The sequence below is a fragment of the Caballeronia sp. A2-2 genome (genome assembly GCF_057612605.2).
In genome coordinates this window covers 230,350-288,020 of record NZ_CM173618.1, presented here as the reverse complement: position 1 = coordinate 288,020, position 57,671 = coordinate 230,350, and the positions used below count along the sequence as shown (strand labels likewise).

At 57.5% G+C, this 57,671-nt stretch carries 51 protein-coding genes and 4 pseudogenes (2 of these 55 only partly in view); 28 read left to right on the top strand and 27 right to left on the bottom strand.

From position 1 onward, the window contains the following. Positions 1-120 carry the final stretch of a porin gene (locus ACZCWR_RS24920; RefSeq protein WP_487305712.1) on the top strand. Its footprint begins 1,029 nt before the window's first position, so only the last 120 of its 1,149 coding nucleotides appear in the window; its start codon lies beyond the left edge, outside the window; the stop codon is at positions 118-120. Between the two features lie 666 nt (positions 121-786). Here the strand turns inward: ACZCWR_RS24920 and ACZCWR_RS24915 are convergent. Both ACZCWR_RS24915 and ACZCWR_RS24910 read right to left on the bottom strand, forming a co-directional pair. After that, entirely contained in the window at positions 787-966 is a 180-nt protein-coding gene (locus ACZCWR_RS24915) for a hypothetical protein (RefSeq protein ID WP_487305711.1), read from the bottom strand. Between the two features lie 126 nt (positions 967-1,092). Further along, positions 1,093-2,244: a TDT family transporter gene (locus ACZCWR_RS24910; RefSeq protein ID WP_487305710.1), complete on the bottom strand. Its 1,152-nt coding sequence runs from the start codon at positions 2,242-2,244 to the stop codon at positions 1,093-1,095. 99 nt (positions 2,245-2,343) lie between these two features. Here ACZCWR_RS24910 and ACZCWR_RS24905 point away from each other — a divergent pair, with 99 nt between their 5' ends. Beyond that, positions 2,344-3,228 carry a LysR family transcriptional regulator gene (locus ACZCWR_RS24905; protein WP_487305709.1) on the top strand — a complete coding sequence of 295 codons (885 nt, stop codon included), beginning with the start codon at positions 2,344-2,346 and terminating at the stop codon, positions 3,226-3,228. A gap of 134 nt (positions 3,229-3,362) precedes the next feature. Continuing rightward, the gene (locus ACZCWR_RS24900) at positions 3,363-4,253 is read left to right on the top strand and encodes a hypothetical protein (RefSeq protein WP_487305708.1); all 891 of its coding nucleotides are present in this window, start codon (positions 3,363-3,365) and stop codon (positions 4,251-4,253) included. 125 nt (positions 4,254-4,378) lie between these two features. Here ACZCWR_RS24900 and ACZCWR_RS24895 read toward each other — a convergent pair whose 3' ends face one another. Continuing rightward, a complete protein-coding gene (locus tag ACZCWR_RS24895; RefSeq protein WP_487305707.1) occupies positions 4,379-5,272 on the bottom strand; it encodes an AraC family transcriptional regulator in 894 nt (297 codons plus the stop codon). Positions 5,273-5,551: 279 nt separating this feature from the next. On the opposite strand from ACZCWR_RS24895, the gene ACZCWR_RS24890 reads away from it, so the two are divergent. The 5 genes and pseudogenes from ACZCWR_RS24890 (at position 5,552) to ACZCWR_RS24870 (ending at position 10,388) form a co-directional block, all read left to right on the top strand. Then, positions 5,552-6,613: an aldo/keto reductase gene (locus tag ACZCWR_RS24890; RefSeq protein ID WP_487305706.1), complete on the top strand. Its 1,062-nt coding sequence runs from the start codon at positions 5,552-5,554 to the stop codon at positions 6,611-6,613. Between the two features lie 103 nt (positions 6,614-6,716). Beyond that, positions 6,717-7,556, top strand: coding sequence for an alpha/beta fold hydrolase (locus ACZCWR_RS24885; protein ID WP_487305705.1), 840 nt, complete (start codon positions 6,717-6,719; stop codon positions 7,554-7,556). A gap of 51 nt (positions 7,557-7,607) precedes the next feature. Then, positions 7,608-8,612: an SDR family NAD(P)-dependent oxidoreductase gene (locus tag ACZCWR_RS24880; protein ID WP_487305704.1), complete on the top strand. Its 1,005-nt coding sequence runs from the start codon at positions 7,608-7,610 to the stop codon at positions 8,610-8,612. Between the two features lie 590 nt (positions 8,613-9,202). Next, positions 9,203-9,888: pseudogene (locus ACZCWR_RS24875) on the top strand (SDR family NAD(P)-dependent oxidoreductase). A 77-nt stretch (positions 9,889-9,965) separates the two neighbouring features. After that, positions 9,966-10,388: a VOC family protein gene (locus ACZCWR_RS24870; protein ID WP_487305703.1), complete on the top strand. Its 423-nt coding sequence runs from the start codon at positions 9,966-9,968 to the stop codon at positions 10,386-10,388. 264 nt (positions 10,389-10,652) lie between these two features. Here ACZCWR_RS24870 and ACZCWR_RS24865 read toward each other — a convergent pair whose 3' ends face one another. The 4 genes and pseudogenes from ACZCWR_RS24865 to ACZCWR_RS24850 form a co-directional block, all read right to left on the bottom strand. Next, entirely contained in the window at positions 10,653-12,188 is a 1,536-nt protein-coding gene (locus ACZCWR_RS24865; protein WP_487305702.1) for a methyl-accepting chemotaxis protein, read from the bottom strand. A gap of 124 nt (positions 12,189-12,312) precedes the next feature. Beyond that, entirely contained in the window at positions 12,313-13,908 is a 1,596-nt protein-coding gene (locus ACZCWR_RS24860; RefSeq protein ID WP_487305701.1) for an EAL domain-containing protein, read from the bottom strand. A gap of 379 nt (positions 13,909-14,287) precedes the next feature. Then, complete coding sequence (locus tag ACZCWR_RS24855; protein ID WP_487306138.1) at positions 14,288-14,938, bottom strand: substrate binding domain-containing protein; 651 nt, start codon at positions 14,936-14,938, stop codon at positions 14,288-14,290. Positions 14,939-15,103: 165 nt separating this feature from the next. Beyond that, positions 15,104-15,214 (bottom strand): annotated as a pseudogene (locus ACZCWR_RS24850) (LysR family transcriptional regulator); the annotation flags it as partial. Positions 15,215-15,526: 312 nt separating this feature from the next. Here ACZCWR_RS24850 and ACZCWR_RS24845 point away from each other — a divergent pair. Next, entirely contained in the window at positions 15,527-16,573 is a 1,047-nt protein-coding gene (locus ACZCWR_RS24845; protein ID WP_487305700.1) for an alpha/beta hydrolase, read from the top strand. Between the two features lie 779 nt (positions 16,574-17,352). Then, a complete protein-coding gene (locus ACZCWR_RS24840) occupies positions 17,353-18,282 on the top strand; it encodes a putative bifunctional diguanylate cyclase/phosphodiesterase (RefSeq protein ID WP_487305699.1) in 930 nt (309 codons plus the stop codon). 129 nt (positions 18,283-18,411) lie between these two features. Here ACZCWR_RS24840 and ACZCWR_RS24835 read toward each other — a convergent pair whose 3' ends face one another. Then, a complete protein-coding gene (locus ACZCWR_RS24835; RefSeq protein ID WP_487305698.1) occupies positions 18,412-19,518 on the bottom strand; it encodes an IS5 family transposase in 1,107 nt (368 codons plus the stop codon). Positions 19,519-19,619: 101 nt separating this feature from the next. On the opposite strand from ACZCWR_RS24835, the gene ACZCWR_RS24830 reads away from it, so the two are divergent. Beyond that, positions 19,620-20,042 (top strand): EAL domain-containing protein, encoded by a 423-nt coding sequence (locus tag ACZCWR_RS24830; RefSeq protein WP_487305697.1) that lies wholly within the window; start codon positions 19,620-19,622, stop codon positions 20,040-20,042. Here the strand turns inward: ACZCWR_RS24830 and ACZCWR_RS24825 are convergent. From ACZCWR_RS24825 to ACZCWR_RS24800, 6 genes are all read right to left on the bottom strand, one after another. Next, complete coding sequence (locus ACZCWR_RS24825) at positions 19,963-20,442, bottom strand: zinc ribbon domain-containing protein (RefSeq protein ID WP_487305696.1); 480 nt, start codon at positions 20,440-20,442, stop codon at positions 19,963-19,965. The two genes, ACZCWR_RS24830 and ACZCWR_RS24825, sit on opposite strands and share 80 nt — an antisense overlap. Beyond that, a complete protein-coding gene (locus tag ACZCWR_RS24820) occupies positions 20,442-20,867 on the bottom strand; it encodes an organic hydroperoxide resistance protein (RefSeq protein ID WP_487305695.1) in 426 nt (141 codons plus the stop codon). Before ACZCWR_RS24820 ends, ACZCWR_RS24825 begins: the two co-directional genes overlap by 1 nt. A gap of 233 nt (positions 20,868-21,100) precedes the next feature. Beyond that, a complete protein-coding gene (locus ACZCWR_RS24815; protein WP_487305694.1) occupies positions 21,101-21,406 on the bottom strand; it encodes a DUF4148 domain-containing protein in 306 nt (101 codons plus the stop codon). A 76-nt stretch (positions 21,407-21,482) separates the two neighbouring features. Beyond that, a complete protein-coding gene (locus ACZCWR_RS24810) occupies positions 21,483-21,746 on the bottom strand; it encodes a hypothetical protein (RefSeq protein WP_487305693.1) in 264 nt (87 codons plus the stop codon). 104 nt (positions 21,747-21,850) lie between these two features. Continuing rightward, entirely contained in the window at positions 21,851-22,420 is a 570-nt protein-coding gene (locus tag ACZCWR_RS24805) for a TetR/AcrR family transcriptional regulator (RefSeq protein WP_487305692.1), read from the bottom strand. 532 nt (positions 22,421-22,952) lie between these two features. Further along, the gene (locus ACZCWR_RS24800) at positions 22,953-23,723 is read right to left on the bottom strand and encodes a GntR family transcriptional regulator (protein WP_487305691.1); all 771 of its coding nucleotides are present in this window, start codon (positions 23,721-23,723) and stop codon (positions 22,953-22,955) included. Between the two features lie 57 nt (positions 23,724-23,780). Between ACZCWR_RS24800 and ACZCWR_RS24795 the strand changes: the two genes are divergently transcribed. From ACZCWR_RS24795 to ACZCWR_RS24785, 3 genes and pseudogenes are all read left to right on the top strand, one after another. After that, positions 23,781-24,512, top strand: a complete 732-nt coding sequence (locus tag ACZCWR_RS24795; protein ID WP_487305690.1) for an enoyl-CoA hydratase/isomerase family protein — start codon at positions 23,781-23,783, stop codon at positions 24,510-24,512. A gap of 34 nt (positions 24,513-24,546) precedes the next feature. Continuing rightward, on the top strand, positions 24,547-25,944 hold the full coding sequence (locus tag ACZCWR_RS24790) for an MFS transporter (RefSeq protein WP_487305689.1): 1,398 nt from the start codon (positions 24,547-24,549) through the stop codon (positions 25,942-25,944). A gap of 18 nt (positions 25,945-25,962) precedes the next feature. Then, positions 25,963-27,473, top strand: a pseudogene (locus tag ACZCWR_RS24785) (aldehyde dehydrogenase). Positions 27,474-27,667: 194 nt separating this feature from the next. Here ACZCWR_RS24785 and ACZCWR_RS24780 read toward each other — a convergent pair. Continuing rightward, positions 27,668-29,116, bottom strand: coding sequence for a YncE family protein (locus ACZCWR_RS24780; RefSeq protein WP_488876528.1), 1,449 nt, complete (start codon positions 29,114-29,116; stop codon positions 27,668-27,670). 26 nt (positions 29,117-29,142) lie between these two features. Then, positions 29,143-29,625 carry a DUF305 domain-containing protein gene (locus ACZCWR_RS24775; protein ID WP_487305687.1) on the bottom strand — a complete coding sequence of 161 codons (483 nt, stop codon included), beginning with the start codon at positions 29,623-29,625 and terminating at the stop codon, positions 29,143-29,145. A gap of 327 nt (positions 29,626-29,952) precedes the next feature. On the opposite strand from ACZCWR_RS24775, the gene ACZCWR_RS24770 reads away from it, so the two are divergent. From ACZCWR_RS24770 to ACZCWR_RS24755, 4 genes are all read left to right on the top strand, one after another. Further along, positions 29,953-30,264 carry a DUF4148 domain-containing protein gene (locus ACZCWR_RS24770; protein ID WP_487305686.1) on the top strand — a complete coding sequence of 104 codons (312 nt, stop codon included), beginning with the start codon at positions 29,953-29,955 and terminating at the stop codon, positions 30,262-30,264. Positions 30,265-30,376: 112 nt separating this feature from the next. Next, positions 30,377-31,042, top strand: coding sequence for an anti-sigma factor family protein (locus tag ACZCWR_RS24765; RefSeq protein WP_487305685.1), 666 nt, complete (start codon positions 30,377-30,379; stop codon positions 31,040-31,042). Between the two features lie 43 nt (positions 31,043-31,085). After that, the gene (locus ACZCWR_RS24760; RefSeq protein WP_487305684.1) at positions 31,086-31,604 is read left to right on the top strand and encodes an RNA polymerase sigma factor; all 519 of its coding nucleotides are present in this window, start codon (positions 31,086-31,088) and stop codon (positions 31,602-31,604) included. Continuing rightward, the gene (locus tag ACZCWR_RS24755; RefSeq protein WP_487305683.1) at positions 31,601-32,479 is read left to right on the top strand and encodes an anti-sigma factor family protein; all 879 of its coding nucleotides are present in this window, start codon (positions 31,601-31,603) and stop codon (positions 32,477-32,479) included. The genes ACZCWR_RS24760 and ACZCWR_RS24755 overlap by 4 nt, the downstream gene beginning before the upstream one ends. Before the next feature lie 281 nt (positions 32,480-32,760). Here the strand turns inward: ACZCWR_RS24755 and ACZCWR_RS24750 are convergent, their stop codons facing one another. Beyond that, a complete protein-coding gene (locus ACZCWR_RS24750; protein ID WP_487306137.1) occupies positions 32,761-33,261 on the bottom strand; it encodes a pyridoxamine 5'-phosphate oxidase family protein in 501 nt (166 codons plus the stop codon). 965 nt (positions 33,262-34,226) lie between these two features. Here ACZCWR_RS24750 and ACZCWR_RS24745 point away from each other — a divergent pair. The 4 genes from ACZCWR_RS24745 (at position 34,227) to ACZCWR_RS24730 (ending at position 38,379) form a co-directional block, all read left to right on the top strand. After that, a complete protein-coding gene (locus ACZCWR_RS24745) occupies positions 34,227-35,399 on the top strand; it encodes a porin (RefSeq protein WP_487305682.1) in 1,173 nt (390 codons plus the stop codon). A gap of 105 nt (positions 35,400-35,504) precedes the next feature. Beyond that, the gene (locus tag ACZCWR_RS24740) at positions 35,505-36,686 is read left to right on the top strand and encodes an extracellular solute-binding protein (protein WP_487305681.1); all 1,182 of its coding nucleotides are present in this window, start codon (positions 35,505-35,507) and stop codon (positions 36,684-36,686) included. After that, on the top strand, positions 36,683-37,585 hold the full coding sequence (locus ACZCWR_RS24735; RefSeq protein ID WP_487305680.1) for an ABC transporter permease: 903 nt from the start codon (positions 36,683-36,685) through the stop codon (positions 37,583-37,585). The genes ACZCWR_RS24740 and ACZCWR_RS24735 overlap by 4 nt, the downstream gene beginning before the upstream one ends. Continuing rightward, positions 37,582-38,379: an ABC transporter permease gene (locus ACZCWR_RS24730; protein WP_487305679.1), complete on the top strand. Its 798-nt coding sequence runs from the start codon at positions 37,582-37,584 to the stop codon at positions 38,377-38,379. The genes ACZCWR_RS24735 and ACZCWR_RS24730 overlap by 4 nt, the downstream gene beginning before the upstream one ends. A gap of 1,361 nt (positions 38,380-39,740) precedes the next feature. Here ACZCWR_RS24730 and ACZCWR_RS24725 read toward each other — a convergent pair. The 7 genes from ACZCWR_RS24725 to ACZCWR_RS24695 form a co-directional block, all read right to left on the bottom strand. Continuing rightward, the gene (locus tag ACZCWR_RS24725) at positions 39,741-40,808 is read right to left on the bottom strand and encodes an ABC transporter ATP-binding protein (protein WP_487305678.1); all 1,068 of its coding nucleotides are present in this window, start codon (positions 40,806-40,808) and stop codon (positions 39,741-39,743) included. Next, complete coding sequence (locus ACZCWR_RS24720; RefSeq protein ID WP_487305677.1) at positions 40,805-41,605, bottom strand: ABC transporter permease; 801 nt, start codon at positions 41,603-41,605, stop codon at positions 40,805-40,807. Before ACZCWR_RS24720 ends, ACZCWR_RS24725 begins: the two co-directional genes overlap by 4 nt. Then, positions 41,602-42,465: an ABC transporter permease gene (locus ACZCWR_RS24715; protein ID WP_487305676.1), complete on the bottom strand. Its 864-nt coding sequence runs from the start codon at positions 42,463-42,465 to the stop codon at positions 41,602-41,604. Before ACZCWR_RS24715 ends, ACZCWR_RS24720 begins: the two co-directional genes overlap by 4 nt. 23 nt (positions 42,466-42,488) lie before the next feature. Then, positions 42,489-43,499 carry a TauD/TfdA family dioxygenase gene (locus ACZCWR_RS24710; protein ID WP_487305675.1) on the bottom strand — a complete coding sequence of 337 codons (1,011 nt, stop codon included), beginning with the start codon at positions 43,497-43,499 and terminating at the stop codon, positions 42,489-42,491. Positions 43,500-43,526: 27 nt separating this feature from the next. Then, entirely contained in the window at positions 43,527-44,549 is a 1,023-nt protein-coding gene (locus ACZCWR_RS24705; protein ID WP_487305674.1) for an isopenicillin N synthase family dioxygenase, read from the bottom strand. Positions 44,550-44,652: 103 nt separating this feature from the next. After that, complete coding sequence (locus ACZCWR_RS24700; RefSeq protein WP_487305673.1) at positions 44,653-45,798, bottom strand: extracellular solute-binding protein; 1,146 nt, start codon at positions 45,796-45,798, stop codon at positions 44,653-44,655. A 21-nt stretch (positions 45,799-45,819) separates the two neighbouring features. Next, entirely contained in the window at positions 45,820-46,776 is a 957-nt protein-coding gene (locus ACZCWR_RS24695; RefSeq protein ID WP_487305672.1) for an isopenicillin N synthase family dioxygenase, read from the bottom strand. A 674-nt stretch (positions 46,777-47,450) separates the two neighbouring features. Here ACZCWR_RS24695 and ACZCWR_RS24690 point away from each other — a divergent pair. Next, complete coding sequence (locus ACZCWR_RS24690) at positions 47,451-47,726, top strand: DUF4148 domain-containing protein (protein ID WP_487305671.1); 276 nt, start codon at positions 47,451-47,453, stop codon at positions 47,724-47,726. 29 nt (positions 47,727-47,755) lie between these two features. On the opposite strand, the gene ACZCWR_RS24685 is transcribed toward ACZCWR_RS24690, so the two are convergent. The 3 genes and pseudogenes from ACZCWR_RS24685 to ACZCWR_RS24675 form a co-directional block, all read right to left on the bottom strand. Beyond that, entirely contained in the window at positions 47,756-48,106 is a 351-nt protein-coding gene (locus tag ACZCWR_RS24685; protein WP_487305670.1) for a zinc ribbon domain-containing protein, read from the bottom strand. Beyond that, positions 48,048-48,272 (bottom strand): annotated as a pseudogene (locus ACZCWR_RS24680) (hypothetical protein); the annotation flags it as partial. The gene ACZCWR_RS24685 and the pseudogene ACZCWR_RS24680, both read right to left, overlap by 59 nt. Beyond that, positions 48,215-48,541 (bottom strand): hypothetical protein, encoded by a 327-nt coding sequence (locus tag ACZCWR_RS24675; protein ID WP_487305669.1) that lies wholly within the window; start codon positions 48,539-48,541, stop codon positions 48,215-48,217. The pseudogene ACZCWR_RS24680 and the gene ACZCWR_RS24675, both read right to left, overlap by 58 nt. Positions 48,542-49,380: 839 nt before the next feature. On the opposite strand from ACZCWR_RS24675, the gene ACZCWR_RS24670 reads away from it, so the two are divergent. The 5 genes from ACZCWR_RS24670 to ACZCWR_RS24650 form a co-directional block, all read left to right on the top strand. Continuing rightward, positions 49,381-50,085, top strand: a complete 705-nt coding sequence (locus ACZCWR_RS24670; RefSeq protein WP_487305668.1) for a hypothetical protein — start codon at positions 49,381-49,383, stop codon at positions 50,083-50,085. Between the two features lie 1,734 nt (positions 50,086-51,819). Continuing rightward, complete coding sequence (locus ACZCWR_RS24665) at positions 51,820-52,674, top strand: hypothetical protein (protein ID WP_487305667.1); 855 nt, start codon at positions 51,820-51,822, stop codon at positions 52,672-52,674. 134 nt (positions 52,675-52,808) lie between these two features. Beyond that, the gene (locus ACZCWR_RS24660) at positions 52,809-55,382 is read left to right on the top strand and encodes a DEAD/DEAH box helicase (protein ID WP_487305666.1); all 2,574 of its coding nucleotides are present in this window, start codon (positions 52,809-52,811) and stop codon (positions 55,380-55,382) included. 1,135 nt (positions 55,383-56,517) lie between these two features. Beyond that, positions 56,518-56,886: a BON domain-containing protein gene (locus tag ACZCWR_RS24655; protein ID WP_487305665.1), complete on the top strand. Its 369-nt coding sequence runs from the start codon at positions 56,518-56,520 to the stop codon at positions 56,884-56,886. Between the two features lie 635 nt (positions 56,887-57,521). Further along, positions 57,522-57,671 carry the 5' portion of an MmgE/PrpD family protein gene (locus ACZCWR_RS24650; protein ID WP_487305664.1) on the top strand. It continues 1,302 nt past the right edge of the window, so only the first 150 of its 1,452 coding nucleotides appear in the window; it begins with the start codon at positions 57,522-57,524; its stop codon lies off the right edge, out of view.

Below are 57,671 nucleotides of genomic sequence, written 5' to 3'. Positions count from 1 at the left end.
GTCGGCGCATACCAACGCGCCTCCGGTGAAGGCGCTTACGCGACAGTGGCCGACTATGGATACAATTCCACAGCAAACACGCAAACCGTTGTTAGTCTTGGAATACGGCATCGATTTTGAAATAGCTGTAGCCTCTTCTAGAATTCGTTTGGATCAGTGCGCCGGTTAAGGTACCTGATCCCCGCGTAGCGAATTCGTAAGGCGCATTCAATCAACAAGCTAAACCATGGCGGGCTGCGGCACAAGGCGGCAACTCGCCATGCATCGCAAAACAACCAATGAAGAATCACGGTGTCAAGCCGCCTTAGGAACCAAGACACCGTGGAACGCGGGATCGGCCTGCCCGATTTGTTCAGATCGCGCTAACGTGAACCACGGTCCTGTTGCTTTTGTCGATTATTGCTTGACTCGTTGGGCGCTGGGTTAGGCCAGGTTCGAATACGAACGGATGGCATCCTAGCGACGCCGCCTTGCTCGACCGACGTCCGTGCGAATGTGCGCGGTTCCGGCAGTCCTTTCGCTTTCCCGTAAGCTACCGGCAGGCAGGCAGGCAGGCAGGCAGGCAGGCAGGCGAGCGGGCGCTCACCATTTCTTTGCGCTGATCTCGCTTGTTCAACAAAGGTGAATCTCGCTCTCTGCCTCCAACTTATCGCTTTCTGCTTGCTTATGCCGTGTATCTTTGGCACCCAGCGCCGGACGTCTTGTCTGCCTGCAGTAGCATTATGCGCCTCGTCTTTTCAGTGCATCCGGAAGCTCATTGCAATCCGAGGATATCTTGAACTGGCTTCATTTCGACCACCGGTTCAGCGATAGAGGCATCAATAGGCGCGCTGGAAAGGCGTCAATATCAATGTTAGGCAGAACGCCATAGCGATCGCTGTTGCAGATAACGGGCATGACGAACACGATGCCGTGAGAAATAGTCGACCCGCCGCTCGACACGATGCTCATCTGATCGACACTCATCGGTCGTCGGTGCCGTGGATCTGTTCTGCGGCGCCAGTTACAGCGATGCGTTTGACTTTCGATGACATGTTGTCTTCCTTTTGTTTTCTGAGGCTTAAGCGCCCACTTGAGGGGATAAGACGTTGATCACGCAGCGGTATGGGCTTGAGCGAGACACGGTGCACGAAACCGCACTTGACCATTCATGAGCGCTTGGGCTGTCCGGCAGCTTACGATAATCCAGAGGGTGCCAAGTGCAACGGCGAGCACGATGCCGATATGCATGAAGCATTGGAAGCCTGTCGCGCGTCCGAGGGCGAATGTGGCGAGGGTATAGACGCCAACGGGAAACGTAAGACCCCACCAACCGAGGTTGAAAGGCAGTCCTTCAAGGCGGTAGCGCCACATGAACAGCACTGCGCAGGCAAGCCACCACAGGCCAGCGCCCCACAGCAACAGCGCACCGAACACGCCAAAGGCGCTCGCGAGGGAGGCGACGTCATGCAAGGCGGTGGTGGCGAATGCCTTGCTCGCGGCGTCCCCGAGCGTGATGAGTCCAAGTGCGCCCGTGCCAATCGGCCCCAAGGTGAGCCAGCTCGTCACGCCGAGTTCGCGATGCGGCAGTTTGTGGACGATCAGGCGAAAAAGCACGATGGTCAGAATCGCGAATGCCAGCGGCACCGAAATTGCCCATAACACGTAGCCGGCTCCGACCACGAGCTGCGCGAGAGAAGCAGGGAGATGAGGTGCCAACACGCCAGCGCTGGATGCGGCCACCTCGGGCGCGACGATGGGAAGCAGCAGGGCTGCAGTCAGCCGCTCCAGACTGTGCTCCTGACGCGTGAACATCGCGTAGGGGACGCCGACTGCAATGACCACCGACAACACCGCGTCAAATATCCACAGGTTGAGGGCAATCTGATATGCCGGTTCGCCAAGCCGCGGCGCGGCGAAAGCTACGAAGCCATTGATGATAGGTGCGAGACCCATCGGCACGGCGCCAAAGAACATCGATTGCAACGGGTGACGCAGCAGCGGCTCGATCGTTTTGCCGAAGAGGATGAATCGTCCGACGAGCATAACCAGAAAGGTCGCATACAGGCCGATGTCCGCGATCCAGAGAGACTGGGCAAGGAGCGCCTTGCCGGCGAATGAGACGGGCACCGCATTCAGCACCAGAAACGCGGCGCCCGTGCCCATCGTCACAGCAAACCAGTTCGGTGTGAACTGGCGAATGTTTTCCAGCAGGCTTTCGTGGTTGCCTTCGCGCGGGCGCCGGGCTGTCAGGTTCTGGTTCATCGCAAACTCCGTGAAGGGGTCGATGGGTGAACTTTAAGCAAGGGCGACATATAATAAAAATACATCTTTGCGATGGTTCCCATATCATTCTGATATCTCATGAACTTTACCCATCTTTCGGCGTTTGTCGCCGTGGCCCAAACCGGCAGCGTCACGGCTGCAGCGGAACAAGCGCGCGTGAGCCAACCCGCGTTGACCCGGGAAATACGCGAGCTGGAGGATCGGCTGGGCGTGGCGCTCTTTGACCGTATGCCCCGCGGCATGCAACTCACGGAGGCGGGCCGGCTGCTTTCCGAATACGCGAACCAGATCTTTCGCCTTGCTGACGCCGCAGAGACGGCAGTCGCGGAGTTCGCCGGTCTTAAGCGTGGGCATTTGGTAATAGCGTCGAGTCGTACGATCGGCACGTACTTGATGCCCGCGCTGATGGACGCGTATCGTGATTTGTATCCGGGAGTGACCATCGAACTCGCGATTTGCAATACCGAGCAGGTGAAGGGCGCCGTGCTTGGGCAGCGCTGTCAGCTCGGCCTGATTGAAGGCCCCTACGACGATCGTGTGTTCGACGTCATGTCACTCGGCGACGACGAAATCATAGCGGTCACTGGGCCGAAGCATCCGCTTGCGGGGAAGCGCAGGCTCAATGCCGCGGCCTTGTCGCGCGTTGAACTTGTGATGCGGGAGAAGGGGTCGGGTACTCGAGAAGTCGTTGAACAGGCGTATGCGGACCGTAGACTCGCGCTCGACCCAGGGCTTGTAGTCGGCAGCCCGGAGGCGATCAAGCGGCTGTTGCGCATCGGGCGGGCGGTATCTTGGGTATCGCGTCTGTCAGTGAAAGATGAACTCGAGAGCGGCAATCTGGTTGAACTTCCCGTGGACGACATTCGGGTAGTCCGGCAACTTACGATGCTTTGGCGCAAAAACCAAAGCCTCAGCCCGGCGGCAAAGGCTTTCCAGAACCTGACGACCCGGGGGGCTGCCTGACGGCGTCCATTCAAAGCCGAGCGCGGTCGCATTTTATGCGACCGAAGCTTCGCTCCCGCTAAACGCGACCGGCTGGAAACACCGTATGATGCGAGTGCGCAATTTGAGCCAATATCCACTTCAAGGACCATCACATGGCGCACGTAGAACGCGAATTAAATACTGTCCAGGCCAGATTGAATCCGGAGCCATACAGCAAGTTCAGTTACGACGACGTCGTGGCCCGGATGAACCGTGTTGAGTCCGAGTTTGCCGAAAGAGGGTGGCGGATAGACGGTGGCAGCGCGATGGGGCGTCTGTTCAAACACACCGAGAGGTTCGTGCGAGATTGGAAGACTCGAAATCGTGATCAGATCGATCCCCTCGCCGTTGTGCAAGCTGGCCATGCACATAGGATCACGGCCTCGGTGCTGCACGCTCTGGAAAATCCTGCGGCTCATCAGACGTTGTACCGTATGCATGCCAAGCCTTTCGTCTTAGGAAGCGTTGAGAGGTCGACCGGGAAGGACCTGTTTTGGGAACTCGAACTCTATCATCGCTTGTCCCTTCAGGGCACAACGGTACGACTCGAAGAGCCAGACCTCATCGCCGACTTTGACCTGTGGCCATATTCGATCGCGTGTAAAAAAATCTACTCGGAAAAGAATCTTGAGCGTACGTTAGCTAAAGGCGCGAGCCAGATTGCCAAGTCGAAGTATCACGGAGTCGTTGCGTTGAATATCGAGGACCTTGTTCCAGTGGAACAGTTGCGAGTTTGCCGCACAACCGGCGAGTTACTTGAAATTGGTCGGCGCACTGCCGCCGCATTTTGCAATCAAAATGGGCAAAAGCTCCGCAGATTGGTCGATATGGGCCGGGTCGACGGGTATCTCATCGCGCTGGCTACCTCTGCGCAGGTTCTGGAATCGACAACAAGCTTCGTGACTCTCCACTGGGCAACCATCTGGAGCACGCAAGAGGCTCCGAAGGGAACCAGCGAGCGGCTTGTCGAAATGAGAAAGTCGTTTCAAGCCTTACTGACTTGATTGGTGAAGAGATCGCCGCCACTTAAATCGTGTTCAGCTGTTAGGGTGTCGCGAGGGAACCGCTAATGACAGCGGCCACCAACGCTGCTGGCATTAAGCGGAGCAGTTGCTTGGTCCCGCGTTTTTCAGAGTTCAGGAGCACCTGCGTTGCTGTTTATTGGCGGCGGCACGCCATCTCCCAGCACCGCTTTCCTATATTGGCCGGGCGCAACGTCCATCACGCGTTTGAACGCGTTGCTGAATGCACTTTCGGAAGTGTATCCAACTGTTGCCGCAGCCTCGGAAATTGAAGCCCCGGCCCGAAGCTCGCGTTTCGCCAAATACATCCGCCATTGGGTCAAATATGCGAGCGGTGGTACGCCCATTATCTCGCGGAACCGCACTGCAAGCGAGGTTCTGGACATCCCAGCTCTTTTCGCAAGTTCTTCCAAGCCCCAGTTATGGGACGGTTCGCCATGAATGCTACTCAGCACTACGGCTAACCGTTGGTCACCAAATCCTTTTAACCAGCCTCCGTCGCCGTTTGAGGTATGCGCCAAATAGGCTCGTAGTGTCTTGACGAATAAAAGTTGCGCTAGTCCCTGTACAACGATAGTACTGCCAGGACCCGCGCCTTCCATTTCAATCACCAGCTGTTTGACCAACCAAGCAAGCGGCTCTGCTTCGTCAATGGATCCCCGCACATGAATGACTGGTGGCAAGCCATTTAAGAGTAACGACTGCCGGTCAGCGTCAACTTGCACCGTGCCGCCGAGCATTGCAAAATCGCGGCCTTGGCCGATCTGGAATTGATTGTCACTACCTCGCACGATGCGCGTAGTCGTCGCTCCTCGGATCAGGGGAGCCGCACTTGCGAGTGTCAGAGTACGCGTGCCATTGGTGATCAGAACATCGCCCGCGTCCACCTTGACCGGCTCTAACATGCCATCAATGGAGTACCAGCAGTGCCCCTCAGTGACGGCGCAGAATTTGATGGCGTCCAGATTCGCGAAGCGGCGCGCCCAAGTGCCGCCAGCCACGACCCGACCTGACAAGTCGCAACGGGCTTGAAGGAAATGTAACAAGTCGGATAGAGGGTCAGCCAACAAGATTGAACTCTCGCGCATAAAATTCGAACGGACACATCTTCTTCGTACACGACGGTCAGCCTACCATGCAAAGAGGCGATGCGTCCTGGAGATTCGACGTGCCTATCCCTCGTTTTATCGGCGCGCAGGCTTGATCGCCGAGCACGGCGATGGGCGAATGGCTCACCGTAACCGCATTGACTGATATGTCTGTCTGAACAGGAGAAATCTATGTGTCTCAATCACTATGTCACGCTCGGACGTTCGGGCTTGCGCGTGAGTCCGTATTGCCTCGGAACCATGACGTTCGGCGAAGACTTTGGTTGGGGCGCAAGTGCCGACGTGTCATTTTCCATGCTCGACGAATATCGAAGCCGCGGCGGGAATTTCGTGGATACGGCCAATATTTATACCGCCGGTCATTCGGAGCGGATCATCGGCGACTACCTCAAGCAGAACAAGGTCCGGCGCGACGAAATTGTGCTGAGCACCAAGTTCTATTGCAACCTATTTTCGGGCGATCCAAACGGTGGCGGCGCGGGACGTAAGGCTCTCGTCCAGCAGTGTGAAGCTTCTTTGAATCGGCTGCAGACGGACTACATCGACATTTACTGGCTACATAACTGGGATCGGACAGTGCCGATTGAGGAAACGATGCGCGGTCTGGACGATCTCGTCACGGCAGGCAAGATACGTTACGTCGGATTTTCAGACATACCTGCGTGGAAAACGGCCGAGGCGCAGATCACAGCTCACTTCCGCGGCTGGACACCGATTATCGCACTTCAGCTCGAGTATTCGCTGCTCGAAAGGACCAGCGAAGGTGAACTGTTTCCGATGGCGCAAGCTATGGGAATGGGTGTTATGCCGTGGTCGCCACTTAAGAGTGGTTTCTTAACTGGGAAGTTCCGACGTGTCGGCACAGGCGAAGTCGATACAAAGCGTACGAGCTTGGTGGGCGTCCCGGGCGAAACGGACTATGACGTCATCGAAGCCGTCGTAGAGGTAGCCTCGGAGCTCGGAGTCAGCCCCGCATCGGTTGCGCTGGCCTGGGTCCATTCACAGGCCGCCGTCACATCCACCCTGATCGGTGCCAGGCGACTTGATCAATTAAGAGCAAATCTCGATTCGCTCGAAGTAACGTTGTCTGCCGAGCAAATTAGCAAACTAAGCTTGGTCTCCAAGCCAAAGCTGAACTTCCCGGCAGAAAACAATGAGAGGCTGGCTCCAATGCTGGCGTTTTCAGGTATGACTATTGATGGACGAACGGTGCCGTCTTACAACCGAGTTTGAAGGGCTTGAAGGAACACCATATCGCCAAAAATGGTATATCTCTGCATGTTGTTGAGTGCGGCAAAGGTCCAGCGGTGCTTTTTTGCCATGGATTCCCTGGCACTTGGAGAAATTGGCGACGCCAGATGGAAGCCGTTTGCAATGCGGGCTATCGTGCGATCGCCTTGATACCCGCGGTTACGGTAAAAGCTCGGGTCCGGAGGACATATTTGACTATACGGCGCTTAATATAGTCGGTGATCTTCTCGTTGTTTTGGATGCGTTGAATTGCGAAACGTCGACAATTGTCGGCCATGACTTCGGCGCGCTTGCCGCATGGACCGCTGCAATGATAAGGCCCGACCGATTTAGCGCTGTATTCGGCTTGAGTGTGCCTCCATTTGAATTTGGGCGCGAAAACTTTCTAGCGGATTTGTGGAGAAGCCACCAGCACGATTTCTATAAGTTGCAGCAGATGCAGACGGAGGCAGACCTTGCGTGGGCTGACGCGCGCAAAACGCTTCCAGCAGCTTTCTACTGGTCGTCGGCGGAGGCTTCGAAAGACAAGCGTTGGTATCCGATGGACATCGACCGCGGTCGGCTTCGGCCGGCACCATGTGAAAGACCAAGCTTCGTCGATCCCGTGGATTTTGCGGTGATGGTCAGTCAATTTGAGCGCAACGGATTTCACCGTCCGCTCAATTATTACCGTGCACTGGAATCCTCTTTAAACCTGACGTCGGCCTTTGCCGGCCTCAAAATCCAGATTCCGTCATTCTTTCTGTTTGGTGCAGTGGACGGTCTCAACACGTTACTCCGCGTCACGCCAGATTCATTAAAGCATGGCCTTACGGACTTACGAGGGTTCATGGCTCTGCCGGACGTTGGTCACTGGCCTCAACTTGAGGCGCCGGATAAGACGAATGCCGCGTTACTCGGTTTTCTAGCGGCATGCCATCAGTAGTACTGCAACCAAACCACCGAGATTTTGTTTTTTAGCAAAAGGAGATGTACCATGAGTACCGCACAATCACCCATCGGTTCGGGCTTTGACCGCGCGTCCACGACGGTCGACGTCATCAAGGGCGTCGACCTTGTCGGTAAGGTAGCGATCGTCACTGGAGGTTACTCAGGCCTCGGGCTTGAAACAGCGCGGACGCTTGCCTCAGCGGGCGCGAGAGTGATTGTCCCCGCCCGTGACGTTGAACGCGCACGCAAAAACATCGCGGAAGTGGGCGGGGGCATGGAAGTTCAAGCAATGGACCTCACCGATCCCCGGTCGACCGACGACTTTGCGCGCGACTTCGTTGAAACAGGTTTGCCGCTTCATCTACTTGTCAACAACGCAGGTATCATGGCGCTGCCACAACTGAAGCGCGATGCGCAAGGCAATGAGCTTCAGTTTTCGACCAACCATCTGGGTCATTTCCGGCTGGCTATCCGACTTTGGCAGGCGCTCAAGCGAGCCGGTGGCGCGCGAGTCGTATCGGTCTCGTCCGCAGGGCACCGCTTCTCACCGGTTGTTTTCGATGACATTAATTTCGAGCGTCGTGACTACGACGCTTTCAAAGCCTATGGGCAGTCGAAGACAGCCAATATTCTCTTTGCGGTTGGCCTCGACCGGCGAGGCGAGGGCGATGGCATTCGTGCGTTTGCTCTCCATCCAGGCGGTATCGCCGGAACAAACCTAGGCACGCATGTCGGAGTTGATGTGCTGAAAAAGACTGGGTTCGTTGATTCGAATGGCCGGCCGGTTATTGATCTTGCCCGTGACTTGAAATCGGTACCGCAGGGCGCGGCTACCCATGTGTGGTGTGCGGTTAGCCCGCAGCTCGAAGGTAAGGGCGGCGTTTTCTGCGCGGATTGCGATATCACGCCTGTTCTTCCCGAGAACAATGCTGCAAATCTATCGGAAGATCGCGCCAATCGCGGTACTGGTGTTCAAGCGTATGCGGTGGACCCCAAAGCCGCTGAAGAGCTTTGGCGTAGAAGCGAGGAGCTCACCGCCGTCTCCATTTAGTGTGGGCGTTGGCGGCGTGCAATTGCTCCCGATCGATGGCTGATGATGATAGTGCGCAACTCGTAGCAACTGCGACGCTTCGTGCATAGGTTGGCTTTCGAGGAACCACGTGCAGTCACCGCACGAAGAGGCGAGCGAGCTCTGCGTTGCGATCTAGCGATGTCTGTTGCAGTGTCGTTACTATCCATTGGTCTAGCTGGTAAGCGATACCCCAAACAGGACGAAACACGTGGTGGGAATGGCCCAAGTACTCTGGACGTCAGTCATCTCGTTAATGAGTTGAGCGACCTTAATTCGCCGGCGGGCACATGCCCGTCGGTGCTTCAACGCATCCAGACGATGTCATTAGGGTGACCAGTTGTCGCGTGATCATCGCATCGATTGCTGTTCTTCGGCATCAGGCGGTGAGGGTGCTGCGTCTTTGGCTGAAGCGACTGGCCATAAATTAACACTGCCCTGGTTGAAGTGCTGTATCAGCTGTTGGACATTTACCAGCTCCAAGGGAATGAAAAGACTATGAGGAACGAATTCACCGGAAGAACCGCACTTATAACTGGCGGGGTACTGGAATTGGTCGTGCTTCAGCCATCATGCTGGCCGAGCGAGGGTGCGCAGTTACGTTGGCCGGTAGGACAATGGAGACGCTGCAGGAAGTTGTTGCGACCATCGGCGCGTCGGGCGGTACCGCGCGTGCGGTCGTCTGCGACGTTTCCGATGAGAAATCCGTCCGTAACGCTGTGAGCGTCGCGACCTATGATACCGGACGTCTTGATTTCGGAGTCAACAGTGCCGGGGTGAGCGGTGGAGATGACGTTCGTCCCACAGCGGACTATGCCACTAAGACTTTCGACCGCATCGTAGCCATTGACTTGCGTGGCACCTTTGTGTCGATGAAGTATGAACTCGAACAGATGACACTTCAGGGCTTCGGCTCCATCGTCAATCTCGCGTCGGGAGCAGGCCTAGTTGGTGTGCCAGGCTTCTCAGGCTATACGGCAGCCAAGCACGGTGTGATTGGGCTAACAAAAACCGCTGCGCTTGACTACGGATCAGTTGGCATTCGGGTGACGCAATCGCTGCCGGCTTGGTTGCGACGCCGCTAGTTGCCACTGGTCGTTCTCCCGAGGTGATGGCAGCGCGAATCGGTGCACATCCGATTGGCCGTATTGCTCAGCCGGATGAGATTGCTGAAGCGGTGGTGTGGCTATGTTCTGACAAGTCGAGTTTTGTTACGGGAACGGCGCTTCCCGTGGATGGGGGCTATACGGCACGCTGAGTACGATCGGTGCGAAGCTTGGCGCAGTTTCTCCAATCATGGTGGGCTTACCGAATGAGTAAAGTGGGTTAAATATAATGCCAGATTTCGGATTTCGGCACATTGCGTTGTCTGTGGGAGATCTCGCGAAGCAGCGGGTATTCTATGCGTCTGCATTTGGCTTTGTCGAAGAAGTTGTCGATCTCGTCATGCCGGAGATAGAGACTCATCTATCGATCCTTCGCAACCACGCTGGCGTAGAAATCGAACTGGTCGCATGCGCGCGTTCAATCGCACCTCCGCGTGTTGAATTGGGCGAGGCTGCTCGTCGGCAAGGCTACTTCTCTTGGGCTTTGGAAGTAAGCGACTTAGAAAAAGTGTTCCAGCAAGCGGTCGCTTCTGGCGCAACGTCCGTGTCTACACCGAGGAATGCTAATCGGCCCGGTGTTCGCTTCGCCTATCTTCAAGATCCTGAAGGAAACTTCATCGAGCTGCTGCAATTTAATGACGCGCATGCCTAACCGAAGAGTGGCAGAAAGCGCATTTTGGCGCAGCTCTCGTCGTCGGCTACATCTCTTAATAACCTCAGCTGTGGTAAGCGCAGAACCGATGTCGGTCCGCCGCCCCCGACTGACCACTCGCGACAGCGATGTCAGTCGGGTTTGCGCGGGCAGGTGAGGGACGGTTGCGAGACTGCGCCCCTGCTGCGCCTGGTTCATCTCCACCATCGTCGACGGACGGCGGCGAACGTCAGCGCAGAACCGGCGAGACCTCCCTTAACCACATCATGATGTCCGGAAACTTCCGACTAAAGTTCGCATCTTGATCGCGCGTTCGTCCATGCTGTTAGCTGCCGCAGCGGCCTTCTCGACTAGGGCGGCATTTCGCTGAGTCACCTCGTCCATGTGCGAGACCGCTGCAGTGACTTGCTCCACACCTTGAGCCTGTTCGCTCGAAGCATGGGCAATTTCCTGCAGCAAATGGGAGACCTCGGAAATAGCCTTCACGGTATGGTCCATCTTGTCTCTTGCTTCGAGCGCCTGTTGCGCACCCGCGTTCACCTTAAAAAGAGATGTGTCTATCAGCTCCTTGATCTCCCGCGCGGCCGTCCCTGACTTCTGAGCTAGTGCGCGAACCTCCCCCGCGACGACGGCAAAACCGCGCCCTTGGTCCCCAGCTCTAGCTGCCTCGACGGCTGCATTCAGAGCCAGTATGTTCGTTTGAAAAGCGATGCCTTCTATGAGCGAAGTTATCTCGGCGATCTCGCCCGAGCCGTTTTTAAGCTCGTTCATAGTTGCGGAAAGAAGAATAAGGGCGTCGGCGCCCAGTCCCGCTGTTTCGCTGCCCAGGTTGGCGAGTCTACTGGCTTCGCGGGCGTTCGATGCGTTCTGGGTTACGGTACTTGAGAGCTGTTCCATACTGGCTGCTGTTTGCTCCAATGACGCTGCTTGTTCCGATGTACGCCTGGCCAGGTCACTGTTCCCCAAGGCCATTTCGGTGGCTACTTCTGCAACTTCTTCGGCTCCGACCGTTACGCCTGTCACGGTGGTTCGCAAACCCTGCTGCATGTTACGCAGTGCCAGCAGCAGAGCGCCAAGTTCGTCCTGACGCGATACCACAATGTCACCTGTCAAGTCCCCGCGCTCGATGGCTTTGAGATAACTCGTCGCGTTAGACAGCGGCCAGGATATCGCCCTTGCAAGCTGCCGCCAGCCAAAGGCAGCACTCAGAAGTGCAATCAGCAGAAGCGCTGAAGCAGCCAAAATAAGGTTCCGTTCTTGAGACTGTGCACGAGCCCCCAGTGCGGCAGAGTCTCTGACCTGGAAGGCAGTCAAATCCGCTGTCTTCTCGCTGAAAGTAACGTAGAAGTTAGGAATCGTTTCGTAAGCCAACCTTGCTGCCGACTCGCCGTTTCCGCGACGCAGCGCGTCCATAAGCGGCCGCAAACCTTCCGAGATCAGCCTTTCTCTCGTTCTGCCGACTTCACGAGCCAGCGCCTTCTCTTCTGCGCCAGCGCTGTATGACAAATACTGGGACCACGCAGCGTCGGACTCGTTGATCATGCTTTCTGCCGATTGCAAAAGTTCCGACGCGTTGTTGCCCACGGTCAGCGAACGGTCAAGCTTCAGTCGCGCGCGTGCCAGTGCTTCCTGCTGAGAAAGAACCGCGATCACAGTCGGGACATTGTCGGATGCCTCGGAGAGCTTGGCATCACTATCTCGGACTGCAAGCACTGCCATGGCGCCAATCAGGAGAAGGAAGAGGGCCATAGTTGCCAAAACAGACGTTATCATTGTCCGTATTGAGATCGACTTGTTCATTTTTACCGCCGGTAAGTTTGTATATCCCGCGTGTCGCGGACTAGCGCTCTGTAGATCGCTTAACCAGTGCTGCGCAACTTCAGAGGTCAGCGTTATTCCATTGCGCGTCAGAAAATTCCTGCGCTCAAGATCTCGTTGCTGGCAGAGTTGGCGGACAGGCCGAACACCGCCCAGCGGTTTCTATTTGACGGACCAATTCGTCAGCGGTGAGCGCCTTCGAGAACAACCACCCCTGCGCTGTCGTCACGCCGATCGCGCTTAAATATTCGGCTTGTGAGATCGATTCGACACCTTCCGCGACGATTTTTGCGTTCAGTGCTGCCGCCATTGAGACGATGTGAGGTGTCACGTCGCTAGTTACTGCCCGATGGCCGATAGTGTCAACGAACGTTTTGTCGATTTTCAGAGCGTCTACCGCAAACTTTTGGAGATATGCAAGGCTCGAATAGCCTGTTCCGAAATCGTCGATATACACGGGGTGGCCGGCGGCACGAAGATCACGTATGACATTCTCCGAGAGCTTATCGTCCAATAGCTCACGCTCAGTCAATTCGATGCAGATCTGTCGAGGGTCGATGGATGTTTCTGAGAGGCGCGTTTCAAGACCGTCAAGAAAGCGGTGACTTTGAAGGTCCCGGGCGCTTACATTAATCGAAACATAGAATCTAGGGTTTCGTTCGAGTAGCGAGCGCATCTCGAGTACAACGATTTTTAGGACCTCATCCGTGATGTCCTGGATCTGACCGCTAGATTCTGCGAGTGGGATAAAGAGATCCGGGGCGATGAGTTCCCCCCGGTGACGCCATCGGACAAGAGCTTCGACTCCCACCCATGACTTGGTGACAAGATGGACGATTGGCTGATAGTGAACTTCGAGCTCCCCTTTCTTAATCGCACGGCTCAATTCGTTTTCCAGCGAAAATCGTCGGGTGATCAAGTGTGAGACTGCGAAAGCTAAAGCAACGCCGACTGCCGCGCCACAAACGACCCATGCAGAGAGAAGCGTTCGCAGGCTTTCGGCAGTAGTCAGCCTAGGAACCGTGACAGCGATGGCGAGCGGAAGGTCATTGGATAGCTTCACTACATAACGGTCTTGTGTGTTTTGGCCGTGTAGAAAAGCGGCCACTGCGGAAGCCGCTTCGCCGCCATTGACCCCAAGAGAACTCGAAAGAACGGTCTGATTGATGGTACTTACAGCCGCAAAGCGCCGCATCGAAAGGTCTATCGTATCGACCAGACTATCAGTGTCCATCGCGACAAAATATCCATTTCTCCCGAGGATCACCCGGCGTCGTCCCTTCAGAGGACTTGGGGCATTTAGCCAGAGCTCGGTTCCATCTGCCTTCACGATGTCTGGCGTTGGCATGGGCAACTCGCCAATCGTCCTGACGCCGAGCACCGCCGAGCACATGTAGCCGTGCTCGTCGTAGACACCGGCATCATGCAGGTATCGGTAAGCCGAAGCGAGTCTGCGTATCGTGGAAAGGTGAACTGTTGAACAACGAAGTTCATCAGATTTGTTCATTTCGTCGACTGCTTGATAAGCTTGATCGACGACGACAGAGATGCGGCTTATTGCAGCGTCACCGAACCGCTGAATCTGGGATCGCTCACGGATCTCTGCCTGACGCTCAGCTACTAGAACGCCGGCGGCCGTCGGGAGCAAGGTCGCTGCTGCAGCCCCAATGATTGCAAGGGCCAATACTGCACGGTGCTTCATTCATTAATCTCACGGGCGGTGGCGCCCACGGTTAGACGTTACATCAGGCGATCTGCGTGTTCGCAAGCCGTTCGATGAGCAAATAACATCATAGAAATTCAGATAGGTGTGGGCTTCCTGGTAGCGCTGATTCAAACCCTAAGTGGTCACATGGCTGATCGGAGTCGTTCTGTGTGTCGTCGGTGCCTCGGACTGGATGGTAGATGACTGGCTACCGTCGCAGTGTCTAGTCCTTTACGGCGGATGCTCCGACTTCTTTAGTCTTGGTCATTAAAGTAGTAGAACCAACGATTGGTCAACCTTTCACGAATGCGTGAAAGCTTACAAACCTCGACTTCTTTGGTGCGCCTGTTAGGTTGACATATCAGTCAGGATTTAATCAGCGAAGCGCTTCAGTGGTAGCGTGGATTTGCTTCATCCTTTTTTCATCCCTAATCACGGCAGAAGGTACACATTGGCAAAGGAGGTTAACCAGCGCTCTAGTCGATGCTGGTAAAAGCTTCCGAGATGAAACGACTGCGAACACTGGGACGCTCTGTGTGCTCCAGCCCTTGAGGACGGGAACAAGTTCGCCGGAAATGAAGCTATCGATCGCTGTGTAGACCGGCAGCAGACTTATGCCCAGCCCCTGAATCGTCGCTGCCTTCACAACCTCCGGCGAGTCGGCCGAAAAAGATGAGCGGACATTTACGGTCTGACTCAAAACGCCGGAGCGTAGCGGCCACCCTTCAAAAGGATTGGTCGAAAGGGTTAGACAAGAGTGTGATAAAAGATCGGTTGGGGTGAGCGGAATCCCGTATCGTGCCAGATATGCTGGGCTTGCAGCGAGTACTGCAGACACTTCTCCAACTGTCCGAGCGATCAAAGCGGACGAAGGCAGCGCAATAGCGCAGAAAACGCTGCAGTCGATTTCTTCGGCGACGATATCTGCTGGCTTTTGGCGGGTAATGTATTCGATGGATACGTCTGGGTACTGCAACGCATAGCTACCGAGAACTGGTTGAACGTACCGTCTTCCAAGGCCGTCCATGCTCGCGACGCGTAGGTCACCGACGGGCCGGCCGGCGAGACTGCTGGCTTCTCTTTCCGCGTCGTCCACTAGATCAAGTACTGCCCGACACCTTTCAAGGTAGCGCTTACCAGCCGCAGTCAGAACCAGCCGTCGCGAGTTCCGATGAAGCAACTTACAGTTAAGCCGCGACTCGAGTTCGGTGATCGTCCTTGATATCTGCGATGGCGCGAGTTGCACCTGCGATGCCGCGGTCGCGAAGCTGCCGCACGCGGACACGTTCGCAAAGATCCCCATCGCATGGAGCAAACCCGATTCGAGCGGTGCTCTCTTATGCTGCTTCATTGCCTATTGCCAGGTTGAAAGGGTGTCACATAACAGATCGTCGGCTCGAATAATAGGTCATTTGTGTGCTGCGTTCCACACAGCCTAGGGGCGACCGTGCGTTTTATGCAACTAAGGTTGCGAGCGAATAGTGCATTTTGAGGAGGTGGCCTCCGCTAAGATCGTCGGCGCCATACCTCGGCGCACCGGCAGGCCAGCGAGCACTGTCCTCTCAAGGCACAGGGAGCAAGGCCTGCGTATCGAAAACTAGACTATCGAAACCCTATGAAAAAGACGTTCTTGAGCGCATTGTGCGGCATAACTCTATCGGCGGTTGCCTCGGGAGCTGGTGCGCAAAGCACACAGTCGACTGATCCGACACAAGACGAACGTATCGATCCCCAGGTGAGGGCTTTTCTTGCAGAAATAAATAAAGATAGCCGCCCGTTTTGGGAACTGCCGCAGCCCAAGCCGCAAGACATTTTGTCCGGACTTCAGAAGCAGACCAAAGTCGATATGTCCGGAGTTGCGACGACGGAAACCGCGATCACGGTTGATGGTAGACCAGTCAAGCTCTATGTGATGAAGCCGACGCGACCCGCGCATAAGCCCGGCGTTGTGCTCTTTATTCATGGTGGAGTTTGGATCGTCGGAAACTTTACGAACCACGAACGCCTCCTTCGTGACATCGTCGTAGGGTCGGGACAGATCGGCGTTTTTGTTGAATACACGCCACTGCCGCAAGCTAAATATCCGACGCAACTGAACGAGTCGTATGCAGCGCTGCAATGGGTTGCCCAGCATGCGTCGGAGTTTGGCGCTGACGGAAGTCGAATCGCTGTGGCGGGGAACTCCGTCGGGGGCAACATGGCGGCCGCGCTTGCATTGATGGCGAAGGATAAGGGGGGGCCGAAGATCAGTTATCAGGCCCTCTTGATTCCGGCCACCGACGCAAGCGTGGACACGGCATCCTATAAGGAGTTCGGGTCGGGCCGTTTCTTGGCACGCGATTTCATGAAGTATGGTTGGGACCTTTATGCACCCGACGAGGCTACGAGGAGCAGTCCTTACGTGTCACCGCTGCGCGCGAGCGTGAACGAATTGAAGGGCTTGCCGCCTGCGCTAGTCGTAACAGCGGAGAACGATCCCTTGCGAGACGAGGGCGAGGCATATGCGCGAAAGCTTAAAGCAGCTGGTGTCCCAACTGCGGCGATTCGCTTCAACGGAACGATCCATGATTTTGTGCTTCTCAACGCTTTGAAGACGGTTCCCTCAACCGATGCCGCGCTGGACGTTATTACGAAGGAACTTCACGACCATCTGTCGAGATAAGTTCTTGAAGCACCAAGCTAGGCGGATCTGACAGGATCGGGGCGGCGCGTGATGGGCGTCCGCGCCCGATTGCCCAATGAGCTGGTCTTTCAAGATCCTGACATCCTCACGAGGAGGTCTAGCTTTTCCAGCGCGTGGCCGATTTGGCTTTTTTCGCTGTCTCTTGTGACATCAGTGGCATGCCACCTGTGATAAAAGCGCGGCCTCATGAACCCGGGTTCGCTTCTGCTGGACGCAGGTTAGCAGGGTGCAGGCGCGAATCACTCCGACTTCGCAGCCTACGATAGGCTAGTCGTTGACGCGCCGAATCTTGCCGGCGATCTCGCGGGACGCCAGCGGCTGAGCGTGCCATATCGGCTTTCACCTGCGGAGGTGAGCGGAGGCCGCAGCGACATCCTTCATTTTTTCCAGATAGTGCCGTAACTAGGGTCGACAGACGTAGGGATGTCCGTCACCGGCCGAAAACGTCCGACCCATTCAGAAGAGGGTAGGCGACTCACTGAAAAAAGCCCTTGCAGACAATACTTAAATTCATGATGCGCCATAGGCTAACCCTCCAGGACTTCGGGCTGATCCTTGGGGCCTTACTCGTTACTGCTTATGTCTTGCTGCAGGTTGACGTCTTCGTAGCTGATGGGGCGGGACCGAGGGCGCAAGGCATTGAGCCGGATGAAGTTCCTATACTCGGCATGGTTCTCAGCGTTGGGCTACTGTGGTTCGCCTGGCGCCGCGTACGAGCACAAAGACTGGAGGCTACTGCGCGCATTGAGGCTCAGGCAATGTTGCACGAGATGGCCTTCCACGACGCGCTTACGGGGTTACCGAATCGACGCTGTCTGACCGAACACCTATCAGTGGCGGTTGCCTCGCCGCCCGCGGCCGGGGCGATTCACGCTGTCATGGCGATTGACCTGAATGGGTTCAAGCGGATAAATGACGTGTTCGGTCATAGCGCAGGCGACCAAGCATTGATGACAGCTGCACGAAGACTGCTCTCCGCCGTTCGCGACGGCGACATGGTCGCCCGCATTGGCGGTGACGAGTTTGTGATTGTCGCGATGCAATTGGCAAGCAGCGAAAGCGCAACCGGCTTGGCATTGCGGGTGCTGGAGGCGCTTGCCGGGCCTTCAACAACCGCAGGCATCGAGCAGCGTCTGAGCGCCGGGATCGGTATATGCCTTCTTCCGTTTCACGGTGCCACCCCGGATGAGACTCTGCGCCGGGCGGACGTGGCCCTCTATAAGGCGAAGGCAGCTGGGCAATCACGCTTGCGCTTCTTTGACGAGGCCTTAGATAAGCAGATCCGCGAGCGTGATGAACTCGAGCGCGAGTTCAGGCAAGCGCTGGGCAATTGTGAGATCGAGCCATACTTCCAGCCGATCGTCGACCTTCAGACAGGTAACGTCATTGCCTTTGAGGCTTTGGCGCGCTGGAGGCACGCAACGCTGGGCGAGGTAGCGCCAGAGCGTTTCGTCGCAATCGCAGAGGATACCGGCCTTATTACAAAACTTTCCGACCACTTGTTGAGCGCGGCGTGCAAGGCAGCGCTGGCTTGGCCGGGACACGTCCGCCTGTCTTTCAACCTCTCGCCGGTCGAGTTGCGTGATACGGATCGAGGACAGCGCCTGCTCGCTTTGCTCGCAGAAAACGGTCTATCGCCTAGACGGCTCAAAGTCGAAATCACCGAAAGTGCATTAGCAGGCCGTTGAAATATCCTCTAATGAACGCGCGCTCGTTTATTCGTAAGAGCTAGCACGATGCGGTGTCCCAAATGAATTGACGCCGACTTTCCTTGGATTTATCTGCTGCCAATGCCGCTTTGCTTCTCGCCCACGCTTTCAAGCTGCCCGAGCAGCAAGCGTTCGCATGCGCGTCAAGTTGTACGCCGCCTGAGTCAGCAGAAAGAGTTGGTCGACTCGCTCCAGGCCTCGATACATCGCCTGCCGAATCCGGCCGACGGTCTTGCCCCATCCGAACACCTGCTCGATGCATTTGCGTTTGCACTGACTCATTGCATAGCCGGGCCATCGCGTGGTTCGAGCGTCAATCGCGGAACCGCCCGCGCGGGCATCGTTTTGCGCCACGTGCGGTGTCACGTTGTTCGCGCGGCACGTCGCCACGAAGCCCGCCGTATCGTAGTTCTTGTCAGCACCGACCGTGATGGTCGTACCGGCACATTGCGCAGCATCGGCAAGCATCTGCGCGGCCGCGTCGCGTTCGGCCGTGCCGTTGGCTTGCGTGACCTGCGCGTTGACCACGAGACCATGCCGGTTATCGGTCAGCACGTGACCCATGTAGCAAAGCACCGCGCCCGTGCCACGACTCTTGCGGAACAGTCGTGCCTGATTGTCCGTGCTGGATTCATGCGTGTCGTTGCTGCGTTTCTCGCCGCGCCAGTTCTCCTGCGAGCCGCCTCCGCCCTCAGGCGGCGAATCGTCATCCTGTTTCGTCTTGGGCACGAAGCTCTTGTGTCCCGCCCACGCCTGAATGAGCGTCCCGTCGACGCTGAAGTGCTCGCCCGACAGGTGACCTCGCACGCGCGCCGTCTCGACCGTTTCGTTGAACAGGCTGACCATGACATCGTGGATCATCAGCCGGTCGCGGTTCTTGCTGAAGGTGGAGTGGTCCCAGACCGCATCGTCCATCGCCAGTCCGACGAACCATCGAAACAGCATGTTGTAGGAGATTTGCTCCATCAGCATGCGCTCGCTGCGAAACGAATACAGCACCTGCAACAACAGCGCGCGTATCAGTTTCTCCGGCGCGATGCTCGGCCGACCGCCCTTGGCCTCGCTCTCGTACATGCGCGAAAACACCGCGTCCATGCGCGTGAGCGCCTCGTTCAGCCACAGGCGAATGGGTCGCAGCGGATGATTGGCCGGAACGAAATCGTCCAGTCTGGACATCGTGAACATCGATTCGGTATAGCCGTCGGGGCCGCGCATCGCTTTGGTCTCTGTGTCGTTCGATTGTTTAGATCAACGTTTCTGCCTTGTGCGCGGATGACCTGGGAGGAGGGTATTTCAACAGGCTGTTAGTGCGCGACATGAACGCTGCACAACGTGTTCTCGGTATGCTACGCGATGCCGGAGTCTCGATCGCCCTTGACGACTTCGGGACAGGGTATTCAAGCCTCTACCATCTTCGAAATTTCAAGCTGGACAAGATCAAAATCGATCGCAGCTTCGTGCAGAGCATGCAGGATGAGCGCGAGAGCGCGGAGATCGTTGCTGCGCTCGTGGGGCTGGGTACCGGGCTTGGGCTCACCATTACCGCGGAAGGCATTGAAGGCACAGCGGAAGAGGCTCGGCTGCGCGCTCTCGGTTGCGGCCAAGGCCAAGGCTTCTTGTTTAGTCGCGCGATTAGCGCAGCCGAAACGAAACAAATGTTTACCGAGGACGGTGAACATTGTTGCAAAGGGTATTCGGAACTTCGTGTGGAAAATGCTTCACCCGTAGGGTCCAATTGACCTCACCGAGGCTGCCCAGGACCGGAAGTACGGATTGGACAATCTCGGGTCGGCAGACCTTCCCCGACGTCTGTTCTATCGCGCGACGTGCTGGCTTACCATCGCGCCAAGGAAACGCATCGCGAGACGCCCGGCTCGTACCTGTGTTATCCAGAGAACGTCTCTGAATCAGGTTACGCGCCGCATTGACATCTGCGTGCCGACGGTGCCCGCACCACAGGCACTTAAACTTCGCCTGTTCGGTGCGGTTGTTCTTATCCACGTAGCCGCAAGCCGAATCAGCCTGTGACGAGTACGCGGCAATGACTTTTCTGCATGTGATGCCGAAGCGCTCTTGAGGTCCCTGAGTTTCGCTTCGATTGCACCAGGCTCGCGCCTGATGCGGCAGAGCAAAGCGCATTAAACCAAAGTCAGCGCGACGTCGATGTTGCCGCGCGTGGCGTTGGAGTACGGGCAGACGATGTGCGCTTTGTTGACGAGTGACTGTGCGGCGTCACGGTCCATACCGGGCAGGGTGATCTCTAGTTCGACTTCGATCCCGAAGCCGTTCGGGATTGCGCCAATGCCTACACTGCCGTCGACCGCGATGTCCGCAGGCAGGTTCACTTTGTCGCGAGCAGCAACGAATTTCATGGCGCCTAGAAAGCATGCGCTGTAGCCCGCCGCGAAGAGCTGCTCCGGATTGGCGCCTTCCCCTCCTGCTCCGCCCAATTGGCGAGGCGTGGTCAGCTTGAAATCCAGATTGCCTTCGGCAACGGTGGCTCGGCCATCGCGGCCGCCGGTTGCATGGGCATGGGCGCGGTAAAGGACTTTTTCGATCGACATATGAGCTCGCTTAAGTGGAGTGATACGCTTCGGTTCGTAGCGCTCTACCTATTTATAGGTAGAGAGCCGAATAAATAGTGAGGATTTTTCACAAGCCACTGCTGGCAAACGCAGGCGCTGCCAACAACGCCGTTAGCGTGACCAGCAAGGTTGCGAGTAGGTTGGCGCCTGCAAAAAGCAACGCCGCGGTGAGCTTGGAGTTCATGCCTGTCAGGCTCCTTGAGCGCGAATCATTAGTGACCGGCGTACACCGAGCGTGCGTCGATCGCTGCGACCATGCGTGCGCCTGCGGCCGATGAACCAGTACTCGCACCGCCAAAGCCGGTTGTCGTCGGCATCGAAACCCGCGCAACGGCCGCTTGGATCTGAGTGGGGTAGCTGGCCTGATCTCCGTCGCCGACGCGATAGCCTGCATTCTCCAACTGAGTCAGTTCGGTGCGCACCTGCGCACGCGTGAGATGGTCATTGGATTGGGCGAACGAGGCCACCGGAGCGGCGAGTGCGACAGCGACGGCAACGGCATTGATGAGCGATTTCATGATCATTGTCCTTCGAGTTCGGTTAATAGAGCGGTGCTGCTGTTGCTTTGGTCTAAATGCGTCAGGGGCACTGAGCTTAGTGATGTGCGAATACGGTTGCTGAACTGTGGGCCGCCGCTCGGGCGCCACTGTCTGCACGCCCTTCGGTGCTGCCCCCATACGCATTGGCCGAGGCCTGCGCTTGGGAATTGAGGCTCAGCACGCTGGGGCCGCCTTGCGAGGCAGGTGCACCGGTGGCAGGGTTATAAGACGGCGCCGGGCCAAAGCCACTTGCAAATGCCGGGGCAGCAGCCGAGACGACCGAAACGGCCAGCAGCGACGCGATGAGCTTGTTCTTCATGACTTTCTCCAAAGTATCTGTCGACACAGCAAGTTGTTAAACTACCTATCCATAGATAGACATCCCCGCCAATTAAAAGGCGGACTGTCCGCCTTTTAATCTCGTTACGTTGAAACTTTATACATGCGCGGGACGTCATCCAGCCGCGCCTTGGTGTTGAACAAGCGACTGGCAAGAATGGCGCCCTGGAAGCTTGCAAACAACACCCTTGCTGCAAGGTCTGCACTGCCATTAACTACTAGCGTTCCTTCCTCCGCACCTTGCGCTAGCACCCCTGAGAGCCACTTCTCGTTCGCTTTAAAAAACGACTGCACCGCGTCGCCAATCTTCTCCGGCAGCGAACCGAGGTCAGCCGCCAGCATTCCGCATAAGCAAATCTGCTCACCATCGCCAAGCGTTTTGCCTACCATCTTCGCATAGCGATCAAGCTTGACGTTGGCCGCCAGCCCAGGGTCAATGCCGTAGACCGACGCCATCACCGTGCTGCTGTACTCGCCGACGGCTTCCAGAACCAAATCATCCTTGGACGGGAAGTGATAATGAATGCTGGATGTCTTCACGCCGACCAGAGCGGAAAGATCGCGATAACTGAATCCGCTGTAGCCGCGCAGCATCATCAATGTGATCGCGTGGCTGAGGAGTTTCTCGCGTACCGGTGATGTTGTCGTGTCCATGAGCAGTAATGTACCTATCGGTAGATAGATTGTCAAGCACTATTCAATGCCCGACTGGGATGTGCGGCCGCGTGAGCAAATCGACAGCTCACGGCTGCGAAGCGTGGGCCGGCGCGAGGAGGCAGAAGCATGAAGCGAAGCCGGCCGAGATTGCAGAGCGTGGTCGACGTCCATCTGAGCTTACCCGCTGAAGGGTGGTAACGATGCCGATACCGTGCGCCGACACGGCAGCCATATGCGACGACAGGGCCGGCCCCGCGGTAAGAGGTCGTCGCACGCGAGTTTTCGACTGCTTGGATCGTCGGTGCCCCGTCAAGATCGTTACTGCAGGTACTAAGCGATCATCTTCGTGACGACTGTCGCCAGAAGTTGTTTCGAGGCCATCGACCACGCAACGCTAGCGCTGAAGGCTGTGGCCACCCAAAGCGAACGATGAGCATTTCATGCAGTAATCAGCGAAGACTTTGCGACGCGGATTAAGAGCAGCTAGCGAGGCCGGATCTCGCAGACAATCACGGCTGCCTCATGAGAGTTAGCTCGTGCAGCTAAGAACTTCGAGCGCGGCATCGCATGCCCCACGCAGTTGGTCGCGCATGAGGGTTTGTACGTCAGGCGATCGCGCGACAATTGCGTCCCGTATTTTCTTCGCCGTGTCGAAGGAGGTCCGCATGCGCCCGCCACGCGCCATCGCGATGCGACGCAAGCGCCGCACGGGACCAATCAGCGCGGCGTGATTAGCCTGCAAGGTGCGGTTGTCCGCGATCGTCATGACGATCGCGTAATAGCGGTCGAGCCCGTCCACGTAGGCGGACGGATTGTCCGCATCGACGCTCCGCTGCATGTCGGCGATGACGTCATCGAGTTGCGCGGTGCCAAGCGGCGTGATGCGCTCCGATGCAAGCTGCACGGCGAGACATTCGAGCGCGGCCCGCACCGTGTAGATTTCCTCGACGTCCCTCGCGGTCACGGCGCGAACGTATGCGCCCACGCGCGGCACGATAGTCACCAGCCCTTCACGTTCCAGCTGCGCGAACGCCTCACGCATGGGCGTGCGGCTCACATTCAACTGCTTCGCGACCTGCACTTCCGACAGACGGCTTCCCGGCGTCAGCACGCCTTCCACGATCGCCTCGCGCAATGCGGGCACCACGACGCCTTCGCTCAGGGAATCGCCCGAAGTCTCCACCGCGCGCAGCCTGGCGTGATAACGCCCCGCGATGTCCGCGAGGGTGGGCGTGCTAGCGGCCGCGCGTCCTGCTGCACGGAGTTCTCCTTTCAGTCGAGCGGTTTTTGCAGCAGCCATTGACACCTCGATACCCTTGTGAATACGCTGTATACAGATTATACAGGAGGAGAGACCATGGATCGAGATTCGCTGCCACAACCTGTTTTGATCGACAGAACGGACGGCGTGATGACCTTCACGCTGAATCGTCCCGAATGCGGCAATGAAATATCCGCCGCCATGTTCGATGCCATGTCCGCCGCGCTGCGCGCCGAAGCCCTGGAGCCGACCGCGCGCGTGCTCAGCATTCGCGCGACGGGCGACACGTTCTGCCTCGGGCGCGAGCGCGCGGGCACGGATGCCGTATCGATCCGCAAGGAGGTCGCGCGGCTCATCGAGATGAAGCGGCTCGTGCGCAACACGTCGCTCATCTCGATCGCGCAGGTGCAGGGCGATGCAATGGGCTTCGGCCTCGGGCTTGCGATGCTGTGCGATTTCACGCTGGTTGCATCAACTGCATCGCTGGCGTTTCCGGAAATGCGCAAGGGCTTGCCGCCCGCCGCGATCATGGCGTACGCGGGCGACTATGCGCTGCCCAAGGTGCTCTTTCCGATGGTGTTGTTCGGCGATGCCATCACGCCGGCTGATGCCCTGCAGGCGGGGCTCATCACCCGCGTCTGCGAACGCGACGCGCTCGCGGCGCACGCCGATGCATTGACCCGGCGCATCCTCGCGCTCGACGACACCGGTGCGCGCCATTGCAAGGCATTTTTCCAGGCTGCGCGGGAAAGCCGCGTCGAAGACAACTTCCGCACCGCCACCGACATGCTGACCGTCAGTTCCCTGCGCCTGATGCAAGGCCGCTGAGACGGAACGACGAGACGACAAGGAGGAGACAACCATGTACGTCAACGCAGGCCCGAGACTGGATCGTTTGCCGATGTCGCCGTTTCATCGCCGCATCATGTGGCTGATCGGCATCGGCATGTTCTTCGACGGCTTCGATATCTATGTCGCATCGACCGTGCTCGGCGCGACGCTGCAAAGCGGCTTTTCCACGCTCGCGCAGAACGCCTTGTTCGTGTCGCTGACCTTTCTCGGCATGATGCTCGGCTCGCTAGGCACGGGCTTTCTCGGTGACCGTTTCGGGCGGCGCTTCACGTATCAGGCCAATCTCGCGATCTTCGGGCTCGCATCGCTCGGCGCGGCGTTCGCGCCGAACATGGCGGTGCTGATCGCGTGCCGCTTCGTGATGGGTCTGGGCCTCGGCGCGGAGAACGTCGTCGGCTATTCGACGCTGACGGAGTTCGTGCCGCCGACGAAGCGCGGCAAGCTGCAAGGGCTGATGGCGGTGTTCGTCGTGTCCGGTTTGCCAGTCGCGGGTCTGATCGGCCTGCTGCTGATTCCTTCGCTCGGCTGGCGCGCGATGTTCGTCGTCGGTGGTCTCGGCGCGCTTGGCGTCTGGTATGCGCGCAAGTCCTTGCCCGAGTCGCCACGCTGGCTGGAATCGGTCGGACGCAACGACGAAGCGGAGGCGATCATGCTGCGCATCGAGGCGGAGGTGACGCAATCGCGCGGCGGCGAACCGCTGCCGCCGCCGCTCGTGGCGAAGGCATCGAAGGCAGCGCCCATGTCGTTCGGCGCGCTGTTTTCCGGTGCGATGCTGCCGCGCATGATCGTCGGCTGCGTGACGCTCGTGGTCATCAATACGTTGCTGTACGGCTTCATCACGTGGCTGCCGACTTTCTTCGTGCATCAGGGCATGAGCATCGCGAAGTCGTTCGGCTTCGCGCTCGTGATGTCGCTCGGCGCGCCCATCGGCAGCGGCATCGGCGCACTGACGGCGGATGCGTGGGGGCGCAAGCCGACCATCATCGGGGCGTCGCTCGCGGCCATCGTCTTCGGGGCGATCTATCCGTTCGTTTCGAGCCCGATGCTGCTGCCCGTCATCGGCCTTTTGCTCACCATTCCCATCTACGTGCTCGTTGCGCTTCTGTTCGCGGTCTATGTGCCGGAACTCTTTCCGACGCCCGTGCGGCTGCGCGCCTCGGGCATCTGCAACACGCTCGGGCGCGGCGCGACTATCGTCACGCCGTTCATTGTGGTGGCGCTGTTCGCGCAACATGGCGTTGTAGGCGTGCTGGCGTTGATGATCAGCTTGCTCGCCATTCAGATCGTCGTGGTCGCGTGGCTCGGCGTCGAGCCGACCGGCGAACGCCTCGAAGACCTCCAGCCCGATTCCCCCAATCTGCAGGATGCCCCCGAAGTACGGCCGGCGCACGCATCGCCTTCGAAATAACCGAACTCAGGAACACACATGGATACATCAAACCCCAGCCATCTCGAGGCGCAACTCTTCATCGACGGACAGTGGACCGATGCCGAGACCGGCCACACGATGGATATCATCAATCCTGCCACAGGCAGTGTTATCGGTGCGCTGGCCGCCGCGAGTGCCGCCGATGTCGATCGCGCGGTGCAGGCGGGACATCGCGCATTCGAGTCCGGCACATGGCGAGACATGCCCATCCAGCAACGCGCGCGCATCCTGAATCGCTTCGCCGATCTGTTCGAAGCGGACCTGGAGCAGTTCTACAGCTGGAGACGCTCAACAACGGCCGGCCGATCTCAGAGACGCGCGCGCAGATTTCGCGTTTGCCGCAGTTCTATCGCTATTTCGCGGCGCTCGCGCTCACGCGGCGCAGTGATGTGATTCCCATCGAAGGCCCGTATCTTTGCTATACGCAGCGTGTGCCGCTCGGTGTCGTCGCGTTGATGACTTCGTTCAATCATCCGCTCATGATCCTGTCGAAGAGTCTCGCGCCGGCGCTTGCGACGGGCAACAGCGTCGTCATCAAGGCATCGGAGCAGACACCGTTGACGACCGTGCGGCTCGTGCGCCTGCTCGACGAGGCGGGCGTGCCGAAGGGCGTCGTCAACGTGGTGAACGGCGAAGGGCGCGAGGCCGGCGCGGCGCTGGCCCGTCATCCGCTCATTCGCAAGGTGGTGTTCACCGGCGGCACGGAAGTGGGACGGTCGATCGGCGAAGCGGCGGCGCGCAATTTCGCGCTCACCACGCTCGAACTCGGCGGCAAGGGCGCGGTGATCCTGTTCGACGATTTCGACATGGAGCGCGCGGTAAATGGCGCGGCCTTCGCGGCATTCATCGGCGCCGGGCAGACGTGCGTATGCGGCGCGCGTATTCTCGTGCAGAAGTCGATGTATGCGGAGTTTCTCGAACGCTTCCGCACCAAGGCGTCGCATATCCGGGTCGGTGATCCGACCGATGCGAAGACGCAACTGGGCCCGGTCATTTCCGACCGCTCACGTCAGCGTATTCTTGCGATGCTGGATCGCGCGAAGCAGGCGGGCGTGAAGTGCCTGACCGGAGGCGGCGTGCCGCAGAATCTGAAGACGGGCTTCTACATCGAGCCCACTGTGCTGTACGACGTGCCGCCAGAATCGGAGATGGGTCAGGAAGAAGTGTTCGGGCCGGTCACGGTCGTGATGCCGTTCGAGGATGAAGCCGACGCCCTGCGTATCGCCAACGCGACGCAGTTCGGTCTCGCGGCGTCGGTGTGGACGCAGGATGTGGCGCGGGCGCATCGCGTGGCATCGAAGCTGGAATTCGGCATGGCGTGGGTGAACGACCACCACCGGCTCGATCCCGCATCGCCCTGGGGCGGTTTCAAGAATAGCGGCGTGGGGCGCGAAACGGGCATCGAGTCGTTCGACCAATTCAGCGAGCCGCGTGCCGTCACCGTCAACACGAGCGGCCAGACAGTAGACTGGTATGCGGACGATGGCGAACTTAAGCGGCTGAATTGAACTGAGAGGGCGCTTAAGCGCCGCAAACTGTCGTACGGGCTGGTTGCCCGCTGTTTTCAGGTCAGGGCGGTATCTGGCCCCGGATGGTGGCCAGCCTGCGCACGAAAACGCACGGCCTCTAAGGCGCTCTGAAAAGAGCGTCCCTAGGTGTCAGATCCGGGATAGTTGCTAATCTCCCGGACCTTTCTTCGCATTTACAACGCTTGAACCTGCACCGGCTTGCCCGGCTTACCATCGACCTGCGGCGCAATTACAAGATAGCGGCGCGTGCCTGGTCGCTCGGGATCGTTGATCGAGACGACTTGGCGTATCTGCCCGATGGCATTGACAATCGCAGATCCTGCCGGGTTCGTCATGAAATTGGCGAGGCCTTCGATAGCGCCGCTTCCATCAGGCGTTCCCGCGAGGCCGAGCACATATGGCTGCTTGGGATTCAAGCCTGTAACCGATGCCTGCAGTACTTGCAGGAGCCCTTGATCGAAAAGCGACACGCTCGTCGGAGAGTTGTGGTCACCATGCGTTTTGTCACCAACGATAGACAACGTCAAGTGTGTCGTGTTGCCCGCAAGCCCAAGTGGTTGAAGATTGCTCATGCCATCACCATCGGGCACCGCATTTGGAACATACGTCACTGCCTGCGGCGCCTGTCCGATGGGAACCTGACCGATGACTGTGTTCGTGATTGTGTCGATTGCTGCCATAGCATCGGCATTTTCCAGGCCGACAAAAACCCGGCTTCCGTCGCCTGATGGCCAGATGCCATGCGGCAATTTGCCGACCGGTATTGTTGCCACCTGCTCATACGTGTCGGTTCGGAACACCTTTACTTGGTTCAGTCCTCCGACCGTGACGTACGCAAACGTTCCCTTCGCATTTTTGGCGATGTTCACATGGTTCGTGATCGGTCCGGTGTCGAGAGTCTTGAGCAACGCGAAGGGCGGGTTCGCATCAAAGACCTGAGTCTTGCCCACATCTTTGAGCGTGAACCAGACCTGCTTTCCGTCCGGGGTAGCGGCGATATTTGGGCAGAACGGACTGTCCTGCTTGACCTTGCCCACGATCTTATGATCGGCTACCGAGATGACGTCCGTTTCCGGATTGAAAGACGAACAAACGTATCCGTACTTCCCGTCAGGCGAGAAGATTTGCATGCCGGGCCCGGCGGGCACAGTAATCCGTGTCTTCTCTTCATACGTCGAACCATCGAGCACGGACACATAATTCTCGCCGCGCACGGTGACCCACACCTCCTTGCCGTCTGGAGTGAAGAAGGCTTCATGCGGCGAGCGCCCGACATACGTGACGTGCTTGACTGCGTTGGTCGCCGTGTCGATGAACGAGACCGAGTTCGATCCAATCGACACCACGGCGATGGTCTTGTGATCCGGCGAGAATCCCATGCCGTGCACAAGCACTTGCCCGCGGTAAAGCGGGCTGAAGTTCATCGGTGACGGGTCGCCCAGACGAATGACGCCCAACAGGCGATTGTCGACCGGATCGGTCACGGAGACCGTGTTCGAGAACTGCTCGGCCGCATAGACGCGATCGTGGTGGCTGACCGGGATATCCGGCGCGCTATCCGCGCCAGGTGCTTGGCTGGCAACCGCCATGGACGCGGTAGCCAAAGCAAACGCTCCCATCATGATTTTCGACCGCAACGTGAGTGACTTCATTGGGTTCCCTCGGGGGTTGATGAATGAGCGCCCATATGAGTATGCATGGGCATGGAGTCCTGCTTCGCGGCGGGACGGATCTGATCAGGAGACGAGGTGGAGGGCGGCAATGCCGTGCCCAACGCGAGGTGCATTGCCGCGATCTCTTGCTGCTGCTCGACGATGATCTCCTGAGCTATCCGTCGCAGCTGCTCGTTCTTGCCGTAGCGAAGCTCCGCTTGAGCCATGTCGATAGCCCCTTGGTGATGCGGAATCATCATGCCGACGAAGTCTTTGTCGACATCTCCGGAAGGCGCGATTTCCATGTCCGCCATCATCCGGTCCATGGCAACGTCGTTCTGTTTGAGGAACTCGCTCTCCGCTTCCGTCGCCGGTGGATGCCCCGGTTCAGCGGAGTACGAGACGCTTACCGCGGCACAGGAAATCAACGTGCATGCGATCGACGCTACGCCGCGAGCGGTTCTTCTTGGACTCGTCATCGGTTTCTCCATAATTGCCTCTGGATTGAGTGAACAGCGCTGCGTTCCTGTTATTCCATACGGACGCAAAAAATTTCCGCGGTAAGGACGGCACTGGCTTTCAGAGTCGCTCGACACAGAAGTACGCGCCACACTCTGATTTACGTGTACTCGCTAGATGTGTGAAGGCGGCAGTCACTGTCCGAGCCGCTTGCATCTAATCGGCGCATGGACTTGGCGCAAGATGGGTCGAAACGTCTATGAAACTTCGCACGTTACGGGAATAGATCCGCTGGATGCGATGTTTGCTCCAGTGCAAGCCGCAATCAATCTCAAATGGAGCGCAACATGAAGCTGGTAAAACTCGCCGTCATCGCTGCTGCGCTGGCCTCCACGTCCGTCGCCTTCGCTCAGGGCATCACTCGCGATGATGTTCGCGCACAACTCGTGCAAGCGGAGCAGAACGGATCGCAGCTCGTCACGGACGCGTCATATCCCGACGTTAGTCCGATCTATCGCAATCAGGTGGCGAGAGCGCATGCGGCAGACACCCGCAGCTATGGCGGGCGGGCGACGGCCTGGACCGACAGTGGCGCTCGTTCGAGCTCTGCAGCATGCGTGGGTCCTTACAGTTTTTGCAATCTCTACGCAGGGTCGTAGCATGGCAGCGCGCCCGCGTCTGTCTACGCGGGAATAATCGCCACGCACGGTGTTCGTGCTCGATAACCCAGGCAATCGCTGATATAAAAGTGTCGTGGAACCTAGATCAGTTGTGTCCTTAACCGAAGCTGATTTGCAGGCTTACGCCGACGGCGTGCTCGCGTCCGAAAAGGCCGATGCGCTCCTCGCTTATCTCGCGCAGAGACCGGATGAAGCCCGAAGGGTAGGCTTTAACCTTCGGTTGAACTACCAGTTGCGGTCACAATTCGAGGATTTCAGCACGATCCCGTCACCGACGGCTCGCAAAGGCCATCGACACGCGTTGATCCTTTTGGTGACGCTCGCATGCGTCGCGCTGTCGCTCGCCGCCGTTTGGCTGACGGTCGAGGTTCCGGCAGCATTGCTTGAGACAGCAGCCGTCGACGCACTAGTTGTCGAGCAGTCGAATCCGGCCGTCGCGAAACCTGTGTTGAGTGCTCCGGACCTGTCATCCGCGGGCTTCCATCTGGTCGGTGTCCGAAAGACGACGTTCGGAGCCTTCTCGACGGTGAACCTTACGACCTACCGCAATGCGAACGGCGACCCTTTGGTCTTGTTGGCGGGGCCGTCGTCCGCGCTTGGGCTGCAGCCGCCGTGGCATGCGCATAGAATCGGTGCGGCGCGTCTTGTTGAATGGACATCGGCAAACGGCGTTCGCACGGTTGTCGCCACTTTTGCGGGGACACGAGGCCTTATGGGCGCTGCCGAAATCCTGAAAGCTATAGAGGAGAGGCGATGAAACATCGCAGGAAAACCACGCCCACGGTACGCAGGGGGGTACTTTGAGCGTCCGGGAACAATTGATGGATCATGTGCCACGGTTGCGTCGCTATGCGCGCGCGCTCGTGCGCAACCAGGAACTCGCGGACGACCTTGTGCAGGATACTCTCGAGCGCGCGCTGCGGCACACCGACAAGTTCGCAGACGGCAGCGATATGCGCGCGTGGCTGTTCACGGTCATGCACAATGTTTTCGCGAATCGGAAACGACGGGCCGACTCAAAGGCCGCTCACGTATCGATCGATGACGGTGCGCTTGATGAGAGTCACTTCGCGGTAGCAAGTCATTCGACACGGACGCTGGAGATGCGCGATCTGGACTATGCGCTGCAACGTCTTACCATCGAGCAGCGGCAAGTTGTTCTACTGGTGGGACTCGAAGAGTTGACATATGCGGAGGTGGCCATCGCGCTTGAAATACCGCTGGGCACCGTGATGTCGCGCCTTTCTCGCGGGCGGGAGAGGTTACGCAATCTTATGGCCGGACAGCAGGATGGCGCTCAACTGAAGGTGGTGAGATGATGGCACATGTAGCCCCGATAAAGGACGATGAGATCCAGGCCTACGTCGATGGCGTGCTTTCAGAAGATCGTCGGGACGAGATCGAACGGCGCCTGGAAACTGACCCTGTCCTGGCTCATCGCATGAGCGACCTATTCTCGCTCAACAGCATGCTGCACGAACGTTACGACCGCATCCTTCAGGAGCCGACCCCGCACCGCCTCAGACTGGCGGGAGACAACACCGTCAAGCCGTCGCCAGCCATCGCCAACGCCGGGGAAAACCGCCCCGCTGCCGCGAACCTGGCGCGTTTCGGCGGGATAGCAGCGGCAGTGCTCGTTGGCGTCGCCATCGGCGTCAGCAGCATGTTTAATCCGCAGGCGCGCGACCTGGTTGCGTCGGCAATCGGCAATGGGTCCATACTACGCGCGAGTCTGACGAAGGATGAGTCGTTCGCGCGTCAGTCGGCGATTGCGTACGTCACCTATGCGCCGATGGTGAATCGCCCGGTGGAGGTCGGAGCGGAGCAGGAGCAAGAGCTCGTCTCGTGGCTTTCCAGCCGCCTTGGAACTGATATCCACGCCCCGGTGCTCACCCAGGCCGGTTTCAGCCTCATGGGGGGACGTTTGCTGCCGGGTGATGAAGGTCCGATCGCCCAGTTTATGTATCACGACGCGAAGGGTGAACGCATCACGCTGAACGTCTCCCACAGACGGAAAAGTCAGAATATCACTGCCTTCAGGCTCTTCCAGGAGGGCCCGGTAAATGTCTTCTATTGGGTCGACGGTGACTTCGGGTATGCCGTTTCTGGGGCAATAGCGAAGTCTCAGTTGCTCGGGGTATCACGTGAAGTGTACGAGGAACTGACCGCGCGCACCGGTGATGCCGCAAGATGATGTAGTCCAGTCAAAACGTCGGGGCATCCAGTACGAGTTGAGCGGCAACCATCACAGGGTCGCGCTAATGCAGTATAGGTTGTATGAAGTCGCACATACCTGCCGATAGGCGGCACCAGACGAGCTGCCGTCCCCCGCCCCAGGGCAAAACTGTGCGACTAAGCTCTGCCATAGCTACCGGCTCTTATCTTCAACGCAGAACACCGGTGCAGTGACGGCTGGTTTATGCGAAGCCAATTTTTGACGAACCGATATGCAAAGGAGTGTGCGTCCCTTAGCTATCACGGCGCAATCCAGCATCCAGCCCATGACTTGTCCTCTGACAGGCTGAACTGTGCTCGCTTATGGACGGGTCCGACGATGTTCAGGTACTCGACGTGACGTAGCCGGACGTCGATGAGGCAGAAATTCTCGAACCCGGCTGTACCGACCGACTCGTTATCGTCCTGCGTGGGTAGGGCGTCAACGGGCTGCGTGATGACGGTGCCGGGTGCAATGGGGGCCCTATATAAGACGAGCGACCCTACACGACAAGAGTTCCATGCTGCCATTCGATCGAATTGATCGCTTACCCGGGCTGCAGACCCCTCAAGACGCAATTGAATGCCAGCCTGAAGGTCGCTTGATAGCAGCGCGACGTAGGGATCGCGCTCTAACTCTCGCACTTTCATTGACCGTACATCCGTGTAAAAGCTCAGCAACGCTTCCTCGGCGATCGCTCGGCGTAGCACAACTGTGCGAAGTTTTGGTGCGCTGTCCAAGCCTATTGTTGCCAACTGCATCATGGTGAAAGGAGATCGTCCCTTTCCTGGGGCTGCTGCTTTCGCCAAATAGCTCCATACCTCGGCCCAGCATGCGTCTAAAGCGGAGCCACACGACGGCGATGAATGGGGAAGAATCCCGCTCGTTGGTTGCATCAGTGAGAGCCCTCATCGGGACCCCGGGGAGTGGATGACACGATCGTTACCCAAGGACCGTGAATCCCCAGCCTTGTTTGCAAGCGCACATATCGTCCTGAGTTGGTTGAACGAGAAGCGACTCTGGTTTCTTACTCTATTGCATGCGTGGCGATATTGCCTAGCTACCTACCTACCTCCCACACGTCTCACAATCCTGGGGACTGCAACGGACGGCGCTTGATCGCTTAGCGTCCAGCGTCTCTCCGGGAGCTACCTCAGGTCAGACAGCTCCGTATCTCTTGTTTGTGCGTTCTTCGAACGCAGATGATCGCGTTCGGAGGCGTCTACATCTTGGTATGCGCTGCGCATACGGGTTCCGAATTAGTTGCTCGAACCTGACGTCCCCGTCTGTTCGTCACTCGTCCTAGCGTTGGGATCGAGGTACGTCGCACGATCTCCCCAAGTGGCGTGAATCGCCCGCAGGCGCGATTGTGCCCGAGCGGTGCTTCGGCCGTCGAGCGGTCCATAGGCCGGTGGCGCAGGCGGAACCTCATCCTCACTTTTGCGCCGCAAGCGCCCCCTCGTCAACGCCGTTGAGAGTCAATAATCGCGCGCCTGCGAGATTCCAGCGCCGACGCTTGGTTCTGGTAAATCCCAATGCTCAGCGCAAAAAAAGCGCTTGACCACGAATTTTGTACACATATCCTTGCACTGTACTAAGTATACGGAAAAGCTATTGTTTATAACTAAAATGAATTGGGTATTTTTTTGCTGTCCCCATGCCGCCTGTTCGCAGCGCCCGAACAAGGTGGAAACGTAACCCTCAGCACTTCAACAAGTGAGTCGAAATGAAAAAGAGTTCGTTGGCGGTTTGGCTACTCGCGGGCTTCTCAGGAACGGCAATGGCACAGAGCAGCGCGACGCTGTACGGCATTGTTGATGAGGGCTTGCTGTTCAGCAACAATGCCCGCGGTGGCCAACAGTGGCAACTGGCCAGTGGTAGTGCGTCTGGCAGCCGCTGGGGCTTGAGGGGCAACGAAGAGCTGGGCGGTGGGCTCGCGGCCGTCTTCACGATTGAGGGTGGATTTAGTTCTTCAACCGGCGCAATCGGTCAGGGTGGGACTTTATTCGGCCGGCAGGTGTTTGTCGGGCTGACAAGCGTCACTTGGGGTAGCTTGCTACTCGGCCGTCAGTACACGACCGGTTACGACTTCGTCGGGCCCCTCACAGCGGCGGGCCAGTGGGCGCTCGGCGGAGGCGGCTACGGCGCCCATCCCGCCGACCTCGACAATCTTGATGGCACCTATCGCGCGAACAACGCGATCAAATATCGATCGCCAACCTTTGGTGGCTTGTCGTTTGGCGGCATGTATTCGTTAGGTGGCGTTGCCGGCGACTTCTCCCGTAACCAGGTGTATTCGCTAGCAGTCGGGTACACCATGGGACCGGTGACTGCGGCTGCGGAGTACAGCAACGCGCGCAATCCAAACTTCTCGGTGTTCGGCAACAGAACCAACGACAGTGCAACCGGGGCGAACATGTCCGGTCCGGTCATCTCCGGCTTAGCAACGGCTGGCTCAATGGAGGTCGCAGCCGTCGGCGCTCAATACCGGATCGGGGCGGGCTCGGTGGGCTTCGTCTACAGTCACACGGCTTTCAATGATCTCGGTGGCACCTCGGTCGCCGGCGTCAACAACGGGTTGCGCGGAACCGAAGTGTTCAACATCTATGAAGTCAACGGCAGGTATCAGTTGACGCCGTCCCTACAGCTTGGCGCTTCATACGCATATACCGCCGCAGGCAGTTTGCGCGGCTTGTCGGGTGCGCGGTACCACCAAGTCGATCTCGGCCTCGACTACTTCCTCTCAAAGCGCACGGACCTGTATCTGGTGAGCATCTACCAGCAGGCATCCGGCCACGATTCGACGGGCGCAAGCGCGGTTGCACAGATTCCGTTCCTCACGCAGTCGTCGACAAATCGTCAGGTGATGGCAACCGCAGGGATTCGGCACAAGTTTTGACCATACGATGAAGTCGAGGGTGATCGGCGTGCTATCTGTCGGATAGCTTCCGATCACGTCATCCCAGTAGCTACAACGCAACATGCGTTCACGCGGACAAGCACGATGAGCAATTCGGACCACCATGAAGTTTATCGCGTCGGCGAGCGTTTAATCGGACGTCTGCGAGACGGCGACATCACGCGACGCGAGTTTCTAAGCCGCGTTAGCGGTCTCGTGGCGATGTATGGCGTCGCGTCTGCCTGTGCGGCGCTCGCGACAATCCCATCGGTTTCATCCGCGGCTGGCATTACAGACGAAGTTCGATTCGACAGTTGGGGCGGCGTGGCGCAAGAGGCGGATGACAGACTCGTATTGAAGCCGTTTGCCGCAAAATCGGGCATCAAGATCAGACAAGGCTCGTATGGATCGATGGAGGAGTTTCTCGCCAAAGTCCAGACGAGTCAGCCGGGGGACTACCAGTATTTCTCGCTGACAAATCAGATGGACTATCTGCGTTTCGTCAAGCTAGGGTATGCCGTCGCCCTCGAAGAAAAGAAAATTCCGCGACTCGCGACAGTCAGTCCAAACGTGCTTGAGGCGTATCGATCAGGGGGTGATGGCCAGCTCTATGCAGTGCCGACGTTCCTGACGGTCATAACGATTGCCTACAACAATTCCAAGGTGACGCAAAGCGACGTCGAGACGCAAGGCCCGAACATACTGCTCAATACGGCGCTGAAAGGGCGCATCGCCGGTGAGGACGACTGGTTTCGGCGCATTTGGTACGCAGCGCTTCAGACCGGCCAGAACCCCAATCAAATCGGCGACATCAAGGCGATTTGGGAAAAGGTGCGCGAGAGCAAGTCTGTCGTTTTCAAGTACTACCGCTCCGGCGCCGAACAGATGAACTTGCTCGGGACCGGCAGCGCGTGGGTGTCCGACGCTTGGGGGATCCGTGTCTATGCGTTGAAAAAACAAGGCCGGCCGATCTCGTCGTTCATGCCAAAGGGCATAGCGATGAGCGTTGGCGGATTGATGATGCTGAAGTCGAGTAACCCCGAACCCTACTATCAGATTGTCGATCTGATGCTGAGTCCGGAAGTCCAACTAGCGAAAGCGGTCGAATACGGCTATCCGCCCGTCATCGATCCAAAGCTGCTGCAGCAGACGCCGGCGCTCATGCAACTCCCGGGTTTTGATGCGACGGGCAAACACGACGGCGTGATCTTTCCAGACGCGCGATACTGGAGCGCAAACGCCGGAGCATGGCAGCCGCAATATCGCCGTGAATTCATCGCGGCATGAGCACGATCTTTCTGCGCGCAATGCGTCATCGGGTCAGCATGCCCAGGAACCTAGCGGGGAAGATCAGCGTTGGGCCCGCCAGCCTGGCGATATGCGTTTTTATTTGGGCACCGTTAGCTCTCATTGCCGCGTACTCGTTTTTTCGGCCCGGAACGGGCGCGCAAGTGGTCTACGCGCTGACCTTGGAAACCTGGAAAGGGGTTTTTCAGGACAGCACCGTGTTTATGGTGCTGGGGCGCACCATTGCGACCTCGGCGTTAAGCGTGGCCATGACGGCAATTGTTGGATATATTGCCGCGCTTGGGCTGTGGAATACGCGAGGGACATGGCGGTTCCTGTTGTTCTGTGGGCTGATTGCCCCATCCTGGATCAGTTACGTTGTGCGCACCATGTCGTGGATGCAGATCCTCGGCGACAACGGGCTCGTCAACGCGGCACTTCTCGGTGCGGGCGTAATCCGCACCCCACTGCATCTGTTATACACGGACTCCGCGGTCATGATCGGCATGGTGCATTATCTGCTACCGTTCATGATACTCAACATCTTTGTTGTGCTTGAATCCGTTGATCGCAACTTGATGCACGCGGCGAGAACGTTAGGCGCAGGACACTGGCGCACTTTCTGGTCGGTGGTATTCCCATTAACGCTTCCTGGCCTCGCGACCGGGCTGTTGATCTGTAGCATTCTGACGTTAGGCTCGTACGTGACACCACTGCTTCTCGGTGGTCCACAAACGACGTACTACAGCAGCTTGATCTACGAAACCTTCATCAAGGAACTCAACTGGCCGATGGGCGCCGCGCTGGTGTGCTTGCTACTCGCAATTATGGCGGTAGGCATCGCGCTCTACGCCAGGTTCGTCGGCATCGCCGGACTCGCGCGGAGAACGCAAGTATGAGAGTGAACTTCAAAAAGCTTGCGATTGGACTGGCAACCATTCCAGTAGCCATATTCATGCTGCTTCCTGTGCTCGCGACGATGTGCTTGTCGTTTAACGTATCGGAATACGGAGGCTTCCCGTTTGAGGGGTTAACGACAAAGTGGTACGCGCAACTGCTGGACAACGACGCGATTTTCGAAGCGCTGCGCACGTCACTCATCCTCGGCTTCGCTAGCAGCCTGATTTCGACGGTCCTCGCGACGACCGCCGCGTATTCCGTAAGTCGTTACTGGACGAGGCACAACTTGCTAGCGAAAGGTTTCTTCACCGCGCCGATCCTCGTGCCGCATATAGTGCTGGCGGTCGGGGTGCTGATCCTGTTCAATTTGCTTTCGCTACCAAAGAACTTCGCGATGCTGATCTGCGGCCACAGCACCATTACCATTCCCTTCGTATTTTCGACAATGCTTGCTCGGTTCGAGCGGATGCCGCTCCAATACGAGGAAGCTGCAGCGAGCCTCGGGGCGTCGCCGCTTCGCGCAATTACGATGATCTCTCTGCCCATCGCCGCACCGGCAATCCTCGCGAGCGCATTTTTCTCTTTCTCACTGTCGTTTGATGAAACCACTGCGACGATGTTTTGGAAGCCGGCGAATCTCGATACTGTGCCAACGCTTATTCTTGGCATGCTTCAGGATTCGGTCACTCCAAGCGTCGACGCATTAGCTACGTTGCTGATCGCCGCGACAATCGGATTGCCGCTCATCGGCCTCGCATTGCGTCGAATATGTACCCAGAAGGTGGGAAATTAGGTCGTCATCTGATATCTTTCCCGCCAAACCAGCCGGTTCTACACAAGCGCCTTGACATTGCCGAGTAGATTGCTTCGATGAGTTCCGCCGCGATGGCGCCTGCAAAATGCCTGCGGGATGCAACGGGGGATAACGCAGCCAAGGACGTGGCTACCGTGTAAGCGTCGACGCCGGACGGTGCCGGTGATGCAACTGCGTGCGTGGTGAATGTTCCATGCTTGTAGCTCCTTCAACAGATTCTAAGGCTTTGGATGGCGTTGAAGCAGATGGAGGAGTGCGATGGACACAGCAGGGCGATCTTTAAGAACATTGGTCCAAGATTGGCTGTCGCCGGATCCCGAGCGAGGCTTCAGGGTGAGTCATTATGGGCGGTCTAGACTTGGGCGTTACGTTTGTGTTGTCGCTGACAATGGAAACGGGTCGAGGGCAATGTTCTTTTATCGTGACCAAGATGGAAAATGGTGCGTTCTTCCATCGGAGCTCCAAGGTATTGCCATGCGGATTCCACGAAACGCCTAATTGATAAGGGAAGTCGGTGCAATGTGAAGTCGGCCCCTCGGCGTGCACACGTATTGTAGAAGCGGCTAAAGGCGTCGAGTGATGCGGCAAGTGAGAAGCGCGACGCTGATTCCAAAGGGCTTTCGGCCAAGCGACAGATGTGTTTACAAAGTTTCATCGATTTATCTTCGGCGACAGATTTCGACTTCTTCTCCGAAGTTCGATTATGTCAGAGCCCGGACGCTTTTGTTTCGGTTAGTGCACGGAACATGTCTCTCAAATGCAAAGCTCGGCATATTGCCGCCGCCGTGCGGCAGGTCGGTTCAGTTTCTTGCTGCGGATGGTGATAGCGGTCTCCGTAGGGCGGTTTCGCGGGCCTCACTGTGTATTTGTCAGCACGGCGCGATCGTGCGGAATTCGCCGCGCGCCTCACCGCGGCCAAGTTCGTGCCGTTGACGTCATCCGCATGGTTGTCCAGCGACTGAAAAGGCTGGGAGTACCAGCAGAAGGGCGTGCGGCCGACGGTCGGCTATTCCCAAGAAACGACCACCGGTGTCACAGCCTCTCGAAGGACCGCTCAGGTTCGAACTGAAACAGCCTCGGGCCGCACACGCTCGGATTGAACGTCGGCCGCCCGAAGCGCTTTCACTAAAAGTGTCAGCAATTTTCACTTACCTAGCACAGTTCTCACCTTCTTTGTCACCCGACAGGAAGGCGCCCCTGCGGGACGACGGAACGATAGACGAGCTATTAGCTGCTAGCAAAGATTCCGCACGACAGTGATGCAGGGTTACGCAGAGCGATTCCGGAGGCGACTAGCGCCTCGCAAGAAATATAGGGACGCGCGGGCAGCAGCGGGATGTCTACAGACTTACCCAGGCCGAAGAAGGGAACCCCACGTACACGCGTTGCCCGACCGCATGACATTGCCCCGACAGCGGCTCAAGTACCTTCATGTCGGTTTCGCCGACGCGGACAATGTATTTCGCCAGGACGCCAAGGTATTCCGAGCCGATAATCTCCGCCGATTGCCAGGAAATTCGTTGGTCGCGCGTCGGTTCGAGCGCGATCGAAAGGCGCTCGGCGCGGATGCGGGACCTCACTGTGCTGCCCGCCTGGCGGTCGCCGTTGATTGCCCAGGAGAGGCCAGTTCGAGTATCTTTCACAGTGAAGCTGCCGGGCTCAGAGCGCGTGACGGAACCCTCAATCTCATTCACGTCCCCAAAGAAACGCGCGACGAATTCGGTATTCGGCGCCCTGAATATCTCGAACGGCGTGCCTTGCTGCTCGATGCGCCCGCCATTCATAACGATGACCTGGTCCGACATCGCCAAGGCTTCCGCCTGATCGTGAGTGACGAAAATGGTGGGAATATGCAGCGTGCGCTGGATGCGCTTGAGCTCGCTGCGCATTTCTTCGCGCAGTCCCGCGTCGAGTGCAGACAACGGCTCGTCCAGCAGCAGCAGGGATGGCTCAATGACGATTGCGCGTGCGATCGCGACGCGTTGCTGCTGTCCGCCCGACAGTTGCGCCGGCATGCGCTCGGCAAACTGGGGAAGTCGCACCATCTCAAGTGCCGCCATCGTCTTGTCCCGCACGGCAGCCTTGCTGAGGCCCCGAATGCGAAGACCGTATGCGACGTTGTCAAACACCGACTTGTGGGGAAAAAGCGCCAAGTTCTGAAACACCATGCCGATGTTGCGTTGATGGATCGGCACGTCGTTGACGCGCCTGCCTGCGATTTGCAGCTCGCCGGAGGTGGCCGACTCGAGACCCGCGATCATGCGCAGCGTGGTGGTTTTGCCGCAGCCCGAAGGGCCGAGCAATGACACGAATTGATCGTCGACTACGTCGAACGACACGCCGCTGACGGCAGTGGTGGACCCATATCGCTTTACGACGTTGCGCAGACTTACCGAGAGTTTGCTCACTTGGACGATCCTTCTGTCGAACGTTTCTTGAGGATTGAACGGGTCAGCGGAAACAGCAATGTCACTAGGATCAGCGTGGTCGCGAGAGCGTTGACCGACGGCGTCATCGAGAACTGCTGCATTGCCAGAATTTGCGTCTGGATGGTTTCGAAATTGGCTGGTTTCCAGAACATCGTTGCTGTGACTTCGTCGAACGACATCGCGAACGCAAAAATCATGCTGACGGAGATCGCGGGTAATACCGCGGGCAGCGTTATCTGCGCAATTACCCGCCATTGCGTTGCGCCGAGGCTCTGTGCCGCTTCCTCATAATCGACGGGCAACTTGGCGAAGCGCGCGAGCATCGTCGTAAATACGTAGGGAAGCGTAAGCGCGACGTGGCCGCACACCAGCAGTTCGAAGCTGCGCGTCCAACCAAACGAACCGAACAGCAGCAACACGCCCACGCCAACGATGACGTGCGGCACAATCAGTGGCGACGTGAACACCGCATTCATCGCGGTGCGGCCGCGGCGCCAATACCGCGTCGTCGAGTAGGCCGCTAAGGTTCCGAAGAACGTCGAAACCACTCCCGACAACAAGCCGAGCCGCAGGGAATTGATGAGTGCGTCAAGCACCGCGCGATCAGAAAAGAGGTCTCTGTACCAGTGTAGCGTGAAGCCCCGAAGTGGGTAGCCTGCCATCGGAGAGGAGTTAAACGATAGCAGCACCAGTGAGCCGACTGGCACGAGCATGAAAGTAAAAATTATGGCAATCCACGAGTAGATCATTACTCGGGTGAGCATGCTGCGTCTCATCGGCTAGGTCTCCGTATTAGGTTAGAAAAACCAATGATTCGTCCGACTGCGACTATTGCAATTGCCACGATTGCGAAGAAGATGAAGGCTAGCGCTGCGCCAAGAGGCCAGTTGAGCTGCTGGATTAGCGATTCGTAAATCAGTAAGCCGAAATACGCGGATCCCGTCCCACCAAGAAGCATCGGAGTGATATATGCGCCCGAAGCAAGGATCGCACATATCAACGATCCCGCGGCAAGTCCAGGCAGCGACAGCGGAAAAGTGATGGTCCAGAAGGCCCGCCATGAACTAGCGCCGAGCGTGCGCGCGGCATGCGCGACGTTTTGGTCTTGCGCTTCGAGGTTCACGTACAAGTTGATCGTCATGAACGGTAGTAGCCAGTACACAAGGCCGATCATCACCGCGTAGTCGGTGTAAAGCAGTTTGACCGGCGAATCGGACAGACCGGTCCACAATAGCAACTGATTAAGAAGGCCGTGCTCGGCCAAAAGGTCGGTCCACGACACCATACGCACGACGTAGCTGATCCAGAACGGCAGGACCAACGCCCCAAACAGGCACCCGCGGGTGAGGCCCTTTGTGTGGACGATGGTTAGTGCTGTTGGGTAGCCGAGCAGGGCGCAAATGGCCGTACAGATTACCGCTGTCCTTAATGTGTGCCCAAGGACTTGAACGTAGAAGCCGTCGGAGAAGACGTCGCGCCACGTGTTGAGCGTGGCGGACGTACTGACGCTCGCGCCGGTGGTCGATTCAAAGAACGAATACGCACCGATGATCAGAAGTGGGATCCAAATGAAGAGGCCGGTGATGGAAGCGCCAGGAAATGCCAGCGCCCTACCAATGTTAGCCGTTTTGTCCATGCGTGCTCCATCACTGGCGGGTGTCATGCCGCGTTTTTGCGGTCCTGATAATGTACGACTTTGCGGCCGTTCGGAACAATCAGCCAGTGACGCAGCAGCTCGCGCGTATGGGCCAGGGAATCCTTAAACTGCGTGCGTGCGTGCAGCGTCGTGAAGTTGTTAACCATCATGATTTCGCCAGGCTCGAGCATAAATTCGAGGCAATTCGCATGCGCACGCTCATCGAATAGATCAAGCGCTTCCTTCAGATCGTCGGGGAAGGGCTCGTTACGGAGCGTTGCCGCACGTGTCATGAACTCGCGCACATAGTGACAGCTTACCCGGCCGTCGCGGTAGCCAAACACCGGCACGCGATGCGTTGTCACCGGTGTCTTCGTGACTGACATTTCACGCGTCGCGTAGAAGTACCCTTTATACAGTGGTGCAAGCAGATCCGGGCGCAGCTCGGCGATGTCGTTGTGGATTGCGAGCACATTCACGAGGCGACTGAAACCGCCGGACTCCGCCTTTTGCACGCACATCAGGCCAACGATCTCATTTGAGTCGCTATGGAGGGTCAGCTCGTCGTTGCCGCGATATGCGCGACCCGTCGGATTATCGGGACCGACGGCAATGAATTTAACGCGGCCGATGCGATCGCCTTTCGCGCTCTGCACAATCGCGTTGCCCCAATGCAGACCGAAGCCCCAATATATGCGCTCAAAGTCCTCCGGCGAGTACCGTTCGGGCGTGATACCTGTGATGACAACCGCGCCGCGGCCATGCTGAATAAGGTCGAAAAGATCGGCAAGAACGGAATTCAGCGCCGGATGATCGAACTGCTCCCGCGTCACTGCTTGCGGTGAGTAATTCCGCGTCGCACTGAGTAATGCATCGATGGCATCGAGGTGGATTTCGCTTAAAGCGTATTCGAGACCGGTCTTACCGTCAACCGACTCCGCCGTCCAGACGGACGGGCCTTCAATACGGTTCACGCAGATTTCAGGATCGCTTGTGACGGCTGTGGAGTTTGAGGCTTCAGTAATGCTGTCCATATGTTTCCCTTTCTAAATCAGTCGAGGTTATCGCTGCGGCCAGATGTCGTAGTGGCGTGCAAGTTGAGCGTCGCCTGTCATGAATGGCTTGAAGTCAGGTGCCGGGTCGCCGAGCAGGGGGCGCACCGCGACGTCGTAGGCCGGTTGAACAAACATGGGAATCGAATACCGGTCCAGCCCGTATCGGTTTATCACTCGATGTGGCGTTGATGAGAAACGGCCGTTGCTCCAGATCTGCATCAGATCTCCGATATTGATGACGAGCGAATCGCGGATTGGCGGCACCACTACCCACTCTTCGTCACGATTTAGCACTTCTAGACCGCCGACGTCGTCCTGCCAAAGAATCGTAAATGCGTCCCAGTCGGTGTGTCCCCGAACGCCGATGATTTCTGCGTCGGCCGGTGCTTCCTGCGGCGGGTAATGATTGATCTTCAATACATTTGCCGGCGTGGCAAACATCTCTGCGAATAAGGCGGGATCAGCGCCAAGCGCACGAGCGAAGCAGTCAATCAGCACTGTTGACAAGCGCTCGAAATGTTCGAAAAGCGCAGCGACGTTTTCACGGAAATCGGCGGGTTGGCGCGGCCACTGGTTCGGGCCGTTCAGGCGATGTCCCCCAAGCGGGCGTTCGTGCATCATCACGAAGCCTTCCTGGATGTTTTTGCCCTCAGTTGCGCGTCCCTTGTAACGCAAAGGCATGAATCCGCGAAATTGAGGCGACTCACTCATCGCGATCACCATCTTTTCGTCGTCAGGAAGATGGAAGAAGGTGTCCGCACTTGCCAAGGCAGATTGAATTGCGTATTGAGGTACGTCATGCCCGATGATGTAGAAGAAGCCTACATCAGTGCATGCTGCGCGGATCTGTTCAATCGTTGCGTCGATGGCTTCTGCTTGTCCATCCGTCTGCCAGATCAAGGGCGCAATGTTGATGACTGGCACTTCAGAAAATTTCAGGCGCCGAGAGAGTGGGAGCATGGGGCGGGCCGTGCTACCGGTGTCGGCCCCAAGCTCCGGTTGGGTTGTGGCGGCAATCGAAGGCTGCATTAGATCTCCGTTTTGAGGGACGGGACGCCGTGAGTGCGATCGTTTGGGACTGGTCCTTTGTCAGATGGAGTGATGATGGGCCGTTGCAACGGCAAGCCACTACTCAGGCTCGCGAGACAACCCGTCGATACTCGCGCTGCCAGTCATTGGCGTTCTTTTGCCAGTAGAACGGATCCATGCTGACGATTCCCTCGTACTTACCCGTTGGATCAAAGCCTGGCAGAGCTTGTAGGGCTTGGAGGTCCGTCAGCGCTTCCGGCTGGATGGCCGGAAGCGAACCCAATTCGATCGCGGCGGCCTGCTGCACTTCGGGGTTGAGCGCAACGTCAGCAATTTCATAGAAGGCGGATAGTGGGCTTCCTTTTAGCGCCATTACTCCGCCGACGCCTTGGTAAAGGCCTCGGGGCCGGAATGACGCGACTGGCGAGCCCATCTTACGAAGGTTGTATACGCGCACGCCCCATGCGTCGCTTGTCCACGCGGAGCCGCTCGCCAACAGTGAGCTTTGTTCGGCCGCCGTCGACCAGTACTTGAGGGCCAAGCGTTTGCTTTCCCTGATTTTTTCCCATATTGGTGCGAAGTCCTTGATGTTGTTCGGATCTTGACCGGTTTGCAGCGCCGCGTACCAGATCCGCGTGCGATAGTTATCCTCACCCGCGATCCGCTGCTTCAGGTCTGGTCGAATAAGAAGGTTGGCGCCTGCGGCCTCTGCGTCTTCCTTGCGGATCTTCGACGTGTTGTAAGCGATCGTCACGACGCTTAGGTAGTAGGGCACGCCGGACAATCCGTTCGGCGTAATCTTGCGGTATTCCGCGAGGGCCTGCGGAAGCACGGTTTTCAGCCGAGGGATTTTCGCCTCGTCGATTTGTGCACCGAAGCCGAGTGACGTGAATCGAAGGTAGGACAGTGCCGGCGCACATTCAAAGAATTGATAATCGCCGGGCTTCGCCGTCTGGATCTGAACAATAAACTCTTCGGGGGAGCTGAAAGAGCCCTGACTGATCTGCGCACCTAGCTTTTTGGACACCTGCGACAGGACGTGATCCGAGAAAAACTTCTGGCCGACGCCACCGTACGCGTCGTACCTGACGGCGGTGCTTTCCGCCGCCCTGAGCGTAGGAACGTTTAGCAAACCGTAGTACCCAACCAGCGCGGCGACGCCGCGCAGCAGGCTACGGCGCGACAGGCCGCCATCCTGATAGCGCTCGATTAGACGCTCGCCAAGCGTATGTATGCACGGACTTTTCACGTCAATCTCCGTAGAACTGGGTCAGACTGCGGTTGTTCGCTGCGGATAAATGCGCTTATAGATTTCATGCGTGTATTCGCCGCTCCGGAAGGGTTTGAAACTCTCGGGAGCTGCCCCGAACAGCGGCTCGATCAAACTGTCGTAGCTCGGGTTCATGAAGAAGGGAATCGAATAACGGTCACAACCGTAGCGGTTGACGACGCGGTGTGTTGTCGACGAGAAGGCCCAGTTGGACCATGTCTCCATCATGTCGCCGACGTTGATGACGAACGTGTCAGGAATCGGCGGCGCGACGACCCATTCATTGTTTTTGTTCAAAACTTCGAGTCCGCCGACGTCGTCCTGCCAAAGGATTGTGAAGCCGCCGGAGTCGGTGTGGCCGACCACACCGATTTCGAGGTCGTGCTCCGGCTTCTCCTGCACTGGATAGTGGTTTAGCTTCAGCATCGTCATGGGTTCGCTGAAACGACTGTCGAGGCCCTTTGCTGGCAGACCCAGCGCAAGTGAGAAGCCTCGCACCAGTTCGGCGGCAAGCTTCTCACACTGCGCATAATAAGTGAGCATCGCCGGCTTGAGCTCGGGCAATGCCGTGGGCCATTGATTCGGACCATAAGTTGGATAACGTGGATCAGGCGCTCGCTCCGGCATCACCAAGAAGCCTTCTTGAAGATTGTTTCCTTTGTTGCCCGTGCCTTTGTAATTGATCGGCAGATATCCCCGAAATTGCGGAGAATTCTCGATCGCCGTCTGGTTCTTAACTTCGACCGGCAGCGCGAAGAAGCGCTGCATCTGCGTAATCAATTCGTTGAGGATTGGGCGCGCCAACCCATGGTTTCGGATGTAAAAGAAGCCGACCTCGGAGCAGGCTTTCGCTAGCTCATCCACCGTCTGTGACATGCCGGTTGTGCGCTCAATGAGCGGCGCCACATCGATGACAGGGATTTCGGAGAATGCGAGTCGCCGCGATTCAGACAGCATAGATGCTCCTCAGTAAGATGCGCGTCGTATGGATATCAACTCACCGCTGAACCGTGGGCCCGCTCGAAGCTTGCTCTAACCGCTAGGTGCAGGAACCGGACAAGCTAATGCGCAACGGGGTCACCGCGAGAACGAAGGTTGAACAGCCACACGCACGCCGGTTTAAATATTCAAGTTATCGATAAAGTATCCTTAGTTGGCTTACAGAATACGTAAACCAAAAAGCTGGTCAAGGGAATTTTCCGCTGCGGCGCACGAGGTCGGGAAAGTCCTAACCTGGCCCATAAGACGAGAATGGGTGGGTACTCGGGGGCGGAGGTACGTTGACGCTCGCGATTGGGCGGCGCACAGATCAGGAATCTCTGAGGTCGATGCATCCGCGTCGCCTGAGAAGACCCTGGTCGCTGGGAAACACAACGCGCTCGCTCTTCGGACGCGTGAAGTAAGGCTGCCGAGGAATAGCGCCGACGGGTAATTGTTCTGGGACGAGCCGCCCTGCGGCGCTCTTCGCGCGGGCTTGAGTCATTGTGAACATCGTTTTAGCCGTCTCACTCTCGACGTCTGAGTGCGCGACTTGAGGCTGCTCTTTTCCGACGGCAGTGTCATGCATAGGTCAGGTTATTGACTAGGCATAAACCCTATACTGTGATCCTCCCCGTCGAAAGGAGTTTCGAGTGAAAACTGTTGCAACCATGCTCGCCGCTGTAGCACTTGTTGCTGTATCGAATGCATATGCTCAAAGCGATTCGAACAGCTTGACCGACCCGACCCTCAGCATGACGCCCACTCGCACTGTGGACTCGACCAGCACTGGCGGAGTGGAGGCGGGACAAACTCAAAGCGGCTCACCGCGCATTACTCGCGGCGACGTTCGTCAGCAGCTGATTCAAGCAGAACGAAGCGGCGAACTGCAGCGTCTAGACGCAGGGATTTACCGTGGCGGAAACTAACACGGCGGGGCGTTGGTGTCCTCCCGGCCCTAAGTGACCGGGATTCGTTTTGCAAGACGGCGACGTCCGGCCGCGAGACTGGTTGATGTGAGGCCGCCCTGCAGTCCCGCGCCGACGGCGCGCGATTCCATCCCCGTAGCGAGGATGTTTCGGGCGGCGTTAAAGTCTCGCTCGTGAGTCGAGCCGCAGACTTCGCATCGCCATTCGCTTATTCCAAGATCCGCGATACCTTTCGGCCCCGTGCCGCTGCTGAAGCACGAACAGGTCTGGATAGAAAACGCTTCATTGACTTCCTCGAGCCACACCCCGGCGTCAGTGCTTTTATACCGCAGCATGGTTCGGAACGCGCTCCAGCCCACATCCAGCACGAACCTCGCCATGCCAGTTCGCGCGGGCTCTTGCGCGTCCCACGTTGCCGATGAAGATCGCTCGGTACTCACTCGCAAGTGAGGCGCTAAGCTTGTGCAGCGCGTCCTTGCGGCGTGCCTTCACCTTGGCGTGAAGCGCCGCAACACGCTGCTTTTTCCTGGCGTGTTGGTTGCGGCGATCGCCGGCTTCAGGTCGCGATGAAAGCGGTGTGCCTCGACCTCGGAACCGTCGCTTGCGCTCAGGAAATCTTTCAGGCCCAGGTCAATGCCGAGTGCCTTCGTTGCTTGCACGGCCGATGGTCGCTTCCTCTGGACGGTGACGTTCAGATTCCACCGCCCGCGGCTGTCTCCGCTGAAGCAGCCGGAGCCCAGCTTATATTTCTGCACACCAAAGCTGTCCCACAATGAGAGCGGGTTGCCGCAGTCATGCACAGTATAGCTGTACACATGACCCCTTTTTTACGTCGGCTTAAGGCTGGCGCTTGATGCGCTCTGCATCCCGACCTGAAGGCCGGAGCTTTCCGCGCGTCCCCGTAATCGGGAGTTTCTTGAGCGTATCCTTACGCCACGCCATACAGCTCAACGGCGTTCGGGCGCGCGGGGGCGAGAGGCACTTCTTCATCGCTGCGACTCGGATGCCAGGTGACGAGCCCGCGATGGCCTAATTGACCTTTCCATGCCAAACCGTCAGCCGCAATCGGCGCCGCGTACGGAGTTGTCCCAAACGCGAAGCGCACACCCAATGGTTCGGCGGAATATTAAGTCGATTTCGAACAGCGCCGGAAGATTGCAGTATCGACACCGTGACATACCCTCGCGAAGCCCGCGCGCGTCCGTCGACGTGTCGAGTCACTACAGCGCATGGTTTTGTGACTGATTGGCCCGCGGTTAGCTCGGTGACGTCAACCTAACCTTAGTCGTGAATGAGTTCTCCGATCAAGCTATGGATGTCCTGGATGAATTGGGCAAGATAGTGATTCGCTAACAGCGTGGGCAAGGTGAGCTATGGGCTGGAACGACCATATGGACGACAGTGAGTTGTCTAACCTGCCGCCGGAGGCCTTCGGCAATACCTTTGACATCGAAGGACCGTTCGACCCGAGCAACTTCTGGTTGCGGCTGCAGACCGCGACGATCAGCGAATCGCCATCCGCGAGTGGTTTTGCGCTCGCTATTGTGACCCAGCTACGGACACACCGTACAACGGCGGTGAGGGCGGTTATCAATTCATCCACGGCGGTCCTTACGATCCTGCCGATGAAATTCCGGGTCGGTTCGAAGGACTGGTGCCGGACGATCTCATCAAGGAGGTCGTTGATGAGCTTCATGGGGAGGTCGGCGACAAATGGGCGCCGTCGCGTCACACCGTGGACGACTACTACGACGAACGCTTTGATTTGTCGGTCGATGACCGCGGCGAGCCGTTAAGGCGCTTGCGTGACCGCGTTCGGAAGGCACAACTGATATCGACTCTTGTGGGTAATGCCGAGGCCAAGCTGCTCGTGGACATGCTGGTGTATGCAAACGCTGTCGCCATGCTTGAGTCGTTCTTGTGGGAGACGGCTGAGTTTTGGTTCAAGCACGATGACAAGGCACTGCAAGACATCGTTACCAAATTGAAGGTATTCAGCGACGAGACGCTAAAGCTAGGTCAGATTTTCGACCGTCATGCGAAAATACGGGAGCATGTGCTCGGCTATCTGCAGACGGTCGTTTGGCATCGCTGGGACGTGGTGATGCAAATATACCGACAAGGGCTCGGAGTTAGGCTGCCAAGCGTGAGCGGGTTTGACGATGCCCTTCAGAAGCGTCATGACATCCTTCACCGGAGCGGGAGCACAAAGGATGGTAGTGCAATTACGGTGACGACCGCAGAGATTGGTGCGCTGTTGTCCGCCGTCGAAGCGTTTGCCGTGGAAGTCAACAAGCTGCTTGAGCAACGTGATAATTCTGGTCTCGCATCAAGCGCTGGCACAAACGACGAGCTCTAGAACGCTGGGCTCCTTGCCACGACTCAGGACGGATGTTCAAAGGGCGATCTCGTGGCCGTGCTGAGTGACCTGTACACCGATGACAGGACGCCGGCGACCGTGACGCCGCAGCAGAAAACAGCAACGCCTCGGCGGCTGGCGGCCCTTTCGTCACGGTCCTTTTCACATCGACTCCCATCTATCCAAACTTCCAGGTCCGAGCTGAAGTCGGAGAGCAACTGTCTCAGCGAGGCGAATCCAAAGACCATCCATGGCTGGCGAAATGCCGACGATCGCCTTTTCGTCCTTCATCGGGACAGAATCCGCTCTTCAAGCGTATCGAACAGGTATTGTTACAATGAAAGTAACGATTGAGATTTTGAAAAATGAACTACTAAGCGAGGGAGTTTTTTAGCACCGTTGATTTCCAAGAGCATTTCAGCGCGCATACCTTATTGTTTTACGCGCGGCTGGATGTTATACATGCATAGTCACGCGTCGGCCGAGCACAAGCCGCCCGACGTTAGTGCCGCCTCTTCCGATTGAAGAGCTTCGGCGGTGGCCTCCAAGCGTGGACGGGTGTGACCGGTGGCGCGCTGGAGAGACAGGACTACCACGGGGGTAGAGTTGAAACAGTCCAAGCGGTGGCGAAGATTAGAGCCGCAACTCGATACGTCTGTCGGAGCCGTCAACTATTGACGGTGGAAGGAGCACCTGCGCTAGCATGCAGGGGCCCCGGCATTGCCTTTCTACTCTCAAATAAAGATATGCTCACTAGATACTCTCGAGTGAGCGTATGTTTACCCTTTTCTCAAAAAGACAATCCGTATTAGAGACGTGCTCGACCTCAAAGGAAATGTTCACAAAAGCGTAGTTTTTTGTCCCTTCGCGCATCAACGAGCGTTAGCCGCTGCGCGGCTGGCAGCCAGGGAGCAGTGTTCGGGCGCGACGATAGTTTTTCGCTCCTTGTCGTGGCGTCGCGTGGGAAAGCGCCGGACGCGACTGCTTAGCGCTTTCGCAATGCTGTCCGAAACGTCATGTTGGATCCGTTGACCGCTGCGCGGCAGGCAGCCAGGAACGGGGTGTCGCAGCGTCCAAGTTTGTCTGGGCAGAAGTACTGCCTTTACTGCGATGGGGTGCGCTGTTCAGCGTAATGATCCTGCATCGCAACGCGATCTGCTGCGCAGGCATGGTCTATGGGTCTCGTCCGGTGGCCAAGCGCCGGCGAGCATTCGACTTGACTGTTCCTGGTTGCCAGCATCCGTTAATCCCCGCAGAGGACCGTAAGAGAATGCGGACCTAATCAAGACACTGGTTGGCGATGCAATTTAGATAAGGCAGAAGAGAGATTGATGACAGGGCATCTCACGTTCGCTTTGATTCTCACGATGCTCGCTACGGCTGCCCGAGCACGCGAGGGCTATCTCGAAGTGTGGAACCCATAAGGGGCACGTGGCAGTGCAGCTTCTGCGTAGCGAGCGAACGATCCAGCGCTAACGCACAAGGCGAGGCGACGGAGTCCGGTAAGTCTTAGATCGGCGTCGACCGTACGCATCATGCAGCTTTCGCGACGTGCATGCTGGTTTATTGCCCTCTGCCGTTATCAGACATCGAACATCGTTAGAGGTGGATGGGGCTAACGCACCCGGTGGCTGTGCGAGCTATTGCAGCACATCTCAAGCAAGTACGACACAGACTATGTGACGTCTGACATTAGAATATGCGCTTATATGTTCATCGTGGGTTAGCGTATTCATGTTGAAGGAATTCACAACGAATGGCCGTAGCAGCGGCGCAAGGGATAGCTGGAAGGAATCAGAAGCAGCAATCAACTTTTGGCAAGCTCTCGAATACTTTGCCCCGCAGTCGCCACCGGCCGTCAAGGTCGAGGAGTCGGTATGGGAGTTCGAGGCCAGCGTTGCTGATCATGAGCTGCCGTGGAACGATCCGAAGAAGCGCCTGATTCTGGACCGTCAGATTGGCCTGAATAGGAAGTTTCAAGTCTTCGCCGGCATTCTTGGTGGCAGCCACTTCGTTGAGGTGGCACGCAGATATCTTGATGCGGAGCCAATTGACTTCTCGGAAATGCGGCCGGTGTCTCCGGTGGCTTGTGTTGTTCTGACCGTGAACGGGGAGGGGATGGCCAGCGGCCAGGTCTTTGTCAGCACTGTGCCTTGGGCAATGTCACGCATCGCGAATTCGCCAAGCCGCTCTGCTGCGCTTAAGTTCGGCGGATTCTTCGGTCTGGGCGGACTTGAGGAACAGATCGGCAAGAAGGTGCAGGACCTGATGGTCGAGCGCCGGCTTCTTGCTAAGAGACCGCTTGAAGAGTCCCACGACGATTCTGCTACTCGAGCCGCAGGGCTGGTACGTCCCGGGCACTCGCACGAAGCTGCTTCTGCGGACGCTGAGATCGGGTCTCGCCCTGAGCCGCCTCCGTTGAGACCGCTGACGGCGCAGGACGTCAAGGCAATTACCGATCTTGTCTTCGAGCTTTGCGGCTGGCACCCGGAACAACAGGAGCGGTGGCGCATTCAGGCTTTGTGTGGGCACCAGCGAAAGATGCAAGCGAGAAAGAGGCGGACGCAACGTCGCAAGACGATCCGCTGAACAGCTTCTATGCGGAGGATCTCGCTGAGCTGGCCGGCGCGGTTGCGACTCGTCGAATAGGTGCCGGGCTACGCGACTATCTGAGAGGCGAGGATTCGTCCGGACGAATCGACCTTGAGTCGCAGGTTGACTGCTTGATCGAAGGTGTTCATCCGTTGAAGCTTCCAGCAGGCTGCTGGCCGGCCAAGTTTCCTTTGGTAACGGCCCAACAGTTCGCGGTTAATACCATAATGAACAATCTGTCCGATAGTACGGGACTCTTCTCGGTGAACGGCCCTCCGGGCACTGGCAAGACAACCATGCTCAAAGATGTTATCGCCGCCGTTGTAGTTGAACGAGCGGATGTACTTATGAGTTTCGATACGCCAGTCGCTGCCTTTACGAGGCGCCTCGAAATCGAACAGTATGAGTATCCGGCGTATGAACTTGACACGCGCTTGCGCGGCTTCGGGATCGTGGTGTCTTCGGCCAACAACGGTGCGGTCGAAAATATCACGAAGGAACTGCCCGGAGTGGCTGCGGTCGCACCGGAAATCGATATCGACTACTTCTCGATAGTCGCAGATTCCGTCGGGGCGGCGGAAAAGGCGAAGCAACGGGCGGCGAAAAAGGAGCGATGGGGTCTCGTCACTGCTGTGCTTGGCAATAAGACAAACCGTAATCAGTTCGCGACGCGCTTCTGGCTCGCCGGCCTTCCTCGGAAGAAGAATGAAGCGAAGCGACCTCAGGAACCGGACCCGCTGCGCTTGCGATCACTGCAAGATCTTGTCAGAAGTGGACAGCACGGAGCGCTCACGTGGGAAGAGGCCCGCGCGCGCTACCGGGAAGCCCGAAAAAAGGTGGATGATCTGACGCGTACGGCCGCAGGTCTCGCCGATGCAATCAAAGAGAAAGCACGCGCAACCCGTGCGAAGAGCAAGGCTCTCGCTCTGGTGGCCGAAAATCAGCAGGCGATGGTTCGATATGAGGACGCATTGACCGAAGCGAAGGTCCACCTGGACGCTGCTGTCGACGCGGAAAAGCGAGCCGCCCGTGGGCTAGCGACCGGCAAGGCGTGGAGTAACGCTCATATCAAATTGAGAGCTCGGCAGGAAGGCTACAACCTCGTTCGGGCGAATGTGGATCCGGACGGGGCCGCCAACGCTCGTGCCACGAACGAACAGGCGGCAACTGCACTAGCTGGTGTTAAGGCGGATCTCGAATTTCATTTACGGGGAAAACCGGGATTCTTATCAGAACTCTTCCGTACGCAATACAGTCGTCGATGGAACCGACGTGGCGCTGAACTCGAACAGCAACTTCGAAATGCTCGCGCACTTATTGCCAGCGCTTCCCAGCGACTTGCGAAAGAAGAAGCAACCGGGCGAAAACTGCAAAGTCTAATGGAGGCGGTGACGACTGCCCAACAACAGGAACTCTCGCACAGAGCGCAGGCCGAGCACGCCGGGGTACCAGTCCGGGAAACAGAAGACTCTGAAGGGTCGGCTGGGCTGCCGCCCGAAGTTCTTGAAAGGATGAGCCAGACGCACAGTCAAGCAATGAGCGTCGTTCGCGAGGCACGCGAGCGGATGAGCTCTGTGCAAGCCTCGGTTGACGCGACGCGACAGCGTCTTGATGACGCACAGCTGCTACTCTTGCGGGCCGAGGCAGATCTGAAAGAGGCACTGCGGATATTGTCCGCGTCTCCACTGCCGCTTGACGAACTCGCATCATGGGACCTTTCGAAGCTTGATCGCGACACACTACATCGAGCTGCGCCGTACGCGTTTCCGGCGTTGTTCCATGCACGCCGAGACGTCTTTGTAGCTGCTATGAAGTTGCATCAGTCATTTGTAGTTGCCGCTTGGAGCCGACTGTCCCGCACGCTCAGTGCATTCGTTAACCTGCTACAAGGCAATCTCAACGTCACCCAGATACCTAAGGGCGCGATTCATCTTTGGGACGCGTTCTTTCTGGTGGTACCCGTGGTTTCCACAACATTTGCTTCGTTTCCGCGGCTCTTTCGCGACATCGGTAGCGAGCAACTCGCGTGGCTTATGATCGACGAGGCGGGTCAGGCTGCCCCCCAGCAGGCTGCCGGCGCTATCTGGCGCAGCAAGCGTTCGGTAATCGTGGGTGATCCGCTTCAGCTTGAGCCGGTCGTGGGCGTGCCACAAGAGTTGGTCGCTCCGTTGCTCCGTCGCTGCTCGGCTGAACCGCAATGGGCGCCGCCTCGTGCCTCGGCGCAGACGCTAGCGGACCGAGCTAACCGGTTCGGCATGTACCTTGGTGAACCGGATTCCGATGATCGACTCTGGCTCGGTTCGCCGCTCCTCGTACACCGGCGTTGCCTCGATCCCATGTTCCAGATTGCCAACAGCATCGCCTATGCGGACAAGATGGTTTATGGCACAGGCGAGGATAAGGGTCCGCAAGGGATTGGTCCCAGTTGCTGGGTACAAGTCCCTGCCGAGTTCTCCGATGGACACTGGGTGGAAGCACAGGCAGAGCATGCCATGGATTTAGTCGAGCGACTCACAAACGGCGTACTGAAGGAAAACGGGCAATTCAAGGTTTACGTTATTACGCCATTCCGAACAGTGGCGTCAAAAATCCTGCTACTGCTGTATCGACGCTATGGCGAGGAAAGTAAGGGAATGGCAGGGACCGTCCATACCTTCCAAGGCAAGGAAGCTGAGCACGTGGTTTTCCTGCTTGGAGAAAATTAACCAGCCCAGGCGTCATTTCAAGTTTCGCTGGCGCGAAGCCGAATCTGGTTAACGTTGCCGTGACGCGCGCCAAGCGTCGATTGTATGTTGTTGGTGATCGCCGATTTTGGACAGGGTCATCTGACGTGCACCGTATCTTCGGCCGCGTGGCCGAATACCTTGATAACGTGTCGGAGGGAAGTATCAGGTAATCGCATACACGAGCCAGTAGCCAATGATTGCATCATTGATTTCACCGAGAACGGGTGCCACTGACGACCGTGTTGAAGACGGTAACGTCGATGAAGCGAGCATTACGCGACCCACGTGAAATTATCGGCGTCGCTATCAACCGGCATGCTACAGCTTCACGGCGATCTGAACGGCACCCAGTCCGATGTCAGCCACGCGAGCTTCGTCAGTCAGGGGGCTGCTCGATTGATACGCCTTTTGACTCGAACCGTCCTACGCGCTCCGCTGGCTCCAATGCGCGCCGTGCAGGTCCCGGGGGCAGCAGCCTCCGGCGTAGAACCGAGAAAGTGAGGCCCGACAACTTTTTCGGCGCCGTCGCCTTTGGTTTGACGCCCGCCGGTGCTCGAGCTCATCACGCGCGCTTCGGAAGAATCCAAGAAAGCATAAGGACCAGACTTAGTAACGCCTTCCACAAGCAGCTGGAACGGCGCTCGCGCGACACTTAACACACTTAGTCCTATCGGCTTCGTAAAACCTGAACTGGAGCCGTTGCCCTTGAGGCCGGCTGTTGTGAGACGCTGGCTCGGCGAAACCATCCATTTCCGCCCGGCGTTTGATGCTGCGGGCTGCCGCGCTTAGAGATGCCATCCCACTGGCAGGTCCCGCGTGGAACCGATACCGCATACCGTCCTGAAAGGGTAGGTGAAAACCCCTACACTAGGAGCGTTCATCCGAAAGGTTCAAAAAATGCATTTTTTCGATTGCAAAAAATGGATACACTTATGTGTCAACGTTTGTTGAGACAAGGGATAGGTCTCGCCCACGAATCATCAGTTTTAAACTGTCCGTCTTTGGTTTATGGGCTGTCGATGCTCGGATCATCTAGGGTTTGTTTTGTCGGGCGCTACCCGGTTTACTGGATGCAGTTTTTCTAGTCGCTGAACAACGCAAAGTAGGGAGGCGCATGATTGTTCGTAAGGTTTTGGTGTGGATCGGCGCAGCAACTTGTCTGATTTGCGTGAATTTGGTGCGCGCACAACCGGCCTCGAGTGGTGCTAGTCCAGCCGCAATATCTACGCCGAGTAGTGCGATCGCGAAGCGGGAGGCGCGCAGGCAAGACCGTGCGCTCGCTCGCAGCGTGCGAAACGCGTTGCGTAAGGTTCAGGGAATTGATGTGGCCAACATTCAGGTTGCTAGCCGCAGTGGAGTGGTGACCATCATCGGTAATGTGCGTGATCAAGGACAGATTGACGCTTCGTCGGCGGCCGCAGCGAAGGTCGCAGGCGTATCACGTGTCGACAACCGACTCACCGTGACGGAACCAAGTCATTAGGGTGTTTTCTAGCGTTGGCAATTCGGGGCCTTCGTTTTCCAACCGTGCGGGGAGATCCGACGACGAGATCGAATCGGCGAAGCTGTAGGTCACCTGGATTGAAGTGTCCGACCAGGGTGCTGCGCAACAGGCATAGCGTTTTGAGGTACGGTCCGCAGTGGTGTTCGATGTGACGGCAGTTCACGGCCATTGGCAATGCAACCTGCGGTATCCATCAAAGGCAGTTTGTGCGCACCCATCTGACTTCTCACCGGCGGCGGCAGTCTTCTTCCGCTCGCATGAGGTCCGCGCACCTGGGAGGCGATCTCCGCGCTGTTGGTGGCACCGGCGGTCACAAAAATCTGTTTGCAACTCAATGACGGGTGATCGTCAGGATGCCAAGACCGCGTCTGCTGTAGTAGGTATTTTCTCTAGGTCTAAGCCTCAAGGAAGAGCGGCCAGAAAGAGCCAAAGTTGCTTGGACGCTTGCTGGGCGGCCGCTCTGAGGAACCCGAAACAGCACCGAGGGCCGAAGTCTCAGCGGCAGCTGAGACCAGTTTCCACCGAACTTTGATTTTGCGGGCCTTGCATTTATCGTCTAAACGGTTAGTATGCTAACTCATCAAGTAAGTGTACTAACTCATATGGAGCAAGTTATGGCTGGCAATATCATTAAGGAAGATTTGTTGCTGACCGCCTTCGCGAAATTTGCGACAGGTGTGTCAGGTGAGCTCGACGCTGATTCGACTCAGGCGGCAAAAGCTGCGCTTGTTGACGCACTTGCAGTGTCGCTTGGCGCTCTTCCG

What these genes read in the sequence shown, in the direction of transcription:
- ACZCWR_RS24915 (WP_487305711.1), bottom strand. Translation starts at nt 966, where the DNA reads ATGAGTGTCGATCAGATGAGCATCGTGTCGAGCGGCGGGTCGACTATT.
- ACZCWR_RS24910 (WP_487305710.1), bottom strand. Translation starts at nt 2,244, where the DNA reads ATGAACCAGAACCTGACAGCCCGGCGCCCGCGCGAAGGCAACCACGAA.
- ACZCWR_RS24905 (WP_487305709.1), top strand. Translation starts at nt 2,344, where the DNA reads ATGAACTTTACCCATCTTTCGGCGTTTGTCGCCGTGGCCCAAACCGGC.
- ACZCWR_RS24900 (WP_487305708.1), top strand. Translation starts at nt 3,363, where the DNA reads ATGGCGCACGTAGAACGCGAATTAAATACTGTCCAGGCCAGATTGAAT.
- ACZCWR_RS24890 (WP_487305706.1), top strand. Translation starts at nt 5,552, where the DNA reads ATGTGTCTCAATCACTATGTCACGCTCGGACGTTCGGGCTTGCGCGTG.
- ACZCWR_RS24880 (WP_487305704.1), top strand. Translation starts at nt 7,608, where the DNA reads ATGAGTACCGCACAATCACCCATCGGTTCGGGCTTTGACCGCGCGTCC.
- ACZCWR_RS24870 (WP_487305703.1), top strand. Translation starts at nt 9,966, where the DNA reads ATGCCAGATTTCGGATTTCGGCACATTGCGTTGTCTGTGGGAGATCTC.
- ACZCWR_RS24865 (WP_487305702.1), bottom strand. Translation starts at nt 12,188, where the DNA reads ATGAACAAGTCGATCTCAATACGGACAATGATAACGTCTGTTTTGGCA.
- ACZCWR_RS24860 (WP_487305701.1), bottom strand. Translation starts at nt 13,908, where the DNA reads ATGAAGCACCGTGCAGTATTGGCCCTTGCAATCATTGGGGCTGCAGCA.
- ACZCWR_RS24855 (WP_487306138.1), bottom strand. Translation starts at nt 14,938, where the DNA reads ATGGACGGCCTTGGAAGACGGTACGTTCAACCAGTTCTCGGTAGCTAT.
- ACZCWR_RS24845 (WP_487305700.1), top strand. Translation starts at nt 15,527, where the DNA reads ATGAAAAAGACGTTCTTGAGCGCATTGTGCGGCATAACTCTATCGGCG.
- ACZCWR_RS24840 (WP_487305699.1), top strand. Translation starts at nt 17,353, where the DNA reads ATGTTGCACGAGATGGCCTTCCACGACGCGCTTACGGGGTTACCGAAT.
- ACZCWR_RS24835 (WP_487305698.1), bottom strand. Translation starts at nt 19,518, where the DNA reads ATGCGCGGCCCCGACGGCTATACCGAATCGATGTTCACGATGTCCAGA.
- ACZCWR_RS24830 (WP_487305697.1), top strand. Translation starts at nt 19,620, where the DNA reads ATGAACGCTGCACAACGTGTTCTCGGTATGCTACGCGATGCCGGAGTC.
- ACZCWR_RS24825 (WP_487305696.1), bottom strand. Translation starts at nt 20,442, where the DNA reads ATGCGCTTTGCTCTGCCGCATCAGGCGCGAGCCTGGTGCAATCGAAGC.
- ACZCWR_RS24820 (WP_487305695.1), bottom strand. Translation starts at nt 20,867, where the DNA reads ATGTCGATCGAAAAAGTCCTTTACCGCGCCCATGCCCATGCAACCGGC.
- ACZCWR_RS24815 (WP_487305694.1), bottom strand. Translation starts at nt 21,406, where the DNA reads ATGAAATCGCTCATCAATGCCGTTGCCGTCGCTGTCGCACTCGCCGCT.
- ACZCWR_RS24810 (WP_487305693.1), bottom strand. Translation starts at nt 21,746, where the DNA reads ATGAAGAACAAGCTCATCGCGTCGCTGCTGGCCGTTTCGGTCGTCTCG.
- ACZCWR_RS24805 (WP_487305692.1), bottom strand. Translation starts at nt 22,420, where the DNA reads ATGGACACGACAACATCACCGGTACGCGAGAAACTCCTCAGCCACGCG.
- ACZCWR_RS24800 (WP_487305691.1), bottom strand. Translation starts at nt 23,723, where the DNA reads ATGGCTGCTGCAAAAACCGCTCGACTGAAAGGAGAACTCCGTGCAGCA.
- ACZCWR_RS24795 (WP_487305690.1), top strand. Translation starts at nt 23,781, where the DNA reads ATGGATCGAGATTCGCTGCCACAACCTGTTTTGATCGACAGAACGGAC.
- ACZCWR_RS24790 (WP_487305689.1), top strand. Translation starts at nt 24,547, where the DNA reads ATGTACGTCAACGCAGGCCCGAGACTGGATCGTTTGCCGATGTCGCCG.
- ACZCWR_RS24780 (WP_488876528.1), bottom strand. Translation starts at nt 29,116, where the DNA reads ATGATGGGAGCGTTTGCTTTGGCTACCGCGTCCATGGCGGTTGCCAGC.
- ACZCWR_RS24775 (WP_487305687.1), bottom strand. Translation starts at nt 29,625, where the DNA reads ATGACGAGTCCAAGAAGAACCGCTCGCGGCGTAGCGTCGATCGCATGC.
- ACZCWR_RS24770 (WP_487305686.1), top strand. Translation starts at nt 29,953, where the DNA reads ATGAAGCTGGTAAAACTCGCCGTCATCGCTGCTGCGCTGGCCTCCACG.
- ACZCWR_RS24755 (WP_487305683.1), top strand. Translation starts at nt 31,601, where the DNA reads ATGATGGCACATGTAGCCCCGATAAAGGACGATGAGATCCAGGCCTAC.
- ACZCWR_RS24750 (WP_487306137.1), bottom strand. Translation starts at nt 33,261, where the DNA reads ATGCAGTTGGCAACAATAGGCTTGGACAGCGCACCAAAACTTCGCACA.
- ACZCWR_RS24745 (WP_487305682.1), top strand. Translation starts at nt 34,227, where the DNA reads ATGAAAAAGAGTTCGTTGGCGGTTTGGCTACTCGCGGGCTTCTCAGGA.
- ACZCWR_RS24740 (WP_487305681.1), top strand. Translation starts at nt 35,505, where the DNA reads ATGAGCAATTCGGACCACCATGAAGTTTATCGCGTCGGCGAGCGTTTA.
- ACZCWR_RS24735 (WP_487305680.1), top strand. Translation starts at nt 36,683, where the DNA reads ATGAGCACGATCTTTCTGCGCGCAATGCGTCATCGGGTCAGCATGCCC.
- ACZCWR_RS24730 (WP_487305679.1), top strand. Translation starts at nt 37,582, where the DNA reads ATGAGAGTGAACTTCAAAAAGCTTGCGATTGGACTGGCAACCATTCCA.
- ACZCWR_RS24720 (WP_487305677.1), bottom strand. Translation starts at nt 41,605, where the DNA reads ATGAGACGCAGCATGCTCACCCGAGTAATGATCTACTCGTGGATTGCC.
- ACZCWR_RS24715 (WP_487305676.1), bottom strand. Translation starts at nt 42,465, where the DNA reads ATGGACAAAACGGCTAACATTGGTAGGGCGCTGGCATTTCCTGGCGCT.
- ACZCWR_RS24710 (WP_487305675.1), bottom strand. Translation starts at nt 43,499, where the DNA reads ATGGACAGCATTACTGAAGCCTCAAACTCCACAGCCGTCACAAGCGAT.
- ACZCWR_RS24705 (WP_487305674.1), bottom strand. Translation starts at nt 44,549, where the DNA reads ATGCAGCCTTCGATTGCCGCCACAACCCAACCGGAGCTTGGGGCCGAC.
- ACZCWR_RS24695 (WP_487305672.1), bottom strand. Translation starts at nt 46,776, where the DNA reads ATGCTGTCTGAATCGCGGCGACTCGCATTCTCCGAAATCCCTGTCATC.
- ACZCWR_RS24685 (WP_487305670.1), bottom strand. Translation starts at nt 48,106, where the DNA reads ATGGCGAGGTTCGTGCTGGATGTGGGCTGGAGCGCGTTCCGAACCATG.
- ACZCWR_RS24665 (WP_487305667.1), top strand. Translation starts at nt 51,820, where the DNA reads ATGTTGAAGGAATTCACAACGAATGGCCGTAGCAGCGGCGCAAGGGAT.
- ACZCWR_RS24655 (WP_487305665.1), top strand. Translation starts at nt 56,518, where the DNA reads ATGATTGTTCGTAAGGTTTTGGTGTGGATCGGCGCAGCAACTTGTCTG.